Raw genomic sequence first — 57,671 nt, forward strand, 5'->3', positions numbered from 1 at the left:
AAGCATTTAGTCCGTTAAACGCAATTTTTAAAAAGTAATCAAGATTATAACGCTTGTAGCTCTACGGAGGTTTTTCCAAAGGTTGCAGGCGTTTTTGTAATGTTTCTGCCCATTGGAAATATTTGATATAATGATTTATCAAAAATAACTGGGAATGGGTTAACAATGGACACTTACATTAAACAATGGAATGACCTTATTTTATTTGATAATACATATAAAATGGCATGGTCAAAGGCGTTAGTTGAATTAGTGGTTAATACTAATGAACTTAAAGAAGGGGTAATAACCTTTGATTTTAATGATATTGCTAAACTTTGCTTGAAGTATTATTGGAACCAAACTATTTACTTTGATTTAATACAAAGTCCAAACATAAAGAAACCGTCGGGAATTATAACTTACACAAAAGAATTAATATCCCTATTCTTTAATATAAAGCAATCTGTACAACCAATAAGGTTTGAAAAGATTGACTTTAATACCATTGGGTTAGCCCGTGAATATGAATTTACGGTAAAAAACATAGTGAGAACATTAAAGCAGGATGTTTGTTGGCGTTTTAAAAACCTTAACCGTGAAACCTACGAAATATATGGTTTATACCTTTATGAAGGTAAGGTGTTTTTTAATAAACACGATGTATTAACACTTAAACAGTACAACGATTTTTTGTTTACCGTAATTAATTATCGGTGGACGCAAATGTTAGAGGGCTTCAATTATAGTCCTCGTATTTCAAGAAAAGTACGTGCAATAGACGAAAATAACATTAAACGATCATCTTTAAAAAAGTTTCATCAGTACCTGACGGTATAGCATTAGCTTATAACTTTGAAATGGATAAAGTATTAGAGATAAAGGCTCAGAAAAAGGAGAAACGTGGGGGATTTAAAGAAAGAATTATCTTAGAAAAGGTTATCGAATAATTGCATTGAAAATTTATGAGTAAAATGAAAAACCCACAGCGCAAACTGTGAGTTCTCAAGTTTTTAACCCTTTCCACATGGTTTTTTACGGTCAATTTTCGATATAAAGCTATTTCTTTATAAATTATTTCAATCTGTTATACGCATAGTTAATCAAATTCGAACTAACGGGTTCATACAACTTGTAACAAATAATAAAAAGGGGAATAAACTCCACCATCCATAATTAAATTAACCAAAGGCTGCGGAAGAAGGGTGAATGATTCATAAATTAAATTCCCAACAACCCAAAGGGATATATAAAATACCTTCACATACATTGTGAGCTGAACAAGCATTAATTACTTTTTTATGACTTTAAATAAATAATCTTCCATCAGTTCGCATACTTTATTGCGTATTCGGGGATTAAAATAATTGTGCTGCTCCTCGTAGCCTTTAAAGATGAATGAATACATGGTAAATGCTTCATCTCTTTGTACCTGGCTGACTTTAATGCTGTTTTTTTTCAGTTCATGGCGTACGACTGTCAGATCCTTTTGTGCAAGCTTGAGTGATTCTTCCACGATGTTAAGATAGGGCTGTTTAAGCTTGAATGGACTTTGTTCAATGATAGATAAGTCCCGGTTGAATATGGAAATGGTCATCGGGAGGTAAATGGACATTTCAATTGCATCTCGAAGGTCTGAGGGAATTCTCGTCATCAAAAAAACCTCGCTTCAACATTATAAAAAGAACGTACGTTCGATTTTATTTTACTTTATCAGCTTATGAAATGCAAGACTGTTTTATGCATGCTCCACACCGCAATATACCCCTCTATGTTTAAAGTCTTTACACAAACGTGTAAAATAATAGCATAGATAAAGATATAAGGAGCTTACCGCATGGAACTCGAGGCGTTTCTGGATTATTTTACAATGGAAAGAATGATGGAGTTTTTCAAAGATTACCGTTCGTTTGGCCCGCTGCTCGGCATAGGCCTGCCTTTGCTTGAAGCATTTCTGCCGTTTTTGCCGTTAGTGGTTTTTGTTGTAGCCAATGCCAATTCGTTTGGTCTGTGGTTTGGTTTTATTTATTCTTGGATTGGCAGCTGTCTTGGGGCAATCATCTTGTTTTTGATCATACGTAAATACGGACAGGAGAGGTTCTTCAGGATTTTCAGCCGGAACGCGACTGTGCAGAGAATGATGGGGTGGCTTGAGAGGCACGGGTTTGGTCCTTTGTTTTTACTGCTTTGCTTCCCGTTTACGCCCTCTGCAGCAGTTAATATCGTAGCAGGACTGTCCAAGGTGAGTATTTGGCAATTCAGTTTGGCTGTGCTCTCCGGAAAGTTTGTGATGATCTTTTTGATCAGTTTCATCGGCTACGATTTGCGGGCTATGATTACGCAGCCTGAGAGAACGGTCATTGCCGTTGTTGTGATTATTTTATTGTGGTTCATCGGCAAGCAACTCGAAAAGCGCCTGAATGTTAAAATGCTTGAGAAGAAAAGAGATCATTAAGTTTACGGGGGAGTTAAGATGAGAAAAAGATACTGGTTTTTTTCAACTGTCATCACTTTCTTGCTCATTATTACCATAAAAAATCTCGTTTTCGTTGATTACAAGGTAGAGGGTGTTTCCATGCAGCCCACTTTAACAGCCGGACATCTGCTGTCCATAAACAAGGTAAATCACCGCCTGTTTGATTTCAAGCGCTTTGATATCGTTGTGTTTAAAGCACCGGGCAAAGAAGATGCTTATATCAAAAGAGTGATCGGTTTGCCCGGGGATGAACTCGAATATAAAAACGATAAGCTGTTCGTGAATGGCAAAGCTATGGAAGAACCATATTTGAAGTCGCAGAAAAAAGAGACTCCTTTCGGCAAATTAACAGGGAACTTTACATTAAAAGAAATCACCGGAAGAAAAACAATTCCAGAAGGCTATCTTTTTGTTTTGGGGGATAATCGTCTAGTAAGCCGTGACAGCCGTCAATTCGGATTGATCAGCCAGGATGATGTGATCGGGAAAGTGAAAGAGTGAACCTATTTTCTGATTGTAAAAAGAACGGCTATGCTGTATTAGACTGAGAATAAAAACAGAATTTCATGAAAAGAGAAGATGCCCGCAATTAAAGGGCCTAAGCTTGCACCGGCTAAAAGCAGAAAAGAATAGAGGGATACGGCAGTTGCCCTGTCACGGCCTCCGTATTCGCCGATAAGTGAAATGACCGCGGGTATACAAACAGCGATGCCGTGTATAAGACAGAAAGTCCCGCTGACATGTAAAGATTCGTGCTTGAAAATGTAAACAGAAATGAAAGGATCATTCCAATCATTGCATACCTGACAGCAGTCAGTTTCCCGTATTTTAAAATCCACTTTACACTGATGAGCGAGAAGAATACCCCGGTTAATCCTGCTGCTTTGCTCCAGAACAAAGCCTCATTTGAAACAGTTCCGCCGTATTCTCTGTGAATCCCTTCATAGTAAGCGACAAAAGACATAAGCATTACGAATGTAAGGAGATAACATAACAGCAATTTTTTGTTTTGAAGAATAGAACCTAAAGAAGAGAAGAACTTTTTTTGCACAGTTCCCCTCTTTTTTTCCTCAATTAAAAATACCATCACAACTGTAACAACAGCATACATGCAAGCAAAAAAATAAAACACCGCAGCCCAATTGAAAGCTTCTGCAAGGGCCGAACTGATCAGCTGCCCGATGATGTCAGACATTAAAAACCCCATATTGATAAGGGAAATCAGCCGCGTTCGTGTTCTTTCATCAAATGTTTCAAAACAATAAGCATAAGCCACAGGTGCAAAGCAGCCTAAACAGAATCCTTGAAATGAGCGCAGAAGAAGAAAAGTGTCAGGAGATGCATATGCAAGCGAAACAGTGATTAGAATGGAGCAGCCAAATCCGCCAATCAGAATCTTTTTCCTGCCTGCCATCTCTGTAAGCGGCCCAAAAGCAAGGAGCCCTGCCGCATAGAAGCCGTGAGTAAAAAAAAGAATGAAAGCAGATTGATTCTATTCATTTTTCTGCCTCCTTTTCTAACATATCATAATTTATAAAGTATCCAGCATCTATGTCTAGCTCCATCGCCCAGAACAAATTCGACAAAAAAGTCAAAACCGGACTTTTCTGCCGAATTCTTATCTGTCTGCCTGCGCTAAACGGGCGTTTACGCTTTTCTTATAATCTATGCATCAGCCCAGCGAGGCGTTCGCCTGCTGTTTCTGCAAAACTTGGCAAGTGTGCGGGAATGGTATTCCCATGTCTTTTCAAGTAAAATAGAGGGAGAGAATACGAGTGAAATAGATGGAAAAATAAAAAGGCATACTGGTATGCCTTTTTATTCTTTAAAGATTAGAAAAGAGAAAAGGCTAAGACCTGAGTAAGGTCAAAGCGCTTGCGCTTGTCATAGGAAAGGATAAAATTTTGATCATTGATGGCAAGCGGATCGCCTAACTCCCCGGTCAGAAAGGCTCCGCCAAAAAAAGTCCAACCCGGACTTTTCCGTCGGATCCTTATCTGCAGGCCGGAGCTAACCAAGGCGCTTGCGCTTTTCTAAGAGAGGGGTCCTGAATGTGGGAGTAAGATTTGTTTTAGGGAGATCTGGAAGCGGGAAAACACACCGGCTGTTAAATGAAATCCGCATGGATCTTTTTGATCAGCCGGAGGGAGAACCAATCGTTTATTTGGTGCCGGATCAAATGACGTTTGGCATTGAATATGAGCTGATCAAGACGCCAGATTTAGGCGGGATGATGCGGGCTCAAATATTCAGCTTCAGCCGCCTGGCCTGGAGAATTCTGCAGGAAACGGGAGGAATCAGCCGTTATCATATTTCTGGAACAGGGATTCAAATGATGCTCCGGAAGCTTGTAGAACAGCATAAGCAGGAGTTTAAAATTTTTGCAAAAGCAAGCAGCAAAAGCGGATTTATCGAACATATTGAGTCGATGATTACAGAACTGAAGCGCTATTGCCTCACACCGCAGGATATGGAAGAGAAGCTCGAGAGGATGTCAGTAAATGCTACCCGGCAGGAAAAGGCGCTTGCTGATAAGCTTCATGATGTTATCCTCCTTTATAAACAGCTTGAGATTGAACTCAGCGGAACGTATGTTGATTCAGAGGATTATCTCAAGCTTTTGGCAGAGAAAATTGCCGAATCATCTTATATTCAAAGTGCTGATATTTATATAGATGGATTTCACAGCTTTACACCGCAGGAGTATGAAGTGATTACGGCATTTATGAATCATGCGAAAAGCGTAACCATTGCACTTACAGCGGACAAGCCGTTTCATGAGCATCTGCCGCATGAGCTTCATTTATTCAGAATGACGGGAATGACCTATCATAAGCTCTCAATGCTTGCTGAAGAATCAAAGATGGATGTGGATGAGGTGCTCGTATTAAACGAGATGCCGAGATTTATAGAACGTCCGTCTCTTGCCCATCTTGAACGATATCTTGAGTCAAGACCAGTAAAGCCGTACGAAGGTGAAACAACCGCGGTGATTGCCCAGGCCGCGTCCCGCCGCTCAGAGATAGAAGGGATAGCCAGAAAAATCCGCGGTTTTGTTATGAATGAAAGTTACCGCTATAAAGATCTTGCCGTTTTAATTCGGAATATCGGCGACTATCAGGACTTAATTGAACAAGTGTTCAGAGATTATGAGATTCCTTTTTTTATCGATCAAAAGCGTTCAATGCTGAATCACCCTGTCATTGAACTGATCAGATCCGCCCTGGAAGTCTTAAATGGCAACTGGCGCTATGAAGCTGTGTTCCGCTGCATTAAAACAGAACTCCTTCTTCCTCTTGATGCCGACAAGCGGGATATGCGGGAAAAAATGGATCAGTTTGAAAACTACGTGCTTTCATATGGGATTCAGGGCAGCAAATGGACGAAGGAAGAACGCTTTGTTTACCGCAGATACTATTCTCTGGACGATGAGTATGTCAGAACAGATGAAGAAAATGAAATGGAAGAAATGATCAATCAGCTAAGGGATCTGGTTGTCCGGCCGCTGCACGGACTCGCTCAAAGAATGAAAGGTGCTAAAAACGGCATCGGCATGGCAGAGGCTCTGTACCTGTTTCTTGAAGAGCTGGATATCCCGCTTAAGCTTGAGCAGCTGAGAGTGGAGGCTGAGGAAGCGGGAAGACTGATCGAGGCAAGAGAACATGCTCAAGTATGGAGTGCTGTAACAGGAATGCTTGATGAGTTTGCTGAGATGATGAATGAACATTCCCTCTCCCGCAAGCTATTTTCTGAAATGATTGAAACGGGACTTGAAGCAATGAAGTTTGCGCTGGTTCCGCCAGCAATTGATCAGGTTGTCATCGCAAGCTTAGAACGATCAAGGCTGCTTAACGTAAAGATTTCATTTGTTGTTGGGGCGAACGATGGTGTCCTTCCTGCTAGACCGATGGAAAAAGGCGTGCTGACAGAGGAAGACCGGATGTCCCTCCACCATCAGGGGATTGAGCTTGCGCCAACTGCGCGCGAGCAGCTTTTAGATGAGAGTTTTATCATTTATTTAGCATTGGCCGGCGCATCCCATGAGCTGTATATCTCCTATCCACTTGCAGATGAAGAGGGAAAAGCTTTGCTGCCTTCCATGATCATAAAAAGGTTAAGAGATTTATTTCCGGACATTCAAACGGAAATCTTTATAAATGAGCCTGAGGAACTGCCTGAAGAGGAGCAGCTGTCCTTCATTGTGAATGAAGATGTTACTCTATCTTATTTGACATCCCAGCTTCAAGCCTGGAAACGAAGCTATCCAATCAGCTCCATCTGGTGGGATACGTATACGTATTTTACGCAGCAGGAACAAAAAGAAACATTATCAAAAGTTGTGGGAAGCCTGTTTTACCGAAATGAGGCAGAAACGCTGCAATCAGATATCAGCAGAGAGCTGTACGGCGAGCACATTCAAGGCAGTGTTTCGCGGATGGAAATGTTTAAGGCCTGCGCGTTTTCCCATTATGCAACGCACGGATTAAAGCTAAAGGAACGGCAGTATTTCCGCTTGGAGGCACCAGATATCGGTCAGATGTTTCACTCTGCTTTAAAACTGATTTCAGATCGCATGCAGCAATTAAAGCTTGATTGGAAGGATTTATCGAAAGACCAGTGTGCCCGTCTTTCCCATGATGCAGTTGAAACGCTGGCTCCAAGGCTTCAAAGGGAAATTCTATTAAGCTCAAACCGTCATCACTATTTAAAAAGAAAGCTAGTCAGCATTATAACGAGAGCATCGTCTATTTTAAGCGAGCATGCGAAGGCAAGCGGATTTGCTCCGGCTGGTCTTGAGCTCGGTTTTGGCAAAGGCGGTCCGCTGCCTCCTATCCGTTTTCAGCTTGATAATGGATGCACGATGGAATTGATCGGAAGGATTGACCGCGTGGATAAGGCGGAAAGCTCAAAAGGGATTCTTCTCCGAATCGTTGATTTTAAATCAAGCGATAAAGCTCTGAATCTAGCAGAGGTGTATTACGGACTGGCCCTGCAAATGCTGACGTATTTAGATGTGATTATTACACATTCTAAAAGCTGGCTTGGAGTGGAAGCGACTCCTGCAGGCGTGCTTTATTTTCACGTGCATGATCCGATGATTCAGACTGCATCTCAGCTGCCTCAGGATAAAATTGAAGAGGAGATTTTCAAGAAGTTCAAAATGAAGGGGCTGCTCCTTGGAGATGAGGAAGCTGTTCGGTTAATGGATCAGACATTAGACAGCGGTCTTTCGAAAATTGTATCTGCCGGCCTTAAAAAGGATGGCGGCTTCAGGTCTGACTCTGCGATTGCAAGCGAAGGCGAATTTGATTTGCTCCGCGGTCATGTGCGCTCCATTTTCCAAAGCATAGGAACCGATATTACAAACGGAGTTGTGGACATCGCTCCATACAAAATGAAGGAGAAAGTGCCATGCACGTTTTGCTCCTTTAAGTCAGTCTGTCAATTTGATCAATCATTGGCGGAAAATCAATACCGCATGCTGAAGGATGACAAAAATGATGTTATTCTCGCTAGATTGCGGAACGAAGCAGGGGGGGAAGAGAATGATACCGAAACCAAGTGACAGCCAGTGGACAGATGATCAATGGAAAGCGATCGTCTCAGGCGGGCAGGATATTCTTGTGGCAGCAGCTGCAGGATCAGGAAAAACAGCTGTGCTCGTAGAGAGAATCATCCGCAAAATCATTTCAAAAGAAAATCCGGTCGATGTGGACCGACTATTAGTCGCAACTTTCACGAATGCGTCTGCGGCAGAAATGAGAAACCGGATCGGCGAAGCGCTTGAAAAAGCATTGAAGGAAAACCCCTCTTCCCTTCATTTGAGAAGACAGCTGTCCCTTTTAAATCGGGCAGCAATTTCTACGCTTCATTCCTTCTGTTTGAATGTGGTGAGGAAATACTATTACTTAATCGATTTGGATCCGGGCTTCCGGATTGCAGATGAAACAGAGGGACAGCTCCTGATTGATGAGGTGCTCGATGATATTTTTGAAGAACAATACAGCCTTGCAGATAATGAAGCTTTTTTTGATCTAGTAGACCGCTATACAACAGATAGAAGTGATTCAGACCTGCAGACACTTATACGTGCACTCTATCAATTTTCGCGTTCACATCCGAATCCGTCTATGTGGCTTGATGAGCTTGCAAAGATATACGGCGAAGAAGAACGGCTTGAAAACTTGCCATTTTTCCCATATCTTACTGCAGATATATCCATGCAGCTTACAAGCAGTCTCGAAAAACTGCAGCGGGCGCTTGCACTGACTGAAAAACCGGGCGGTCCCGCTCCGCGTGCGGAAAATCTGACTGATGATATCAGACAGGTTCAGGAACTGATTGAAGCAAAGAATTCGTGGCAGGAATTGGCGGGGAAAATGGCGCTGACGTCATTTTCACGGGCAAAGGCATGCAGGGGTGCTGAATACAGCAAGGAATTGCTGGAACAGACTACCGCACTGCGAAATTCAGCAAAAAAGCAGATTGAACAGCTGCAGGAAGAGCTGTTTGGACGTTCTTATGAAAGCCATTTGCAGGATTTACGGGAATTAAAACCTGTCATCGAAACACTTACAGGGCTTGTAAAGCTGTTTGGTGCACGTTTTGATGAAATGAAAAAGCAAAAAGGAATTGTTGATTTCTCAGATCTCGAGCACTACTGCCTTCAAATTCTTGGAACACCTGATGAGCTTGGTCATCTGCAGGCAAGTGAAGCAGCTCTTGATTATCAAAATCAGTTTGAAGAGGTTCTTGTCGATGAGTATCAGGATACAAATCTTGTTCAGGAAACCATACTCAGGCTAGTAACGAAAAGGGGCCCGGGAAACCTGTTTATGGTAGGGGATGTAAAACAATCAATCTACAGATTCCGTCTTGCTGAGCCGTTCTTATTTTTAAGCAAATATAAAACCTTCTCAAAAGAAGGACAGCACAGCGGCCTCCGCATCGATTTATCTAAAAACTTCAGAAGCCGTTCAGAAGTGATCGACGGCACAAACTTTCTTTTCAAACAGCTGATGGGAGAGAAGGTTGGGGAGGTCGCCTACGACCTTGATGCTGAGCTGAAGCTTGGGGCGTCTTATCCGGATTCTGAGAAAATGCGGGCTGAACTTCTGCTTATAAACCGCGGCAAAGATGAGGAAGAGGACGATTCAGAGGATAATGCACAATTTCATCTTGAAGAACTTCAGACTGTTCAGCTTGAAGCAAGAGTCATGGCAAAGAAAATCCGCGTCATGATTCAGGATAAATTTCAGATTTATGACCGCAAAATCGGAGGAACCCGGAACATCACATACAGAGATGTTGTGATCCTGCTCCGCTCTATGCCATGGGCGCCCCAAATTATTGAGGAGTTTAAGCAGGAAGGCATTCCTGTGTATGCCAACCTCTCAGGCGGCTATTTTGAAGCAACTGAAGTCGCTATTATGATGTCACTGCTCAAAGTGATTGATAATCCATACCAGGATGTTCCGCTTGCATCTGTTTTAAGATCGCCTGTTGTTGGACTGAATACAAATGAACTGGCAATCATCCGGACGTATTCAAAAAAAGGAGCGTATTTTGAAGCTTTAAAAATTTTCTTATCGGAAGCGTCCATGGAAGACGCTGCACTCAGCAGAAGACTGCAGTCATTTTATAATCAGCTGCAAACATGGAGGGAACTCGCTCGCATGGGCTCAGTTTCCGAATTAATCTGGCAGCTGTACCGGGATACGAAATTTTTTAATTATGTCGGAGGAATGCCGGGCGGTAAGCAGCGGCAGGCAAATTTGCGGGCGCTTTATGATAGAGCCCGCCAGTATGAAGCAACAACCTTCAGAGGACTTTTTCGTTTCCTTCGCTTTATAGAGCGGATGCAAGAACGCGGTGATGACCTTGGTGCTGCAAGAGCTCTTGGAGAGCAGGAAGATGTGGTCAGGCTGATGACCATTCACAGCAGCAAAGGACTGGAGTTTCCGGTTGTATTCGCTGCAGGGCTTGCAAGACAGTTTAATATGATGGATATGAATAAAAAATATTTGCTCGATAAGGAACTTGGATTTGCTACGAAGCTGATTCAGCCGTCCCTTCGAATCAGCTATCCAACCTTGCCGCTCACAGCCATGAAGAAAAAGATGAAAATTGAACTGCTGTCAGAAGAGCTCCGTGTTTTGTATGTAGCTTTAACACGTGCAAAAGAGAAACTTTTCTTAGTTGGCACTTTGAAAGACGCCGGAAAAACGCTGTCTGATTGGCAAAATTCAATGACTCAAGAGGAGTGGCTGCTCCCGGATTTTGAACGGGCACAGGCTAAATCGTATCTTGACTGGATCGGTCCTGCATTAGTCCGGCACGAGGATGCAGAAAGGCTCAGGGAGAATAGCGAAGAGACTAGTCCTTTCATTCTGGACCACCCATCCAGGTGGGAAATTACCGTCATGGATGATGAGGAACTGTATGACAGTCAAAAAGAGGAGAAAAAGTACGATCAGGAAATGCTAAGTGCTTTGAAGAACCTTGAACCTGTTGCACAGCAGTCAGATTATCAAGATCAAATAAAAGCCCGGTTATCATGGACGTATCAGCATCAGTTTGCCACCGTATTCCGTTCAAAGCAATCTGTATCGGAAGTGAAAAGGCAGCAGGAATTCAGAGATGAATACAGTGATGAAACCATTCTGCGGACTCAGAAAGACACCTTTATGTATGACCGTCCAAAATTCATGCAGAAAAAATCGCTCACGGCTGCAGAAAAAGGGACAGCTATGCATGCTGTCATGCAGCAGCTCAGCCTGAGAGAACCGGTAACGTCCAAAAATACCGAACAAAAGATACAGGAGCTTATCACAAAAGAAATTCTGACGAAAGAACAGGCTGGCAGCATTGAGATTGACTCTATTGTTCATTTTTTCCAGACGGATATCGGAAAAAGACTTCAAAAAGCAGACCGAATTGAGAGGGAGGTTCCCTTCAGTTATGCATTGCCTGCGGAAGAACTATATGAAGAAGCAATGGGTGAACATGTCTTGATTCAAGGGGTAATTGACTGTTTATTTGAAGACAAAGATGGTGTTGTTTTGATAGATTACAAAACAGATGCCATTCAAGGAAAGTATCCGGGAGGATTTCAGCAGGCACGTCCTATTTTAGCGAAACGCTACAGGGTTCAGCTTGATCTTTACGGAAAAGCCATTGAAAAAATAACGAAGAAACCTCTTTCATCAAAAGTTCTTTACTTTTTTGATGGAGGACATGTACTTGAAATATAGCAAATGAGGAGGAAAGGCTCTTCTTTTTTATAATGAAAAATTGATAGATTGGCTAGCGCAAGCGCCTGGCTCTCCGGTCAGAACGGCTCCTTCACAAATGGCTGAGCTGACCAGGGGCGCTTGCGCTTTTCTTAATAGATAAGAAAGTATAAATTTTTGCTGCATCGCCCAACTCCCCGGCCAGAACAAATCCGGCATCTGTATGTCGGAGCTAAACGGGCGTTTGCATTTTATAGAAAGGAAGGGAAATCTCTATGCGGATTCTACACACAGCAGACTGGCATTTAGGCCGAACGCTTGAAGGGAGAAGCCGTCTGGGCGAGCAGGCCCAATTTTTAGACGAGTTATCGCAGATTGTCATTGATGAAAAAGCGGATGCGGTCATTATGGCAGGAGATGCCTTTGATACCGTGAATCCCCCGGCAGCGGCGGAACAGCTCTTTTATGAAAGCATCTCGAGGCTTTCAGATAAAGGCCGCCGTCCTGTCGTTGTGATAGCGGGCAACCATGACAACCCTGAACGGCTGCAGGCAGCTTCACCGCTTGCAGACACACAGGGCATCCATCTGATTGGATACCCGGCCTCAGGCGTTATAACCGTTGATGTTCCAGCTGCCGATCAATCAATGATGATGGCGGCGCTTGCTTACCCTTCAGAAGCAAGATTAAAAGAGGTGCTATCAGACAGTCATGATGAAATTCTTTTGCGAAATTCCTATGATGAACGAATACGGGATTTATTCGCATATATGGCAGGGCAATTCAGAAGTGATACAGTTAATCTGGCAATGAGTCATATCTATGTAGCAGGGGGAAGCTCCACTGACTCTGAACGTCCGATCGAAGTGGGAGGCGCATATACGGTAGCAGCTTCAAGTCTTCCTGAAAAAGCGCAGTATGTGGCGCTTGGGCATCTGCACCGTCCGCAGACTCTAAAGCGCGCGGGCACAATGGCAAGATACTCGGGTTCGCCTCTTGCCTACAGTTTTTCAGAATCAGGCTATACTAAATCGGTCTCCATTGTAGACATAGAGCCAGGAGGACAGGCTCAAGTTTCTGAAGTCTTGCTGTCAAGCGGAAAACCATTAGTAAGATGGAGAGCTCAAGAAGGCTTGCAGCAGGTGCATCAGTGGCTTGAGGACGGAAAAGATCAAAACGCCTGGATTGATTTGGAGGTCCATTTAAAAGATACGCTGTCACTTGAAGAGATTCATAGATTGCGAAATTCTCACCCCGGTTTTGTGCATATCCGTCCTGTCTTTGAAAAAAGCATAAATGAACAAAGCCGGGAAAGCAGAGCTAATCTTCCTATAGATGAGCTTTTCGCCAAGTTTTATGAGCAGCAGACAGGTGGGGCAGAGCCCGATCAGGAAACGATGAAGCTCTTTCTGGATATGATTCAAGATGAGCCCGAAGAAGAGGAGGACAAGGAATGAAGCCAATATCTCTTACCATTTCAGGATTGCACAGTTTTAGAGAAAAGCAGGTTATTGACTTCAGTTCTCTTTGCGAAGGCGGCGTGTTTGGCATATTCGGCCCGACAGGAAGCGGAAAATCCTCTATTCTTGATGCGATGACACTTGCTTTGTACGGGAAAGTAGAGCGGGCAGCCAATAACACTCAGGGAATTTTAAATCATGCGGAGAATGCCCTTCACGTATCTTTTACATTTGAACTTGAGAATGCAAGCAGCTCCAGACGATATTCCGTTGAACGAATGTTTAAGCGCACAGATGAGCAGCGCGTTAAAACTTCGCTTTGCCGCATCATGGAGCATACCGAAGAAAGCGTAGTTCTTGCTGATAAAGCGGCAGAAGTAAATGAAAAAGTGTATGATCTCCTTGGTCTGACAATTGATGATTTCACAAGAGCGGTCGTCCTGCCTCAAGGGAAATTTGCTGAATTCCTGTCCTTAAAGGGAGCGGAAAGAAGGCAGATGCTGCAGCGTTTGTTTCATTTAGAGCAGTATGGGGATGAGCTCGTTAAAAAGCTCAGAAAAAGATTGCTGCATGCCAAAGGGAAGCAAAACGAACTGACAGCTGAACAGGCGGGGCTTGGAGATGCTTCAAGTGAAGCAGTTAAGCTTGCTGAACAAGAGCTGCAAGGGGCAAATATGCTTTTTGAAAAAAGACAAAAAGAATACGATCAAACAGTCAAACAATATGAAGAGTACGAAGAAGTGTGGCAGCTTCAGCTTGAAAAGAGAGAGTATGAAAGCATACAGTCAGGCCTTGAGCAGCAAAAAAATGACATTGCCGCACTTTCGGCACGTCTGGAAGCTGCGGAGAAAGCAGACTGCGTCAAGCCATATGCAGAGGCGCTTCGATCAGCTGAACTAGAAACAAACAACAGCAGCACACAAATGAAAGAGCTGCAGCAAGTCCTTCTGCAGCACGAGCACCGTTATGCTCAAATAGTGAACTCCTATGAGCAGGTACGTGAAAAGAAAGCTGCAGAAGAACCTATTTTAGTGGCGAGAAAAGAACAGCTATTGCAGCTTAGGGAATTGGAGAAAGGCCTTAAAAATGAGTTAATTGTCATTAAGGAATTGACGGAAAAGGCTGATAAGGCATCGAAAGATCTAAAGGAGCGGGAAGAAGCAGCAGAGCGGGCAAATGAATTATTTAAAAAAGCGCTTGAAAAGCAAAAGACGCTAAAAGATCAAATGGATCAGAACACTGTTACTGTTCAAGAGAGAGAACAAATACGGATGGCATCCGAGCAAAGGTTTCACCTCGCCAATATGGAGGCATACTTAGCTGAGTGGATGAAGAGAGCGGATAAAAAAGAGACTCTTGTAAAGCATGCAGAAGAACAGCTGAGGGACGCAAGACAGAAGCAAGGGGGATATGGCACCAAAATCAAGGAATGTTACGGCTGCGTTCAGCAATTTTATCATAGAAGCTGCGAGCTTCTTAACGTGCATCAGCATCAGGCAGAAACATGCAAACAGCGCCTTTTGGATGAAAAAAACAAAGCCGAAAAACAGCGTGATCAGAAAATGGCGGCCAAGCTTGCAAAACATCTTTCACATGGTGATCCCTGTCCGGTATGCGGCTCGGCTCATCATCCAGAGCCTGCCAAAGAGACAGATGTATTAGAGACATCAGGTTCACTAGTTGAGGAGCTTGAAAAGAAAACAGCTGAAGATGTAACAATCAGCGCCAACCTTCAGCACTTAAAAGAAAAATGGGAAGAACTCTCAAGAGAAATGATATCTGCCTATCCCTTTTTATCGGATCTGGTCGTTTCATTAAATGATGAAGAGAACCAGGATATTGATCCCCGTACGGAGTATAAAGCGCTGAACCAGGATTTTCTGCAAACGAAAGAACGGTTTCATAAGCTTCAAAGCATCGAAAGAGAATGGCAGGAGAAAATCAATCAGTACCTTTATACTCAAAAGAACAGTGAAGAAGATTTAAAGGAAATGAATGAAAAGCATGGTCAAATTGAGTCCGAATATCTTGCTGGACTTGAAAAATGGAACAGGCAGTTCAGCGGGATCTCCTTTGAACAGGCAGAAGAAAAGCAGAGGCAGATCAGTGAAAAGGATGCCGTTCTTGAAGACCTGAAAGCAAGAGTGAAAATAAGCGTTCAATTTATTGAAGAAAAAGAAAAGCAAATCAAACAGCTGGAGCAAGAAGCCCAGCAAATCAAAAACACTCAGATTGAGCTTTCAGCTTCGATTCAAAATAGGCAGCAGGCAGCAGACGAGAAGCAGAAAAGGCTGAGTCAAGAGACAGTAAACAGTGACATTGCCTCCTTGCTGAAAGAAACGGAGCGTACATTAGAAGAGCTTGTTCAAAAGGAAAAAAATCTCTACAACGAGTGGCAGACTGCTTTGCAGGATGTTCAAAAGGCTGAAAGCAGCAGCCACGCTGCAGAGAAGGCATTTGAACATGCAGAGCTGCGTTCAACCCAGGCTAAAGCGAAATGGGAGCAGGTCAAGCAAGCGACTCCATTCGCAGATATTGAAGCTGCTGTGAAAGCACTGGTTTCATCTGCAGAGAAGCAGAATATGAAAGAAGAAATTGATTCCTATCAGGATAAAATGAAACAAGTGCTGGCAGACTTAAAACGTGTAGAAGCAAAATTGAATAATCGTTCTGTCAGCCTTGAAAAATGGACAGACATTAAGCAGCTCAAGTTGGAAAGCAAGGCACAGATTGACCTTGCAGCGGAAGAAAAAGGAGCTGCGGCAAAAGCATTGCAGCTGCTGAATGAAAAGCATAAGCGCTTTATGGAAATTGAAGAAAAGCGCCTGGAACTTGACAGTCTGGCTGCCCGGCTTGAAAAGCTTCAGACTGTCTTTAAGGGCAATGGTTTTGTGGAATTTTTAGCAGAAGAGCAGCTTCATCTAGTCGCAGAGGACGCATCAGAACGTTTAGGCCAATTGACGAGGCAGCGTTATGCCATTGAAGTAGATTCAGGCGGAGGGTTTATTATGAGAGATGATGCAAATGGAGGAGTGAGACGTCCTGTCACAAGCTTATCCGGCGGAGAAACGTTCCTGACTTCTCTTGCATTAGCTTTATCATTATCCTCGCAAATTCAGCTGAGAGGGGAATATCCTCTGCAATTTTTCTTCCTTGATGAAGGGTTTGGGACGCTTGATGGAGAACTGCTTGAAACGGTTATTTCTGCCCTTGAAAAACTTCAGTCTGACAATCTTGCTGTAGGTGTGATCAGCCATGTTCAGGAGCTTCGTGCCAGATTGCCGAGGAAGCTCATTGTAATGCCTGCTGAGCCGACTGGAAATGGAACAAGCGTATTGCTTGAAGTGATGTAGGTATAAAAAGGATGGATGGATATGGCGAAAAAAGGGCTGGGAACATGCGAGCTATGCCGACAGCAGGAAGTAGAAACGACAGAACATCATTTCACTCCAAAAGAAAAAGGCGGGACCTTTTTGCCGACAGCACAGCTCTGCATACCGTGCCACAAGCAAATCCATGCTTTGTATACTAATGATGAGCTTGCCATTCGCCTGAATACAATAACAGAACTAAAGAATGACCCTAAACTTGCAAGCTATGTAAAATGGATCCGCAAGCAGCCTTCTTCAAGACTTCTCCGGACTAAAAAATCAAATGAGCGGAAGAAAAGAAAATAAAATGAAAATGACGTGCTGTCCAACAGGCACGTCATTTTAGTTATTTCCAACAATATTTTGATCATTTAAATCAGGATCGATTGAATTCGTAGCACTTACAATATTGTTTACAATAATAAAGTCACCTGTATTTCCCCCGCCAGAACCTGATGCAGTCTTTGATGAACTCTTAGGAGAAAGATAAAACGAGTCACCGAAGTTTACAACACCGCCTCCGACAGAGTTAATGCAGATTGGACCAATAATAGCTGGCATGAACGAACATCCTTTGGCTTTCTGTCATATTCACAGTCTATGCATTAAGGCTGTTTACGTTCATTCCGGCTTAGCAATTGTCTGATGTGCTTCGCACGTGATTCTGCCGAAATCGTGTTTGTGGAACCGAATTGAACAACAGCAGATGAAGAAACAGATGTTACTCTAACTGCCCCAACTTTAATGGTTGGATTTTCATGATGAAAAGCTGTCTGAATATTTTCTGTGATCAGAGGTTTTGGCAAAAGTTCTGTGTAAAAGCTGTATTGCCTTAAGTCACCCTCGTTTCCCAGCAGGATTTCTGCCTCCCTTTGCACGGCGTAGACGTTAGTTCGCGCAACGATATCTACACTGTCCCCGATCTGAAAAAGCGAACTGATCCCGATTGAGTTAACATACGCCTTGTTAACAATAGATAATCGATTGATCATTGCAGCTTATTCCGGTGCAAGAGGAACAAATGGACCTACAATCAATGATTCAGGCGGCGTATCAAAAACCGATGACAATGTAATGCAGTTCACATCGCCAATAAGGAAGACGCTGGAACTTGCAACAGCAGTCACTTGGATGGCTCCAACTGAAAGCTCTTTATTTACTACGTTAAAATTCATGAGTTGCTGTCGGCTCCTTCTTTTGGCAGGGCTTGGATAAAGTACGTAATGGAACGTTCCACATCCTGCTTTACTTTAGATGTAATATCTTCAATTAACGCGCTGACAGGCACGGATTCATCATATGTTCCCTGTTTTAAGTAGAACCTGATCCGGCTGTCAATTTGCTTGCGGATATCCTCAATGATAAATTCCTTATGCGCATCATCAAGCTCATATCTATATTGTGCAGCGAGCTGTTCTATATATTTGACGCAGTCTTCGTTCAGAAATGCAAGCAGCCTCGCCTGAACAGCTTCAAATATTTCTTCCCCGCGCTTCGTGTTATTTACTTGGTTAACTTGAAGTCCTTTTTGATCCACTTCAAAGTTTTCAATTTGATCAGGCACGGTTGGATTAAGTCCTATATTTAATGTGCCTTCCAGCGTTTCTACTTTTAATTGATCAAATTTATATTCTATTTTTTCGATTGTTGTACTGGGGCGCTTTTTCAATTCTTCTATTTCGTCCATCATGGCGGAAACAGCGGATTCAAGTTTTTTGATTTTCTGATCCTGAGCCTGAACAATTCCGTATAAATGCTGCACACACTGCATCATTGATTGATCATAGTACAATTTCATTCACCCCGCTTATAAAATCACGTACATAGTATCTAGATTTATTTATATGCACGGTACTAAAAATGGGTGAATGCCTATACCAGATTAAATTGGGGCCAGCGGAACGAAAGGGCCTTGTGTCTGAGTCGGCCCTCCCGGACCTACTGCAGCTGGGGCAGGTGCGGTAAATGCCCCGGTATTATAAAGGTTTGACAGCGGTTTAATAATACCTGCGCTTCCAATTTGAAGGACAGAAGAGTTGCTCACCGCCTCCACCTTCAAGTGATTAATTTGGATCGTCTGGTTAATGTAAAAATTCATGTTTTCACCTCTTTTTATGCATTTCCCGCTATTGGCTGGTCAATGGCATCGTTGTCGTAAACATTCGTGACACTATTTTGATTGTAAATATTCAAACCATCTCCCGTATTGAAAGATCCAGCCCCTGCAAAGGTCTTGACTTCGCTGTATGGCGAGATAGTAATGACATCCCCGATATGAACAATGCTGCTCGTACCAACGGCATTTACTTTAAATGCTCCTACTATGGCTGGCATATCCAACATCCTTTGCTTTTTGAGGTTAAGTACTGCACCTGTAAAATATCGTATGAAAGATAGGCAAACTTGTGATAAATGCGGATTTATTTAGAGGATTTTGGTTTAGCAGGAAAACTGCTGATATAGAAAATGGACCAGCACACAATAAAGATTCTTTTCATTCCCGTCTTTTGTTTGTCCAATGTCAAAATTAAATTTTGCCTGCTGCACAATCCATAAACTTAGTGAGAAATCTATATTTAGGATCTGGCCGGTGCCGTGTTATGTATTTCTTTTTCACAGAAGATGTTTCATACTGTAGATAGAATGAGAGGACAGAGGGGTCATAACTTCTCTCAATTAAATGTTTGAAAAGAGGTTCAAGAAAGTATGTCTAGAGTTTTAATACTGGCAGAAAAACCTGATCAGGGGCGTAAACTCGCTGCTCCGTTTCCTTTTGTTAAAAGAGAAGGATACTTGGAGATTGGGTCATGCTCTGTTTTTCCAAATGGTGCGAAGGTCACGTGGGCAATCGGCCATTTAGTTGAGCTTAAAAATCCGGATGAATATAAGGATGAATGGAAAAAGTGGAGGCTTGAAACACTGCCGATTATTCCAGATCAGTTTTTGTATAAAGTAAGTAAAGGAAAAGCGAAGCAATTTAAAATTGTTAAAGACCTATTAAAAGAAGCCGACGAAATTATTATCGGAACAGATCCGGCACGTGAAGGTGAAAACATCGCACGCCTGCTGATCATGATGGCTGGAGCAAACCAAAAGCCGATAAAACGGCTCTGGACCTCTTCTTTGACGGAAAATGCGATATTAAAGGGCTTTAATGAACTGTATGACGGCAGCAAAACCATTCATTTGTTCCACGAAGCACAGGCCCGGCAAATATCGGACTGGCTTGTCGGGTTAAATGCAAGCAGGCTCTATACCCTGCATCTTCAAAAAAAGGGGGTCCGCGATGTGTTCAGTGTCGGACGCGTGCAAACCCCTGTATTAAAATTAATTTATGACAGGCAAAAAGAAATCGAGAATTTTAAGCCAGAACCTTTCTTCGAGCTTCAGGCAGCCTTCAAGGTGGAGAACGGGGAGTACACAGGTAAGCTGAAAGGCCGTTTTAAAACATCTGAAGAGCTGTTTGCAGCAGCAGCACCCGATATTACGGAAAATCAGAAAACGTATGATGCAAAGGTTAAAAGCACCGAAGTTGCTGAAAAGCGTGTGCCTTCACCAAAGCTCCACAGTTTGTCCAGCCTGCAGGCAAAACTGAATAAACAAAGGAAAATGAGTCCGAGCCAGGTGCTGAAAACGGCTCAATCTTTGTATGAAAAAGGATATATTTCTTATCCCCGGACGGATTCACAATATATTACAGATGAAGAGTTTAGCTACATCAAAGCAAACATCAGCCAGTATCAGCAGGCACTTTCCCTGTCTTTTAACCCTGTGCGCCTTCATCCATCCAAAAGATACGTAGATTCTAAGCGTGTCAGCGATCACTATGCCATCGTGCCGACTGAAAAGAAAGTCAGTTCTGCCGTTTTTAGCTCTTTTAGCTATGAACAAAAATCCGTCTACGAAGAGGTAATGAAAACTGCACTTGGAATGTTCATGGATGACTATGTATTTGATGAAACAACCATTGTCACTTCTATTGGAAAAAATGATTTCATCAGTAAAGGAAAAACAATGAAAAATCCAGGATGGAAGTCGCTGTATCAAAAGGAACCCGTGGAAGCGGATGAGAAAAAAGAAGATCAAATGCTTCCGAAAGTAACCAATGGTGAAGCAGCGATTGCCTCTGTAAAAGTAAAGGATGGCATGACACAGCCGCCTAAACCATACACCCAGGGCCAGCTGATTACCCTTATGAAAACTGCAGGCAAACATGTTGAAGACAAGGAAATGAGAGAAGCGCTGAACAGCACCGAAGGCCTTGGAACAGAAGCAACACGCTCTGGAATTATTGATACCTTGCTGATGAGAAAATTTATTGAAGTCAAAAAGAACGAGGTATTTGTTACAGGCAAAGGGGAAATTCTCTGTGAAGCTGTTGAGGGTACACTGCTTTCCAAACCAGAAATGACGGCTAAATGGGAGGTTTATCTGAAAGGAATCGGCAGCGGTGAAAAGTCAAAGGATGTCTTCATTGATACAGCAAAAAAATTCTGTTTCACATTGCTGGATCAGGCAAGTGCCAGCATGGAGAAATTAGAAGTGACTGCACAGCCGGCTGCAGCAGACACAAGAGAAGCGATCTGTCTTTGTCCTGCATGTAAAACGGGCGGCATCATGGACCGCAAAACGTTTTATGGGTGCACGGATTACAAAACTGGCTGCAAACAGACGTTTCCAAAAAAGCTTTTGGGCAAAACGATTTCGGCGGCGCAAATTAAACAGCTTTGTCTTAAAGGAAAAACGAACAAGCTGAAAGGCTTTAAAGGGAAAAAACCATTTGATGCAAGCCTTGTCCTTAAAGAAGGGAAAATCGAATTTTCGTTCTCATAAATCACTCATTAAAATCCTTGGTCTTTCATTAATGAGTTTTGCTCAAAAGAAAAACGCTTAGGAATTCCTAAGCGTTTTTTCATTCAGGTTCAAATCCTTATTCGTCTGATTCTTCACCAGAACGACTTTTTTGAGTCGGAAGTGTATCCCAAAAGCTCACATCCGCATTCTCGATAGATCCGTCTGCGATGGCTCTGACTGTAGAGTCAAGCGTTGTGATCGTTTGTTTAATCAGGTAGCCATTGCTTTTTTGTCCGAGCGCATAGGATTCAATATAGTGATCAGACATTCCGCGCATTTCAAACAGAAGAGTAGAAATGCCATAACGGACAGCTGCCCCGTTGCGTCCGATATTTTGACCGCTGCCGCCATCGTATTTGCCAATATGGCCCCAGCCCGTGTTTTCAATTGAATGATAGACAACTGACCCCAGTTTTTTAGAACGCTCAAGAACATCAGCATCGACATCAGAATTAGTCGGATGCAGGATTGAACCTGACACAAGCTCTCCCTCTGTTTCACTTAGAGTTCCCTGATGATGAAGGTCTATCATGTAATCAATCTTGTACTTTTCAAATACATTTTCATATAAAGCTTTAACTTCTGCCTGCATGCTGGCAATCGGTTTATCATGCTCCCGGTTTAAATCAATCTCATTTGCATTATACCGAGTTAAATGGCGGCTGCCATCAGCCAGATAGTTATCCAGTGAAAAATTCACATCACCCATGGCGCCATCGGCATTTAACATTGGAATGACCAGGATATTCACGTTCTCTAGAACACCTTTTGATTTATTGGTGCCTAAGTGTTTGATGAATTCAAGTGCTCCTTCTGTTGTCAGCTGCTCGTTGCCGTGCTGCTGCGTTAAAAATAGAATAGTGGGGTTGTCCGGGTTTGTTATGTATTTTGTTAAGTAAATATCCCGGCCCTTTACCGTTTGACCGATGATTTCAAGCTGCATGCCCTCCTGCTTTGCATCTTGTGTTTTTAAATAGTCCACCATGCTGTCATAAGTATGAAGAATGGATGTTTGGATTGATCCATTACCGGCGCCTGGTCCATTGCCGACGGCACTAACTGGTAAAGAAACTGCGGAAAAAGCGCTTATTGCCACAAGACTGGATAGAGAAACAGATAATACTTTCTTTTTAAGGTTCATTGACATCCTCCAAATGGTAGATTGATAAATAATTCGTGATGCGAAATATTTATACTTATATGCTATCTTCTTAAGTTTTCTTTGTTAATAAAAGGATAGACCTGTTGTTTTGACAGTTTAATCTGGGTATTAAGACGATAAAATCAGATTTATTGGCATTTATTATGAAAATAGTAATTGAAATCGAGTTTTTTACGTGAGAGGAAATACCTATAAATATTCTTTCATCCAATCCCGCAAAAAAAATGTCGAAAGGAAATAGTCATGAAGACATTTAAAAAGAAAAAAGGGTGTTAATAGAGTTGTAAAGCAATGTGATATGATATTTTGTACTAGAAGAAATTGGAGGCTATGATGGATTCATTATACGCAATACATAAAAAAGACCGGCTTCACGTACTTGACATCTTGAGAGGGTTTTCGCTGCTGGGGATATTATTGGTGAATATGAAATCGTTCCATGAGCCTGCTTTGTACATCAGCAGCCTTGTAAGCAGCACGACTGCACTGGATAGGCTTATTGAACAATTTATTAATTTGTTTGCACAAGCGAGTTTTTATCCGCTTTTCTCGTTTCTTTTCGGTGCAGGCACTGTCATTTTTTATGAGAGGGCAAAAGAAAAAGGACATTCGTTTGGCCGATATTATTCAAAGAGGCTGATCGGACTTTTCATTATCGGAATGCTTCATGCAGCTTTGATTTGGCATGGGGACATCCTGATCAATTATGCAATCATCGGGTTTATCTTTATGATTTTTCTTAAATGGAGTGCTGAGCGCCTCATGAAGTGGGCACTGTGGATTCTAATCCTGCCGAATGTCCTGATGTCGCTTGCTCTGCTGACTGCCTATATAGGGGAACCAGGAAGTCTTGATCCCGGAAAATATGGATCACAGGAAGCGATTCAGCAATCATTGGAGGTTTATCAAACAGGAAATTTTATTGAAATCACGCAGCAGCGGCTGACGGATTGGGCGTATGTAAACAATGCGGAGAATGCTATTTTTCTTATCTTATCGATTCTTCCGCTGTTTATGCTTGGTGCGGCTGCTTATAAGAGGGGGTGGTTTCATCAGTCCATGATAAAAGAATGGAAACGGACGGCGATCATTACAGGTGCAGCAGCTGCCGTTTTTAAAGGCATGCCATATTATTGGGATGAAAATATCCTTACTCAGCATCTGCAATTATCACTTGGAGGGCCTGCTTTAACCCTCTGTTATGTATCGCTTGCCTTGCTGTTTTTAAATAAATTCAAATTCAGGCTTGAGCCAATAAGAGCTGCAGGCAGAGGATCACTCAGCAATTATCTGCTGCAATCGATCATATGCACGTTTATCTTTTATTCTTACGGTTTTGGGTTCTATGGTGAAATTTCTGAATGGACTGGCTTCATCCTTGTTATCTTCATTTACGGGATACAGGTGTTTTTAAGTCACCTTTGGTTTAAGCGCTTTGCATTTGGACCTGTTGAATGGCTGCTGAGAAAATGGATTTACTTTTCACATCGGGCTTAATTGACAGCAGACTGAAGGGGCATCCGATTTTTAAGCTGCTGTTTAATTTGTTCGATAATCAATAAATCCAGTTCCTGGCTGCATCGCACGGTTTCTGAGGAGTTCATGCCATAGTCTTTTGCAGCTTCTAATAGCTTTTGTCTGTAGTTTTCAATTTCGTTCAGTGCCATGATCTTTTCTCCAACTTTCATGGTTTAATGTGTCTTGTTTTTCAGGCGGGAAGTGTACCTGAAATGGTAAAATTGATTCCTGAAAAAACATATCTGTACAGGTAATAAACTTATTATACACAGGGTTGTACAAAATGGTTTACATTCGATAAAATAACAAAAAACATTACAGGTTTCTACAAAAACCCGCTGTATTACGGATTGGGAAGAGTGATTGATTCACATTTTTCAGAAGGGAAGCTTACGCTTTTGCAGCTCTAGATTTTCAGAGTGAAAAGTTGACCGGGGTTTGAAACTTCATCCGTTTTTTTAGAGGAAATATGACATTGTTTAGCGAATATTTTACTTTAGAGAAGGCAAGGTAAAAGCAAATGTTCCATCAAAGGCAAAATGGGGGAAAACTATGAGACTAGCTACTGCACAGCTTCACGGTCGAACATTCATCGGACTGATTATGGAAGAAAATAAAATTCTCGATATTCAAAGGGCAGAGAAAAAATTGTTTGATTTGTCTTCAGCACCGCAGACGGTTATTGAATGCATTGAAATGGGAGAAAAATTCATCAATCATTTAAAACAGCTTGAACTTTGGGTGGAAAAATCAAATGAAACCGAATCTTATTTATATTCATTTTCAGATGTCAAATGGCTCGCACCTATCCTGAATCCCCGCAAGAATATTTTTTGCGTCGGAAAGAATTACCGGGAACATGCGATTGAACTTGGAAGCGAAGCAGATATTCCGGAACATGTTATGCTTTTTTCAAAAGCGCCCACGACAGTGATTGGGCATGAAGAACCGATTGATCCGCATTTGCATCTTACAAAGGAACTTGATTATGAAGGGGAACTTGCGGTAATTATCGGAAAAAAAGGAAAACTGATTTCTGAAGAGAAAGCCATGGATTATGTGTATGGCTATACTATTATTAACGATATTACGGCGAGAGACCTGCAATCTAGGCATAAACAATTTTTGCTAGGTAAAAGCCTCGATACATCATGTCCGATGGGTCCTTACATTGTACATAAATCTGCTGTGCCGGATCCATATGCACTGAATCTGATGACAAAGGTGAACGGGGAAGTAAGGCAGAATGGACATACGAAAGACATGATCTTTCCAATTGAAAAGGTGATCTCCACGATCTCACAGGGAACAACACTTGAGCCGGGAGATATCATTGCTACGGGAACACCAGCAGGCGTCGGCAAAGGGTTTAAGCCCCCTAAATATTTAATGCCGGGTGATGTTGTAGAAATTACGATTGATGATATAGGAACACTCAGCAATACGATTGGAGAATAAATGAAACACGCCAGTGGAACTGCTGGTGTGTTTTTAATAAGGGGGATTAGCAGTATGTGCGGGATTTGAATGGAATCAAAAAGTAAGAGACGAAGGTATTCCCGTGAAGCGGTAAGTTATTGGCTGCTATTAGAAAAGGACTGTCACCAGCAGGGTGAGACTTCCTATCTTAGCGAGTTTTTTCCTTAATTGACAGTGAAAGCAAACAGGGCGTTATTAGACTGTCTTTGGCTTATTCATTAAAATAGGCAGAGCGAATGTAGCTCCTAGTCTTCAGACTGCTTCTTTTGTTCCTTATTTGGGAAATTGTTTTAAAAGACTAATCGAGCATTTTATTTTAAACAAAAACAGTGTTAATCCAAGTAGGATTAACACTGTTTAAAGAACTATTATGCGAGAACCTTTTTCACTTTTTCAATCGCCCAGTCAAGATCTTCTTTTGAGATGACAAGCGGCGGTGCGAAGCGGATCACTGTTTCATGCGTTTCTTTGCAGAGAAGTCCTTCTTCTTTAAGCTTTTCGCAGTATGGGCGTGCTGATTCAGTCAGTTCTAAGCCGATGAATAAGCCTTTGCCCCGTACTTCTTTAATAATCGGATTTTCGATTTCGCGCAGGCGGTCCTGCATGTAGCTTCCAAGCTCCAAAGAACGCTCAGAAAGTTTTTCATCAACAAGCACATCCAAGGCTGCAATGGAAACAGCACATGCCAGCGGGTTCCCGCCGAATGTTGAACCATGTGATCCTGGCTCAAAAACGCCTAGTACATCTTTATTAGCGGCTACACATGAAATCGGGAAAACACCTCCGCCGAGTGCCTTTCCAAGAATGTACATATCCGGTTTAACACCTTCCCAGTCACAGGCAAATAATTTTCCCGAACGGCCAAGTCCTGCCTGGATTTCGTCTGCCACATATAGGACGTTGTTTTCTTTACAGATGTCATATGCAGCCTTCAGGAAACCTTCTTCAGGAATGTGAATGCCTGCTTCGCCCTGAATCGGTTCAAAGATGAAAGCGGCTGTATTTGGCGTAATTGCCTCTCTGAGCGCTTCTAAATTACCGAATGGAATCACCTTAATGCCAGGCAGCATAGGGCCGAAGCCGCGTTTGTATTCTTCGCTTGAGCTCATTGATACCGCTGTCATTGTACGGCCGTGGAAATTCTCCTCGCATACAATAATCTCTGCTTGATCTGACGGAACACCCTTTACATCGTAAGCCCAGCGGCGAACGGTTTTAACGGCTGTTTCGACTGCCTCTGCGCCTGTGTTCATTGGAAGAACCATTTCTTTTCCTGTAAGATTAGAAACCTTTTCATACCATGGACCAAGCTGATCATTGTGGAAGGCTCTTGATGTTAAAGTGATTTTATCTGCCTGCTCCTTTAGAGCAGCAATAATTTTTGGATGGCGGTGCCCTTGGTTTACAGCAGAATAGGCGCTGAGCATATCCATATATTTGTTGCCTTCAGGATCTTCTACCCAAACTCCTTCTGCCTTTGAAATAACGATTGGCAGCGGATGATAATTGTTTGCTCCATATTTTTCAGTCAGGTCGATGATTTGTACTGATTTTGACACAATATCTCCTCCGAATACGATTAAGTCTGGAAATACATAAATCTAACATTCCCTCATGTACTACAATATCCTACCTTTTTTAAGAAAACAATAGACAAGTCAATGCGCTTACATTTCATTTTTTATAGGCATTCATGATACTATATGTGTGGGAAGTTATGAAAAAGAGGAGGATTTACCAATGACCACACACTTACATATTACGACATGGGTTGTCGCACTTATTCTATTTTTTGTCGCGAACTCCCTCTTTAAGTCGGGAAAAGAAAAACCATTCAAAATTGTACACATGACTTTAAGGCTTTTCTATTTATTGATCATCGCTTCAGGCCTGCAGCTTTTACTCAGTTTGGCAGTTATCAGCGGCGAATATATCGGAAAAGCAATCCTTGGCATCTACGTTATTGGGATGATGGAAATGATCCTTGTCCGAGCTAAAAAGAGAAAGCCGACACGCGTTTTCTGGATTCAGTTTGTGATCGTTCTGATTGTCGTGATTCTGCTCGGATTGCGTTTGCCAATCGGTTTAAGATTTTTTTAATAGAAAGAACCTCTGCCGGGTGCAGAGGTTCTTTTTATTGCCTAAATTTGTTTTCGGATAAGCAAAGATGAAAAAAGCAAACCGTATTCCGCGGCTATTGCTGCATCTGTGTTAAAAGCGCTCTTTTTCCCGTGCAAGTTGTAAATTCGAAACGATCTTCATTCTTGCTGCCCCTTGAAAAGTGATGCTGTACTCCGCAAATGGCCTCTTCGTTGTCAAATTGAAAGAAAGAAACTCCTTTTTTATCCGTTTTCCCGTCCTGAAAAACCATATGATTATAGCTGTATATGCAATCATGGATAGAGAATGACAAAGCATTCAGCTTAGCTGTAAATGCAAGAAAAGATTCATCACTGGATTCCTTCAGCATATATTCTAATGCGAATGGCACCTTTTTTTGAATGCGCAGCGTATCATTTGTTTTCAATTGATGTATGCCCATCGGAATAGAAAGCTGTCCATCTTTTAAATAGTTGCCCGTATACCAGCTGTCATTCAGCAATATCTCCAATGATTCATCCGGTTTAAATTGCAGAATGGAAACTTCTTCATGCACATCATCATAAAATAATAATTCCTGATCTTCGCCAATTTCAATTGAACCTGTGACATGAGCACGTTCCTGCCGCTCGAGCAGGCGATGTTTTTGTTTAGAAAGCATCGAATGAACCTCCCTTAAAATAGATTCTTTATCGTTCGTTTTTTCCATTTAGAGGGAAAATTATTCAAAACACCTTTTTAAGGCAAGACAATTTTGATCGATTATTCACAGACATTCGGGCTAATCTTGCCAAAAACACCCCTATACAAATAAAAACGTGATACGGACAAATCAACTCTTCATAAGTTAAGCATAGGATAACTGTCTGAGTAAAACTCAGGCTATTCAAATGGGGGAGATGATAGGCAGATGTGTGGAATAACAGGCTGGGTTCATTACCAGAAAGATCTGCAGCAGCATGTAAATGTCATAACAAATATGTCGGAATGCTTATCAAAGAGGGGACCAGATGATACGAATGTGTGGGGAGAGCAGCGCATTCTTTTTGGTCATAAACGTCTTGTAGTTGTTGATCCTGCAGGAGGAAGACAGCCGATGACCCGCAAAAAAGGAGAAAATACATTTACAATTTGCTACAATGGCGAGCTTTATAATACAGAAGATATCCGCCTGGAATTACTAAAGCGCGGGTATACATTTGCAGGCCATTCCGACACCGAAGTTCTGCTTTCAGCGTATATGGAGTGGAAAGAAGAATGTGTGCATCATTTAAATGGTATTTTTGCCTTTGCGGTCTGGGACTCAGGTAATGAAAAACTCTTCATTGCAAGAGATCGATTAGGGGTAAAGCCGCTTTTTTATTCTGAGAAGAAGGCATCTCTTATATTTGGCTCAGAACTGAAGGCGATCCTTTCACATCCTGATCAAAAGGCCGTTCTTGACAGGGAAGGATTAAGTGAGATATTTGGACTTGGACCTTCCAGAACGCCAGGAATAGGCGTTTTTAAAGGAGTAAAGGAGCTCCGTCCTGCTCATGCAATGACGTTTTCAAAAGAAGGACTGAAGGTTTGGAGATATTGGAACGTGCAAAGCAGAAGTCATCTTGATTCTTTTGATGAAACAGTCAGCCGCGTTGGATTTTTAGTCAATGATGCAGTGACACGCCAGCTAGTTTCAGATGTTCCAGTGTGCACTTTTCTTTCTGGAGGACTTGATTCTAGTACGATCACCGCAATTGCTGCAAAAGCGTTTGAAAGAGAAGGCAAGGGTCCTCTTCATACGTTTTCCATTGATTACGAAGATAATGATAAGTTTTTTAAAGCGAATGAATTTCAGCCAAACTCAGACGCTCCGTGGATTGATAAAATGACGGATGCTTTTCAAACGGTTCACCACCGGTCAATCATCACACAGCAGCAGCTTGCTGATTACTTAACGGAAGCCGTTGAAGTCAGAGATCTTCCTGGTATGGCGGATATTGATTCTTCTCTTCTATGGTTCTGCAAAGAAATAAAAAAAGATTTTGTCGTAGGACTATCAGGGGAATGTGCAGATGAAATATTCGGCGGATATCCGTGGTTTCACCGGCCGCAGGATTTATCCGAAGATGCATTTCCGTGGATGAGATCAACGGATGCAAGGATGAATCTGCTTCGTACAGATTGGCAAAGCAAGCTGAATTTAAAAGAGTACGTGAAAACAAGATACCAGGAAACATTGGAAGAGACACCTCTTCTTGATGGTGAGTCTGAAACAGAATCTAAACGCAGGCAGCTGTTTTATCTAAATATTCTTTGGTTCATGACGACCTTGCTCGACCGGAAAGACCGCATGAGCATGGGAGCGAGTCTCGAAGTCCGTGTTCCGTTTGCGGACCATCGCCTCGTAGAATATGTTTGGAACATACCATGGGATATGAAAATGCATGGAAACCGGGAAAAAGGCATTCTCCGCAAAGCATTAGAAGGCGTGCTTCCGGATGAAGTCCTTTACCGTAAAAAAAGCCCGTATCCAAAAACACATAATCCTCACTATACAAAAGCCGTCAAAACTTGGCTTCAGTCATTGACGAAAAACCAGGATTCTGCCCTTCACGTCTTTTTTGATAAAAAAGCGCTGAACGATATTATTGAGTCAGAAGGCAATTCTTTTCAGGCGCCTTGGTACGGACAGCTGATGACAGGTCCGCAGCTGCTCGCCCACCTTGCACAGATTCATGTCTGGTTTGAAAAGTACAGAATCAATATTGAGGAATCTTAAAGAGTCAGCTGAATAAGCTGGCTTTTTGATTTGACTGGGCAGCATAGGGAGGTTTCCTGCGGCATGAATTAAGGAGGATATTGGCAGAACGAGCAGAAAAAGAGAAAGCACTAAATACTGAGTTTTTCAGCAGAATCAAATAAGCGCACGGCTAAACCAGCTCCTTTATTAATAAATTCTTCTCTGCCTGCATCTCACTTTTTTGATTATTCTAAATTAATGATTGACAGAATGAAGCTGTGAGTATAATATTCAGGTATTCGAATTTAATAGCTTGCTTATCAAGAGAGACTGAGGGAACAGGCCCTGCGAAGTCCGGCAACCTCCTTAAATGGAACGGTGCTAAATCCTGCAGAATGATTATTCATTCTGGAAGATAAGTCGTCATACATACGATTCCTCTTTCTGAATGAAAGGGGAATTTTTTTGTGTAAAAAAAGGAGGAGAACAAATGAAAAAAACAGTTTTAGCACTTATTGTACTTGTAATGGGAGTATTATCTGCATGCGGAGCAGAAGGATCAAATGGAGAAAAGAAAAGCATTAAAATTGGAGCATCGGCAGGTCCTTACACGGATATGGCTGAACTGGCAATCAAACCGGGACTTGAGGAAAAAGGATACGAGGTTGAAGTTGTCCAATTTAATGATTACATTCAGCCAAATCAGGCGCTCGGCAATGATGAGCTTGATGCCAATCTGTTTCAGCATAAAATCTATATGGAAACCTTCGCAAAACAAAGTAAATTGGATTTATCTGAAGTGATTACTGTCCCTACTGCTCCAATGGGGATCTATTCTGAAAAAGTCAAATCACTCAGTGAAGTGAAAGAGGGGGCGACTGTCGCCATTCCAAATGATCCAACGAACGCAGCGCGTGCGCTTCAAATTTTGAAAGATGGAGGATTAGTTGAGCTGAATGAAGATGTGAGTCCTATCCAAGTATCTGAAAAAGATGTGACCGAAAATCCTAAAAAATTAACCTTCGTTCCTGTAGAAGCTGCCCAATTGCCAAGAGCGGTGGAAGACACAGACTTGTCTGCAGTACCGGGCAATTTCGCTTTAGCCGCGAAAATGAATCTTGCAGATGCAGTCCAGCTTGAGGATATGAATGATGTGCATCGCAATCGTGTAGTGATGAATACGAAAGATGCAGATTCAGAGCTCGCGAAGGATATTAAAGAAGTAGTCGAATCTGCAGGATTTGAAAAAGCAATTGATAAAAACTTTCAAGGATTCGGAAAACCTGATTGGATGGAACAGAAGAAATAAAGAGAAAAACCACTTCAAAGGAAGTGGTTTTCTTAAGTAAGAGCTGTTCAATATCTGTTTGCTAAAGCCTCTCAATATTTAGCCGCATAATGTAACCATTGGCCGCGAAACCTTTCGTCCTTTTGCAGGAGCGGATAAAATAAATGCCCCCCGATGATCCCCGCAGCAATTAAAAATATAAGGATCCTTATCTGTCTGTCGGAGCTAATCAGGCGGTTCCGCTTTTCGTGGTGTCCAGCTCCACCGCCTAACTCCTCGGCCAGAACAGATCCGCCAGTAAAGGCAAAAAGCGCCTTTTCTGGCGGATCCTTATCTGTCTGTCGGAGCTAATCAGGCGGTTCCGCTTTTCGTGGTGTCCAGCTCCACCGCCTAACTCCTCGGCCAGAACAGATCCGCCAGTAAAGGCAAAAAGCGCCTTTTCTGGCGGATCCTTATCTGTCTGTCGGAGCTAATCAGGCGGTTCCGCTTTTCGTGGTGTCCAGCTCCACCGCCTAACTCCTCGGCCAGAACAGATCCGCCAGTAAAGGCAAAAAGCGCCTTTTCTGGCGGATCCTTATCTGTCTGTCGGAGCTAATCAGGCGGTTCCGCTTTTCGTGGTGTCCAGCTCCACCGCCTAACTCCTCGGCCAGAACAGATCCGCCAGTAAAGGCAAAAAGCGCCTTTTCTGTCGGATCCTTATCTGTCTGTCGGAGCTAACCAGGCGGTTCCGCTTTTCGTGGTGTCCAGCTCCACCGCCTAACTCCTCGGCCAGAACAGATCCGCCAGTAAAGGCAAAAAGCGCCTTTTCTGTCGGATCCTTATCTGTCTGTCGGAGCTAACCAGGCGGTTCCGCTTTTCGTGGTGTCCAGCTCCACCGCCTAACTCCTCGGCCAGAACAGATCCGCCAGTAAAGGCAAAAAGCGCCTTTTCTGTCGGATCCTTATCTGTCTGTCGGAGCTAACCAGGCGGTTCCGCTTTTCGTCTTAAGCTGTAGTTTTTTTACCTGAATTGCTTTCTTCAACAGCTGTAAAGGATTCAGGATAGCCGTAGCTGCCATGTTCACTCATATCGAGTCCGATCATTTCTTCTTCTTCCGTTACGCGGATTGTGCCCATAACTTGTTTCATCACTTTTAAAATGACGTAGGAGATGACAAACGCGTAAGACGCGCATGATACGATTCCAATCGCTTGAACACCAAGCTGAGCGAAGCCTCCTCCGTAGAATAAACCTGCTAAACCGCCGTTTCGTTCTGAAAGTTCAGGAGTTGCAAAGAAGCCGGTAGATAAAGTTCCCCAGATTCCGGCAGCACCATGAACAGACAGGGCGAAAATCGGATCATCAATTTTAGCTTTATCAAATAGCTTCATGCTGAAATAGACAATGCTCCCGCCGATTAATCCAATTACAACAGCTGCCCAAGGAGCAACAAATGCACAGGACGCTGTAATAGCTACAAGACCTGCAAGTGCGCCATTCAAGGTTGTTGGAATATCCGCTTTTCCTGTCATCATTCGAACAACAATCATTGCAGCAACTGCACCTGCAGCAGCGGCAAGCTGAGTGTTTAATGCTACATAGCCAAAGAATCCGTCTGACACGCCGAATGTGCTTCCTGCGTTAAAACCAAACCATCCAACCCAAAGTATCAGAACTCCTAATGCTGTATACACTTGATTGTGACCGGATAATTGATTCATTGTTCCGTCTTTCCCGTATTTTCCAAGCCTTGGTTTAAGGACAATCGTAGATGCAAGAGCTGCCATTGCGCCAGTTAAATGAACAACAGTAGAGCCTGCAAAGTCCTGTTTGCCTAAATCCTTCAGCCAGCCTGCTCCCCAAATCCAGTGTGCGACAACAGGATAAACTAGAGCTGAAAATAGAACTGCGAAGATTACGTAAGCTGATAATTTAGCACGCTCTGCAAAGCCACCGAAGGCAATTGTCAATGCAATTGCTGCGAATGCCAGCTGGAAAAAGAAATCAACCGAAGTCGTTAATCCGTCCTGCGCAGGTGCTGCATCTCCATAAAAGAAACTAGATAGACCGATGAATTTATTGCCATCCCCATAAATAAATCCATAGCCGGCTGCCCAGAAGACAAGAGATGCAATTCCGATTGTAAAAATTGTTTTACCGGCAATGTGGCCTGCATTTTTCATTCGGGTAGAACCCGCTTCAAGTAAAATGAAGCCACCTTGCATAAGCAGAACCAATATTCCTGCAATAATTACCCACAAATTGTCCATTAACACTAAAGCATCCATAAAAACACGCTCCTTCTTTCAGAATGGTGAACAAGAAATAAATAAGACCAAAGACAGAGAGATATTGATGTTAGGAAATATAACATTTGTTGTTATGTTTATTATCATATGGCATGAATATGCGGAAATCAAGTATTTTTCTGAAAATTTAAATAAAAAAATAGGGAGAATAGACAATTAATTAATGAAGCGATTTCATTTTCTGTTAATTTTTCTTCATAAAAAACCTGACTGATTAAGTCAGGTTCATGATACTGCTTTTGATTGTAAAATAAAGCCTTTATTCACCCATACTTTTGATCTCCATCGAATTAACATCAGGATGCCTCGAAGCCATTCATCAGCTATAAAAGCCACCCATATTCCTGCAAGGCCTAATTCAAAATGTATTCCCAAAAGGTATGCGAGCGGAACGCTTATTCCCCACATCGACAGAATTCCCATATAGACAGGAAATTTGACATCTCCTGTTGCCCTTAAAGCGCTGATAATCACAAGATTAAATGCTCTGCCTGGCTCAAGAATAATCGTCAGCAGCAGAATGGTCGCGCCAATTTGCAGAATTTCCTGATTGCTTGTAAAGATTCCGAATAAGAAATCAGTGGAAATACTGAATACAACAGCAATGGCAGTGGACATTCCAACCGCCCAATAAAGCGTACTGATACATCGTTTATATGCTCTGTCATACTCCCGTGCACCTGCCATTTGACCGATAAGGATCTGATTTCCCTGACTGATGGCTAAACTGAAAAGAAAAATGAACATCATTAAATTTTGGGCGTAAACCTTTGTTGTTAACGCCTCAGCTCCAAGCATTGTAATAAAAATGGTTATGACAATCTGCGATCCATTGTATGACAAATGTTCACCTGCTGAAGGAACGCCGATTTTAAGCAGGTTTTTAAGATGTGATACAGGCAGATTAAAAACTTGGCGAAATTTTTGTTCAAATGAAATTCGTTTTACAAGAAGATAAGAAATAATGATCAGTCCGATGAATCTGGAAGCAACAGTCGAAAATGCAACCCCTTCCACACCAAGAACCGGCAGGCCAAAAGGTCCGTAGATAAAAATATAATTTCCGAAGATATGCAGGATATTCATGCCGATTGTAATGTACATCGTATCTTTTGTGAAGCCGTAGCTTTTTAAAACGGCCCCGATCGTCATAATCAAGGCCTGAATGAAGCATAACCCGCCTACTAAGCGAAGATAATAATTTGCTTCTGGCAGCAATTCGGCAGGAAGGTTCATTATTTTCAGCATGGATTCGCTGAAAACAATCACAATCAGTCCTATCGCAATGCCGAGAATCAGATTGGCTGCAATTGAAACTTGAGAAATCTCAAGCGCACTTTTATTGTTATTTGCACCTATATTTTGAGTGATTAGAACAATGGTGCCAGTTGCTATAAAACCAAACATGACAATCAGTACATTCAAGATCTGATTAGCAACTCCGACAGCTGCAACGGAACTATCTGAGTATTGACTTAGCATGATGGTATCGGCGCTTCCCATCAGCATATGTAAAAATAATTCAATGAATATAGGCCAAGTAAGAGCGAATAATGTCAATTTTCGATCTTTTAATTTTTGAGGCAGGCTAGACACTCCCTTCTGAAAAACACTTATAAAATCATTACTAGTTTACATAGGATCTTATATAATAAAAAGAGATGATTTCGATCATTTTAGGAAAAATACGACCTGAAAAAAGGGAGGACAGCATGACTTACATTGGTTTTGATATTCCTCCGTTTCCAACTTTTATTACAGGAGGAGATGCCATATTTAAAAAAGGAACTAAACATTTTAAACGAGTATTTACCGTCTTTGATATGCTTTATGTTCAGTCAGGAGAGCTTTATATAACTGAAAATGAACAGCCATTTATAATAAAAGAGGGACAATACCTTATATTGATACCCGGGTTTGAGCATTATGGCCATAAAGCCTGCAGGGAGGACACTAGAGTTTTCTGGACTCATTTCAAAATGGAGTTTCCATTTTCTCTTTATGATAAAGGAAATGAAAACTGGGCAGAGGTTCAAACTGTCGACGGGGATTTCGTGGAACCATCTAAATTTCATTTTAAGATTCCTGCTTTTGGGGAATGCATACATAATGACTTTGTAGAAAAGCTGTTTGATAATTTGGTCAGCATGAATCATCAGACCCCTGATTATCCTTTAAGACAGCAGATCTACTTTGAAGAATTGATTCTTCATTTGCAAAAGGAGTCTCTGCAAATACCGAGCGCTGCCGAAAAAGTAGTGGAGGAAACTCTCAGGTTTCTAAGAAAGAATTATCAGGAAGAGATCAAAATGGAGGATTTTGCGAGAGAGCTGCATTTTCATCCGGATTACATCACCCGGTGCATGCAGAAAACGATGGGGGTGACGCCAGTTCAATACTTGAACCACTACAGGATGGAGCAGGCTAAGCGGCTGCTGTCGACTGCGGATTACAAAATTTCATCGATTGCAAAAGAAGTGGGAATCCCTGACGCTGCTTATTTCACTAAAATATTCAAACGTCTGGAGGGTGTATCCCCGCTTGAGTACCGCAAAATCGTTTCAAGAAAGAAATGAAAATTTGATTAAATTGAGCGATAATAGGTGAGGATGGTACTACTTTAAAATGGAGGAGATACAATGCCGACAATACATGTTCCTGGGAAAGGCTCGTTTGAGACAGAAATGGGAAGAAAGCTCGTTTTAGCACTTGAGGATAACGGAATTGACATTCTTCACCGCTGTGGCGGGAAAGCAAAATGCACGTCCTGCCGAGTCGAAATTCTTGAAGGTGATTTTGAGGATTTAACGAATGTAGAAAAAAACGCCTTTGCAGAAAAAGGCGTTGAGGACCATTTGCGTTTATCATGTCAAATCCGTGTGAATGGCGATGTAACCTGCAGGCCGATTATGACCGTTGAAAGCAGAGGCATTGATGCCGGGCCGCGTCCCGAAGAATAATTGATTTGCTAAAAAGAAGGCAGGCTGATTAACAGCCTGCCTTCTTTTTGAACAGTTAACTAATTTTATGATTGGCATGCGTTTTATCGTTTTTCTTATGATATCCTTTGCCGTAATAAAACCCTACAAGAAGCAGGATCCATGCAGGTCCTACAATTAAGGCGATTCTCGTATCCGGGAAAAATGCCATAAGCCCAACCACCAATACAAGAAATGCAAGTGAAAGATATGAGGTGAAAGGATATAGCGGCAGTTTGTATTTTAAATTCTTCGCTTCACCTGGTTTCAGTGATTTACGGAACTTCAGCTGAGAAAGCAGAATCATTGACCATGTCCATATTGCACCGAATGTTGAGATGCTTGTTACATACATAAAGACTTTTTCAGGAACAAGATAGTTTAATACAACACCAATCAGTAATGCTCCTCCAGATGCCAAAATAGCAAAACCAGGAACGCCGCCTTTTGTGAGTTTTTCAAAAGATTTTGGAGCCTCGCCCTGTTCAGCTAGATTAAACAGCATCCGTCCTGTACTGAAGATTCCTCCATTACATGATGATAATGCAGCAGTTAAAACAACGAAGTTAATAATGCCTGCTGCTGCAGGTATACCGATTTTTTCAAAGGTTAAAACGAATGGACTTCCCTGTGTTCCAATTTGATCCCAAGGATAAATGGACATAATAACAAACAGTGCGCCTACGTAGAAAATGAGAATTCTCCAAAAAACAGTATCGATTGCTTTTGTTAACGTTTTTTCTGGATTCTTTACTTCTCCTGCTGTAACTCCAATGAGTTCAATGCCAAGATAAGCAAACATAACCATTTGGAGTGACATCAGGACACCTTTAAAGCCGTTAGGGAAGAATCCTCCATTTTCCCATAAGTTGCTGATGCCTGTCGCGATACCGTCATTTCCGAATCCGAACAAAATCATTCCAAATCCAACAATGATCATAAAAATGATTGCGACTATTTTAATCATTGCAAACCAAAATTCCAATTCACCGAAAAACTTTACAGCGAGAAAATTGACCGTTGTCATAATGACAAGAGCAGCCAGTGCCCAGATCCATCTTGGCACATCAGGATACCAGAACTCCATATAGATGCCGACAGCAGTGATTTCAGCCATACATGTAATCACCCATAAGAACCAGTAGTTCCACCCGGTAATGTATCCTGCGAGCGGTCCCAGATAGTTTCTTGCATATCTGCTGAATGAACCAGCTACAGGATTATGCACGGCCATCTCGCCTAGTGCTCTCATTATAAAGAACATGATCATTCCGCTAAATGCATACGCAAGCAGAATTCCTGGGCCTGCCAATTGAATCGCCTTTGCAGAACCGTAAAACAGACCTACTCCGATAGCAGCTCCCAAAGACATTAGTGAGATATGTCTTGGTTCAAGACCACGCTGAAGTTCTTGATTGTGTTTACTCATTTTTTAATCCTCCTATTGTTAAAGCTGAAGATGAGTGTGAACGCTTTCAAAAGTTATTGGAAAAATAAAACATAATGGATATTGAAAAGCATTACTTCATAAAAGCTGATGATGGATAAAATCATAGCAAAAGAATCGGTGAAAATCAAATATATTAATATAGTAAAATCTGCTTAATAAAGTCGAGTAATTCTATAGGGAAAGAAAAACTGGAAAAAATCATCATGATTTTTTCCAGTTATCCATTAATCTTCAATTAAGAAAAATGCGATTTCGTAAGGCTGAACGTCAACAGTCAGTCTTTTTGCGTTTGCGGCATATTCTTTGCCTGTCATTAAGTCGATTAATTTTTTATCCTTTAAGTCAAAAGGAAGAGCTGCCGTTAACTCTGTTTCTGAATTATTAAGGACTGAAATCATTTTTTGTGCTTCGTTTTGTTTGGTGAAAATGACATGATTGGTTTCATCGTTTGCTTCAACAAACGTAATATCTCCGCCGTTTCCGAATACAGGATATTTCTTGCGGATGCCAATCAGCTTTTTCACATAATTGAAAATGTCCCTGTCCTGCTTTTCCTCATCCCAGATCATGCATTTGCGGCAGCCCGGATCCTGTTCCCCTTCCATGCCGATTTCATCACCGTAATAAATACAAGGAGAGCCGATAAAGCTTAACTGATAGGCAAAAAGCAGCTTAAGCTTCGCTTTGGAATGGTTTGCTGTATTTAAGATGCGCGGAGTATCATGGCTGCCAAGTAAATTGAAGGCCACTTCATTGACGTTTTTCGGATAAGAGTGGAGCACGCTTTCCATAATATTTACGAATTCCTGAGCCCGTACTTTATCATTGGCAATAAAGTTCATTGTGCCCGTAGTAAACGGATAATTCATTACAGCATCAAACTGATCGCCTAAAAGCCATGGCATCGAATCGTGCCAGATTTCTCCTAAGATATAAACATCTTCTTTCTCAGCGCGTACAGCCTGTCTGAATTCACGCCAGAACTGATGGTCCACTTCATTTGCAACATCAAGTCTCCAGCCGTCAATGTCAAATTCGCGAACCCAGTAACGGCCAACCTCAAGCAAGTATTCCTTCACTTCAGGATGTTCAGTATTCAGTTTGGGCATGCTCTCTACAAAAGCAAAAGCATCATAGTTTAATGTATTATCTTCATTTTTCAGCGGGAATTGATGAATATGGAACCAATTTTTATACTTGGAATCCTTTCCATGTTCGAGCACGTCCTGAAATTGAGGGAAGTAATAGCCGCTGTGATTGAAAACCGCATCAAGCATAATTTTAATTCCGTTTTCATGACATGTTTGAACGAGTCGTTTAAACGTCTCTTTATCTCCAAATTGGGGATCGAGCTCCATGTAGTCGATTGTGTCATATTTGTGATTGGAGTACGCTTTAAAAACAGGTGTGAAATAAAGGCCGCTTACGCCTAATTCTTTCAGATAACCGATATTTTTGATAACCCCTTCAAAATCTCCGCCAAAGAAATTGCCGCTCGTCGGCTCCGTAATGCCCCAGTCTAATGTCCCCTCTGGATTAATAGAAGGATCTCCATTTGCAAATCTTTCAGGGAATATTTGATACCAGACTGTATCTTTTACCCATTCTGGTGCTTTAAAGACATCAGCCTTGTTCAAAAAAGGAAACGCAAAATAGGGAGCAGTGTCATCTGTCGTTATTTCATTCATAAACCCTTTTTCTGTATAAATAAGCTTTTCTTCTCCGGAAGACAGCTGAAATCCGTACCGCATCCGGCGGTATTTGGGCCGAACTGCGGCAAACCAGTAATCAAACAGCTCGTCCGAACCGCTTTTATGCATCGTATCCAGTTTGAATTGCCAGCCTTTTTCGCTCCATTCATATGGATCGCCATGAATCAGACTGACAGCGTCAGCATCATTCTTTTTTGTGCGGAGTCTGAGATGCATTGTGTTTTCATCATAAGCATAAGCAAACTGATTTTTAGGGCGGTGGTAGATGGCTTCTTTTAACAAGATGTTCACTCTCTTTTCTTTAGAAAAATGATGGATTAAGGCGAAATCAGCAGAGGTACGTAAAAAATAAAAACCTGACTTTCGTCCTATTCTATTGATCACCTGCAATCGCCAAATTTAGAATATGTATCCATTATAAAACATTGGGAAAACGTTTGCATTTATTTGTAAAAATATATTGACTTTTAATTCTGGCAATCTTAAAATAAAAATTAGTTAGTAGGGAAAACGTTTGCACAACTGTTTGCAGGATGTGCTCACAAATCAATTTCAGTTTTTTTTGAGAATAATAGGAAGCGTTTTCAATAGTGGGCTATGAGACTTTGGTTTCAGTTGTGCGGACTGCCCCTGGGCACTAAGTACAATGAAATAGATTCCAACAAAATAAAAGGTGGGGAAATTATGAGAAAGATTTTATCTTTATCTCTCATTGCTTTGCTGATGTTTGTTATGGTTGCATGCAGCAAGCCTAGCAGCCAAGAGCCGGCAAAAACAGAAGGCGGCGACAAAGAGGGCGGCAAAAAGACAGAAGAAAAAGTAGATTTAACACCTGAAGAAGGCGCAGAATTAGTCCTTTGGGATAACGCGGATTCAGAAGCTGAATGGGCATCTTATGTAGCAGAACAATTCACAAAGAAATACGATATCCCTGTTGAAGTACAAGAAGTAAACCACGTTGACGCTGCTGGAAAGCTTGAAGTTGACGGACCTGCTGGCCTTGGTGCTGACGTGTTCCACGCTCCTCATGACCACGTAGGAAACATGGTAAAAGCTGGTCTTATTTATGAAAACGTTTTAGCAGATGAGTACAAAGAAAGCTTCCTGCCTGCTGCAATCAGCGGTACTTCTTACACTGAAGATGGCGGCGAATCTACTCTTTACGGATTCCCGATGGCAATTGAAACTTATGCACTTTACTACAACAAAGATTTAGTAGACAAGCCTGCAGAAACTTTTGACGAAATTTTCGAGCAATCTAAAGGCTTTGCTGGAGACGGCAAATACGGCTTCATGATGGAGCCTGCAAACTTCTACTTTGCACATGCATTCTTCGCTGGATACGGCGGATACATCTTCGGAAACGACAACACAGATGCAGCTGATCTGGGTATTAACAATGAAGGCGCTGTTGCTTCAGGTGAATTTATGCAGCGCATGAATAAAGAACTTCTTCCATTGAAAAAAGAAGATATTACTGGTGACTTAATCAGTTCTTTCTTTAACGATAATAAATTAATGTACCGCATCTCAGGTCCATGGGATATTAAAAACCATGAAGAAGCAGGCATCAACTTCGGTATTGCCCCGCTTCCTAAATTAGACAACGGCGAAACTCCAAAAAGTTTCTCTGGAATCAAAGCTTACTATGTAAACTCTTACTCTAAATATCCAAAAGCTGCTACTTTGTTAGCACAATTTGCAACAAGCAAAGAAATGCTTGAAAAACGCTTTGAAATGACAGGACAGCTTCCTCCTCAAACTGAGTTGATTGAAAGCGATGCGATCCAAAACAACGAAATTGCTTCAGCATTCTTAGAGCAGGCTGAATCAGCATTGCCAATGCCTAACATTCCTGAAATGCAATCTGTATGGGGTCCAATGGAGACAGCTTACACAACAATGTGGAATGATGGCACAGAACCTAAAAAGGCACTTGACGCAGCACTTCAGCAAATTGAAGATGCTATCTCTTCACAAACGAAGTAATAGTCAGTTTGAGCCGATACCTATGGTATTGGCTCAAATTTTATACAGAAATAAGAAAATATAAAGTTTTTTGCTTTGATGTCTAGCTCCATCGCCCAACTCCTCGGCCAGAACGGCTCCGCCAGTAAAGGCAAAAAGCGCCTTTTCTGTCGGATCCTTATCTGTCTGCCGGAGCTAAACGGGCGCTTGCACTTTTCTTAATTATCCTTTATTGGCAGGCAGCAGCCTGTACCTCTATGCGGATGGGATGCATGGAAAAGAGGTGCAGGCTAACTGCCCGTAAATGGGGACAGCAAAGGGACAATGGGGTAATAAACAAGATGAATTTTCTCAAGTGACACTACTTTCAAACAACGTGAGGAGGCCTGACATAATGCGCGGACCAGCTAGAATAGGTGCATTACTATCATTTTTATTAATGGGGCTTGGACAAATCTACCACCGTCAATATCTTAAAGGAATTTTATTTATTTTTTTAGAAGTTTACCTTCTGGTATTCTGGTCTTTGCCTTTCAGATATGCAATGTGGGGCTTAACAACACTTGGCGACACCCCGCAATCAAGAAATGGATTTACAGTCGTACAAGGTGATCACTCCATTTTCTTAATGATCGAAGGAATTATTTTCTTAATATCCTTTTTGCTTTTCTTATGGGTGTACTACTTAAACGTTCGTGATGCATACAAAGTAGGAAAAATGCGCGAGCGCGGCATTAAGCCAAACACAGCAAAAGAAACCCTTACTAATGTATGGGAAAATGGATTTCCTTACCTCCTTTTAACACCATCGATTCTATTCACAATGTTTTTAACGATTCTTCCTCTGTTATTTGGAGTCATGATTGCATTCACAAACTATTCCGGTCCGAATCATTTGCCGCCAAAGGCTTTGGTGGACTGGGTAGGATTTGAAACTTTCATAAACCTTTTCCAATTAAAAACATGGAGCACAACGTTCTACGGAGTTTTTGGGTGGACGGTTGTATGGGCGATTTTATCAACAGCGACTACATTCTTCCTGGGATTGATCTTTGCAGTACTGATCAATCATAAAGGTATTAAGCTTAAGCGCTTATGGCGCAGCATCTATATTCTGCCATGGGCTATTCCTCAATTTGTCAGTATCTTAATCATGAGAAATATCTACAACGGTGAATTTGGACCGCTGAATCAATATTTAAAAGCACTTGGAATTGAAGCTATTCCGTGGCTGTCTGATCCGATGTGGGCAAAAGTAACACTTGTAACAGTTAACATGTGGTTTGGATTCCCATTCTGGATGGTTCTTATGAGCGGTGTTATGACTACGATTGATAAAGAAATGTTTGAAGCGGCAGATGTTGACGGGGCAACGCCTTGGAGCAAGTTCTGGAAGATTACAATGCCGATCGTTATGTTCTCAACAGCTCCGCTCTTAATCATGAGCTTTGCCGGGAACTTCAATAACTTCAACATTATTTACCTATTAACTCAAGGTAATCCTGTTAACGTGAATTACAGCTATGCCGGATCAACGGATATTCTTATCAGCTGGATCTACAAAATGACGCTTGAACAAAGTCAATTTGCTACAGCTTCTGTTGTATCGATCTTGATCTTTATCGTAGTAGCAACTCTTTCTATCTGGAATTTCAGAAAAACAAAAGCATTTAAGGAAGAGGATATGATGTCATGATGAATAAAAAATTAACGGATAAACTCGTCGTTGGCTTTATATACGCCATTTTAATCATAACAGCGATTCTTGTTCTGTATCCGGTCTATTTCATCCTGATCGGATCATTAAATCCAGGAGATTCATTGTTTGCAACTAAACTGATTCCTGAAGCATTAACTCTTGATCACTATCGGTATTTGTTTGAAGAAACAAAATATCTGACATGGTATAAAAATACGTTCAAAATTGCCTTTTTTAACATGCTGATTTCAACATTTCTTGTAGTAACTGCTGCATATGCGTTTTCGCGCTTCCGTTTTCCGGGCCGCAAACAGGGATTGATGGCGATGCTTGTTCTGCAAATGTTCCCGAGCTTCATGGGGATGATTGCGATTTACATTTTACTTCTGCAAATCGGATTATTAGACAATCACTGGGGTCTTATCTTAGTGTATGCAGGCGGATCGATTCCGTTTGGAGCATGGCTTGTAAAAGGATACTTTGACGGCCTTCCAAGAAGCTTGGAAGAAGCAGCTAAAATGGACGGTGCCAGTCATACTACGATTTTCTTTAAAATCATGATGCCATTGTCAAAACCTATCTTAGTATTTATTGCTGTTAATAATTTTATCGGACCTTGGATGGACTTCATTTTTGCCCGTCTGATCCTCCGTTCAAACGAGAACAAAACACTTGCAGTTGGTCTGTTTGAATTCGTTACAGGCAGAACGAGCACTCAATTTACAACGTTCGCAGCAGGAGCGGTTTTAGTAGCTGTTCCAATTACGATCCTATTCTTGATCTTCCAAAAGTATATTGTTGAAGGATTGACAGCCGGAGCGAATAAAGGGTAAAATTCGGAAATCGATTTCATATTGAAATAAAAGACATAGTTTAATAGTCTTATACGTAAAGCTGTCTGGATTCCGCCCTTATGGATACGGGGCAGCTATTACGCAGTAAGGGGGGCAGAGGGATGTATAAGCGTATATTTCAAGTACTGATCATCCCTTTTTTCCTTCTCTCAGTTTTTTCAGTAAACACTGTTCGGGCACAAGAGAAGGAAGAACGATCGTGGCAAGATGAAAGTATGTATTTTATTATGATTGACCGTTTCAACAATGGAGATACAAGCAACGATTTTGAAGCAAATCCTAAAAATCCGAAGGCATATCATGGCGGTGATCTTCAGGGAATTATCGATAAACTGGATTACATTCAGGATATGGGGTTCACATCTATTTGGCTGACTCCGGTCTTTGATAATGAAGAAGGCGGTTATCACGGATATTGGGTTCGTGATTTTAAAAACGTTGATGAAAACTTCGGAACACTTGACGATTTTAAGACGCTTGTAAAAGAAGCGCATAAACGAGATATGAAGGTTATACTTGATTTTGTCGTCAATCATACTGGCTATAAGCATCCATGGCTGGATGATCCGGAAAAGAAAGACTGGTTCCATGAAAAAAAGGATATTGCCAACTGGCAAAATCAAGAGGAAGTAGAAAATGGCTGGCTGTTTGGATTGCCTGATTTAAACACAGAAAATCCTGAAACGAAAGCCTATATAATGGATGTTGCCAAATGGTGGATTACGGAGACAGACATCGACGGATATCGCCTGGATACTGTTCGTCATGTACCTAAAGTCTTTTGGGAGGAATTTTCAAAAGAAGTAAAATCAGTGAAGAAAGATTTCTTTCTGATGGGCGAGGTATGGGATAAAGATCCGCGTTACGTATCGGATTATACGGAATCCGGACTTGATTCTGTGGTTGATTATCCTTTTTATGAAGATGCTTCCAATGTGTTTTCAAAAGCAGGAGGCTCACCAGGTATGCTTGCCAACGTGTTTAAACGCAATCAAGTTCTTTATGAGGATCCTTATCTTTTAGGGAATTTTATTGATAATCATGATAATGAACGATTTACAAGGAAAGCTATTACTAATAATCAAAACCCGGTTACCCGGCTGAAAATGGCATTGACGTACATGTATGCTGCACCTGGAATACCGATTGTGTATTATGGGACAGAGATTGCGATGGATGGCGGCAATGACCCGGACAATCGCCGGATGATGAACTTCCATGCCAATGATGATCTCATCAAGTATGTGTCAAAGCTTGGGAAAATCCGTTCTGAATTTCCTTCTTTAAGACGCGGTGACCTGGATGTTTTATATGATGAAAAAGGAATGACCATTCTTAAAAGATCCTATAAGAACGAGGTAACCGTTATTGCCCTAAATAACTCCGCTGAAACAAGAAATGCCATTGTTCCTGCGAAAGCTCTTGTAGAAAAGAAAGAATTGCGCGGATTGCTCACAGGCGATATAACGGAAGAAAAGAACGGAGAATATGAATTTATTCTCGACCGTGAAACCGCTGAGATCTTTGAGGTTCGGGAAAAAACGGGCCCAAACTTTCCGTTGATCAGTGTATTTGTGGCAGTTCCAGCAGTATTTGCGGTATTTTTATATATGAACAGAAGAAAGAAGCAAGCATAATGCAAGTGTTCCAAAGGGAATGATCAGATTTCGCTTTGGCTATAAAGTCTTTAAAGTGAATGCGTTTACAGAATTGGTTATTTTAATAAAATATGTTAAATTAGACTTTTCAATTTGGAGAAAAAAACGGCTCCAAACATGTTGAAAGTAAGAGAGGGATGGGATTGTGGCAACAATAAAAGATGTCGCAAGGTTAGCAAATGTAGCTCCATCAACCGTATCGAGAGTGATTGCTAATAACCCGCGTATAAGTGAGAAAACAAAAGAAAAAGTAAGAGAAGCGATGACTGAGCTTGGATATCATCCTAATTTCATTGCCAGAAGTCTTGCAAATCAATCGACTCAGGCAATTGGAATTGTGATTCCGGGTTCTGCTGACAAAGCGTTTTTAAATCCCTTTTTCCCTGAAGTCATTCGCGGCATCAGTAAAGGAGCCCACCAAAAACATTATGCCATGCATATGTCCACTGGTGAAACCGATGCGGAAATTATGGAAGGTGTCGTGCAGATGGTGGAAGGGAAACGGGTCGACGGCATTGTTCTCTTATATTCACAAGTAGATGATAAGCTGACAAAATATCTTCTTATGAAAAAATTCCCGTTTGTGATCGTTGGAAAACCGTTTAAGGACGTTGAGTTAATCACACATGTAGACAACGATAATTACCGGGCTGCAAAAGAAGTAACAGAACATCTGATAGAACTTGGACACGAACGAGTTGCATTTATTGGAGGCAATCTAAAGCTAGTGGTGACCGTTGAACGTCTTTTAGGCTATGAAAAGGCCATACGCAATGCAGGTTTGGAATACCGCGATGACTATATTGTGCATGCTCAATTTCTTAAAGAAGGCGGACAGGCTGCGGTTCAGGAATTGTTTAAATTGAATGAGCCGCCAACTGCACTTGTCGTAGCCGATGATCTGATGGCACTCGGTGTGCTGAATATGCTTGATGACATGGGCATCAATGTTCCTAATGATGTCTCTGTTGTATCGTTTAATAACGTGATGCTGTCAGAAGTTTCAAGACCGCCGCTTACTACTGTGGATATTAATATTTTTCAATTAGGCTATGAAGCGGCCAAGCATGTGATCCAGCTGGTTGAAGATCCAATGGACCCGATAAAACGGATTATCATTCCTCATAAATTGATGAAGCGTCAATCCTGTAAAGAATATCACTCAAAGAAAAATCTGCACAGGAATAATGGTTAGAGGCTGCCCTGAAAATTTAAGGCGGCTTTTTTCTTTTTGCGGATGACGGGAACTAATTTCAATAATTTAGCCGAAAGTGAATTTTTAGCCGAAATGTTGAATTATTTAGCCAAAACCGCAATTTTTTATCCAAGCCACATTTTCATTTTACCGAAAAAGAAGATATTTCTGCTTTTTAAACATTTTGTATCTTAAAATGGAACATTTAGCAGGAAATGAAGTTTTATTCGCCAACAGCTTATTCCGTGTAACAAACTATTATTCAGATGTTTATGCTAAACTGAGACCTGGAGGGAGCGGGGCCTCTATACATGATGTGTTTACGCTTTACTATATGCTGAATAAAGACAAGATTTATTCTGGCACTAAAGATTTAGAGGTATCTGTCTTAGAAACGGCAAGAGGACTCAGCTATGCTGATTTTCGCAATAATCAGATGCAGCCAGGTGCAAGGCAAACCATTGCCCTTAATTTTCAGTATCAGGACTTCCTGGCTGATTTTATTAAAGTTATGTCTTCACCGCTTAGGTAAGCAAATTGGATGATCTGAAAACCTGCATGTTGAAATGGGTGTGCAGGTTTTCTAAGAAAAAAATGGCTTACAGACAATATAAAACAAAGTATATTTAAAGAGAAGAAGTTTATATTCTGAATAATCTGGCGAGGGGTAAAGATGAATATTTCATACATAGAAGAAATGCTGAAAAAACATGACTACTCTGCTGCATTCCGTCACTTTCTAGCAGAGTACAGGGAAATCACGGAGGAGAAAAAGCTTTCACGTTTTCGCGGTTTTATCCGGTCATGCACGGATGAAAGCAAGCTAAAATATTTACTTCAAGTTTTAGATGCATCTTTAATGGACCAGCTTAGCGGAATCATCATAAGAGACAGCTACCGCAGATCAAAATCTCCCCAAACAGCACTCTGGTATTGTGAACAGCTGATCGATGAGAACAAGCTGATTGAGGCAGAAGAACATTTAAAGGAAATAGAAGAGCAGGATCTCTCTGATGAATGGAAGGAAAAGCTTTATTTCACCATGGCAAGTGCACTTATTGAGATGCGGCGATTAAAGGCTGCTAAAGCTTATATGAAGAAATGCGAAGCAGCTGCCAGTGATCCGATGGATACACGCTGGGCTTACTTCTATTTGCAGGCCGGAGAATGGGACAAGGCTATCACATACTTAGAAGCAGGTAAAAAAGATAAAAAAGATGGTGTGATCGCTTATTTGCTGCTTGTTAAACATTATGCCATTCAAGGGGAAGCCGAAAAGTCACAGACTCTATTGGAAGAAGGATTATTACTTTATCCAAACTATCCAAAACTGATCCTTGAAAAAATTAGACTTTGCTTTAAACAGAAGCGCTGGACGGAGATGGAGAAAGCAATCTCAGACTTAAATCAGCTGGCTCCTTTTCATGAATATAAAAGAATGGCAGAGTATTACAAGGCTGATTCCTTATATGAGCAGAAAGAATTTGAGAAGCTTGAAGCATTTTTAGCAGACCACATTGAATTCAAAAAGGAATCCCAATTTAAGAATTTTACCGGCCGCGCAGACCAAGCTTCTAAAATGATGAACTTTAAGCCGGTCGTACAAAAATATAATTACTGCGTCCCGGCATGTGCGGAAATGATCTTCAGTATGTACGGCGAGACATATAATCAAGATGAAATTGCAGAATCTGTCTATGCTGTTACAGGTTCAAAGCTATCCAAAATGATTGAGTATTTCAAAGAAAAAGAGTTTACATGCAGGTACTTTTTTGGCAATCCCGACGTTTTTAAAACATTGATTGACCGGGATGCGGCCATTTTGATCAATATCGATTATCCAACGACATCACATGTTCAATTGCTTGCGGGCTACGATGACAATTTGAATGTTTTCCACGTTCAGGATCCAAATCTCAGAACCACCCATGAAGTGATGTATGAGGACCTTGAGCAGGAGTTTGGGAACAACGGAGTCTTATCTTTAGCGATTCTTCCTGAAAAAGAAGCTGTAAAATTGGATGTTTTGTCTGAAAATGAACACGAATTAGCAGTAAAACTATTTTCAATGACCGAGATCTCGAACAAACAGCTGAGTGATGCTGATCAAGCCTTTCTAAAAGAAAATCTTTACCATATGGCTGTCTCTGCCTACATCATTAAATATCTTCCTGATTTAGTAGCAGAAGAGATTTTGGATGCAGCTGCAAAGCATGTTTTTGAGCATTCGAAGGAGTCAGAATACCGCAGTCTCTCTGCAGCCATGGCGTATTTCAGCGTAAAAAACAATGACCGCGCAGTGGAATACTTGGAACAAATTCCTTTTAGGCATAACCTCGCAGTTTATTGGTATGCAAAAGGCAGATTAAGCTATAACAAGGATGATTATGACGGTGCTTTTACGGCATTTACTGAAGCTTTGAAATCGGAACCGGATGACCATATTCTCTGGGGCTATCTTGCTCTGACTGAACTAAATAGAGATTGTGTAAAGGAAGCTTTGAGATATTCGCTGATTGCGATGGATATTAATGAAGAAGATGGTTTTTCACAAATCAACCATGGAATTATTCTAATGGATATGAACGAGCATGAAAAAGCGAGAAATCTCTTCCATACTTTCTTGAAAAGAGAAAAGCAGGACGGGTATGTATGGTATCAGCGGGCGTTGTGCGATAAAGAATTAGGCAAATACCATCTTGCATGGAGAGGATTTCAGACTGCTATAGCACTGGAACCGGAAACACCGCTTGGATATAAAGAGCTTGCAGGGCTTTATGAGTTTGTTTTTGAGGAAGTTCAAAAAGCGAAAGAGATTCTTGAACTGGGGATTAAAGCTGCTTTAGATAAACAGATGCTCCTCCATGAAGCGGGAGCTTTATCTGAACGCAGCGGAGAATATGGAATAGCAAGGCAATTCTATAAAGAGGCTGCTGACCTGGACCCAAAAGATGTGTATGCACGTATTTCCCTTGCAGCACTTTATAAAGAGGAAGGTAAAACAGATCAATTTTTCAAGACAATTCACCATGATTTTGAACAATTTCAAAAGGACAGTGAATTTCTAATCAATGCTGGAAAGCTGATGTTTGCTGCAAGTGATGAAATGGAAGAAAAGGATTCACATAGGGACCTCGCACTTTCTTATGTAGAAAAAGGAATTCTATATGCAGATTCAAATATTGAGGAAGCCATTGAGATCTATGTGGATCTCGTATCTGAAACTCCATATTCACGACGCGGACTGGAATTTTTAGGGAGATTGAGAGAAGGAAAAACAGACAAATTTCTTCTGATCAGCTATATCGGCTGTTTATATGAGTCTCAGGGACTTTTGGAAAAGGCAAAGCAGTATTTAAGACAGGCTATTGACTTAAAAAATGATGATGTTCTTCCTTTTTACCGTCTTGGAGAGATCGCCATCAAACAGGAAAATTTTGATGAGGCAGAAAAACAGTACAAACGAGTGCTCGCGCTTGATCCTGCACATGAGCAGGCGATGCTTGACCTGGCAGGCGTTGCAAATGCAAAAGAGGACAGGGAAGCGGAAAAAGAATACCTGCTTTCGGCATTTAAACTCGATCCTTATTGCGTTTCTGTGGAAGCTCTGCTTGAAGTGCTGGAATCTGAGTCGGAAATTGAGGAGTTTACAAATCTTCTTATGAATGTAAAAGCCGAGAAGGCTTTCCTCTATAATGCCCTTGCCCATGTAAACGGTAAGCTTGGAAATCTCAAAGAAGAAGAAGAAAATTTGAATAAGGCATTTGAACTTGCGCCAACACAGTTCCAAATCCTTCATCATCAAGTCAAGCTCTGGATGAGGCAGGGAAAAACGAAACAAGCCAAATCCCAGCTTCACACGCTCATCATGGAAAATCAAGAGAACAAAATGCTTTACGATACTTGGATTGAACTGATGCTGAGCACGAAGTCCATGAATAAAATGGAAAGTGAAATAAAAAAAATGAAGCTTTCCAATGAAGAAAAGAGCATTGTCTTTATGAATGCAGCTGCTGCATATGAACGTCAAATGCAATCCATGCGTGATGCATACGAAGAAATGGAAGAACAAAAAGGATGGCTGAAGCGGTTCACGAATTTTTCAAAGATGAGTCTGAAATTCGGAACGTTAATTGGACTATATGAAGAGGCGATCAAGCATGACCGAAAGAATGTAACAGCCGTTATGTGGTACGTCGAGTTTCATTTAGATGCAGGATTAGTTGATGATGCCATTAAAATTCTTGAACAGTCGCTCCGCCATCAGTGGGAGCCAGACATTGCATACAGACTTGCTGTTCTTTATGTAAATGAATTCGGAAGTGTTCCTGAGAAAAAAGCTGTGAAGTACTTATCGGAAGCATGCAGCCTTATCGAAACGCTGCTTGAAGAAAAAGAGGATCCCGAGTATCTCATTGTCCAGGGATTGGCTTTAATTGAACTTGGCGAATATGAAGAATCAGAACAAGTTCTTTTGCGTGCTTTAGAGATTGAGCCAGCTGTTGAAAAAGGATATTTTCACCTTGCGAGAGTCTATGAAGCTGCAGGAAAATACAAAAAGGCAGAAGAGGCAATCAGACATGCAATCGCTGCTGATCCCGATGATCATGACAATTTTAATCAGCTTGGTCGGATCTATAGACAACAAAATAAAGTAGAACCGGCACTTGAAGCAGTTGAGAAAGCCATTTCAATGGAGCCTGAGGATTTTATCAGTTTATATAACAGGGCCTGTTATCTGTCTATTTTGGGAAGATACAAAGAATCTGCCGTACAGCTGGAAGCTCTTTATAACCTCGATGAAGAGTTTGTCTTTACTGAGATGGCAGAAGATGACGAAGATTTAGAGCCTTTGAAGGAAGCGGGATATTTTCCGACTAATCCGCTGATTAAGCGATGATCGTGACAGATCTTGGATTAGAACAACCCTCGGGTAATAATCGTTGAAGGATCAACAGCGATACTAGACCATTTAGCAGACCCTTCCTTCAGACAAACAGCTTTGCCACGGAGACCTTCATCCTGATAATGTTCTGATTTGTACCGGTACTCCTATAATAATTGATTGGGCGGATGCGGCTTCTGGGCATCCAATGGCTGACCTCGCGCGAACCATCCTTATTTTGAGGTTTGCAGGATTGAAGAAAGATCAAGCTTTTTTGAGATTAATTCGTAAATGGATGTGCTGGTTTTACATTAGAGAGTATAAAAAACATCGTTCATTCTCTAATGAAGAGTGCAGAAAGTGGGAGCTGCCATTAGCTGCCGCCAGACTTTCGGAATCAATTCCGCTCCATGAAAAGGAAAAGCTGCTTGTAATCATAAGGTCACACTTGAAAAAGTAAGCAAAACGGTTAATAATAAGGTGTATCTTCAAATAAACTTTAAAAATTAGACAGTGAACTGCACAATTTTCTGTTAAAATAAGAAAATATACGCCCCTTGATACGGCAAAAAATCTATAGTATTTACAGCAAAGGAGTTTTTTAGATGGAAAAAGTTTTAATCTTTGGTCATAAAAATCCCGATACAGATACAATTTGCTCTGCCATTGCGTATGCTGATCTTAAAACAAAGCTAGGATTAAATGCTGAACCGGTGCGCTTAGGTGAAATCAACGGTGAAACTCAATTCGCATTAAATGCATTTGGGATCGAAACTCCCCGCCTTGTAGAAACGGTGGCAAATGAAGTAAGCGGGGTTATTTTAGTTGATCATAACGAGCGTCAGCAAAGTGTAAGTGACATTGACGATGTTCGAGTACTTGAAGTTATTGACCATCATCGCATTGCCAATTTTGAAACAAGCGATCCATTGTACTATCGTGCAGAGCCAGTTGGCTGCACTGCTACCATTTTAAACAAAATGTACAAAGAAAATGGCGTAAGCATTCCTAAAGAAATTGCTGGATTAATGCTTTCTGCCATTATTTCAGATTCTTTATTATTTAAATCTCCTACATGTACAGAGCAAGATATTGCAGCAGCCCGCGAATTAGCTGATATTGCAGGAGTTGATCCTGAGATCTACGGGCTTGATATGCTTAAAGCAGGTGCAGACTTAAGCGACAAAACAGTAGCTGAGCTGATTTCACTTGATGCAAAGGAATTTTCTATGGGTAACTATAAAGTAGAAATTGCGCAAGTAAACGCTGTAGATCCAAACGATGTACTAATTCATAAAGAAGAAATTGAAGCATTGATTTCCGCTGTTATCGCTGAAAAAGAATTGGATTTATTCATCTTCGTTGTAACAGACATTTTAATTAATGATTCCGTAGCATTGGCCCTTGGACGCGAAACACGTGCTGTAGAACAGGCATATGATGTAAAGCTTGTGGATAACACAGCTGTTTTAAAAGGTGTCGTTTCCCGCAAAAAACAAATCGTGCCAGTCATTACAGACATTTTAACAAGTACACAAGTTTAATATGAAACGCATGGATTCTAATCAATTCATGCGTTTTTTTATATAAAAAATCAGAAACGGCTTACCTATAAGGCAAGCCGTTCATTTGTCATTAGCAGTAGCCGTGGCCGTCATATCCGTGGCCGCCATATCCGTGGCCGCCATATCCGTGGCAGCAGTAGTCAGCTCCGCCGACAAAAGAAGCACCGATGATGATTAATAAAATAAACAATACGATAATTAACGCGAAACTATTATTGAAGCCGCCGCCGTAATTTCCATCTTTACTCATTAAAAATTCCTCCTAATTTTAAATCGAGATGATGAGCATTTTCATGACTCAAAGTTAAGGTATGCCAGATAAAGAATTATGTTAGCCTATTTATGGTTTTGTCAAAAGCATCAGTCAATATGTACTTTCAAAAAAAAAAGACCGGCAATATAATTGCCGGCCAAAAAACATCACTACTTATTAAAAAAGCTTTTAACGCCGTGAAAGATTAGAACAAAAGAAAAAACTAAAATTGCTAAAACGCCCACGACAGTTGTGAATGGCTCAATGCTTGCCAAGAATGTACCTTCTAACGGCATTTCAACTAAAGCAAAGCCGGCAAGAATAGCAGCTAAGAATAAGAAGATTAATCGATCCATGATTTTCCCCCCTTCCTAGTACATTATATGTAAACGCTCCCAAAAAAGTATTAGTCATTCACACATTTTATAAAGGGGAAAAATAAAATTTCAAACAAAAAACGCCTGAATCTTCAAACTCAGGCGTCCCTGAAACTCTGTTTATCCGTTAATGATTTTTCCGCCATTTACATGAATCATCTGACCCGTTATATAAGTAGAATCATTGCTGGCAAGGAAAACGTAGCTTGGAGCAAGTTCATCAGGCTGGCCGGGACGCCCCATAGGAGTGTCAGCCCCAAATTCCGATACTTTATTTGCATCAAAGGTAGATGGAATGAGAGGTGTCCAAATTGGGCCAGGAGCAACACCGTTTACCCTTATTCCTTTTTTTACAAGGGACATGGAAAGGGATCTTGTAAATGTTGTAATTGCTCCTTTCGTTGATGAATAATCGATCAGCTGCTCATTGCCTGCATATGCAGTAATAGAGGACGTATTGATTATGCTGCTTCCTTGTTTCAAATGAGGAAGTGCTGCTTTTACCATATAAAAAAAGGAGAAGATATTCGTTTTAAACGTTCGTTCGAGCTGTTCTTTTGATATCTCTTCAATTCCTGCCTGAGGATGCTGCTCAGCGGCATTATTTACAAGGATATCGATTTTTCCAAGCTGATTGATGGTTTCGGAAATAATTTGTCCGCAAAAAGATTCTTCGCCTATATCTCCCGGCATTAAAATACATCTGCTGCCTTCTTGTTCAACAAGCCGTTTCGTTTCATTAGCATCCTCATGCTCGTCTAAGTAAGAAATGACGACATCTGCGCCTTCCTTTGCGTAATGGACTGCAACTGCCCGTCCAATTCCTGAATCTCCTCCTGTAATAATAGCCACTTTATCAAGCAGCTTCTCACTGCCTTTATATTGAAGTGCATCAAACTCAGGCAGTGGGTTCATTAAGTTCTCATGTCCAGGCTGTACATCCTGATGCTGTGCAGGCATCGTTTTTTTGCTTTGACTATCTTGACTCATCCAAATCCCTCCATGGTTTAATCATGTTTAGTATGGTAAAAAGTATGATGAATATGTAGCTGTCTTTAGAATATATTCCCTGAATGAATGAGATGAAACGTAAAAATTCCCCCCAAAAAAAGAACTAAAACTTAAGTTTTAGTTCAATACATTGAAATATCTAGCTTCAGGATGGGCGACAACGATTGCCGTTACTGAAGCTTCCGGCTCCATCATAAAGCCTTCCGTCAAGTTCACGCCAATATCTTCCGGAGCTATGAGGTCAAATAATTTTGCCTGGTCATCCAGATTCGGACAGGCTGGGTATCCGAAAGAAAAACGCTGACCCTGATATTTGGCAGAAAAGCGCTGATCCATTGTGAAATCCGGAGGATCAGGGAAGCCCCATTGGTCACGGATCAGCTGGTGAGTCCGTTCTGCAAGGCCTTCGGCAAGCTCGAGTGCCAGCGCCTGTACAGCATGGCTTTTTAAATAATCTCCCTGCTCTTTAAAACGGTTGGCAATTTCCCTTACTTTTTTTCCGGCGGTTACCGCAAAGAAGGAGACATAATCTCTTTGTTTGTTCTCATCTTTTGGGCGGATATAATCGGATATACAGCGGTGCGGCAGCTTTGATTGCCTTGGGAATTCAAATGTCTGCAATGTTTTTTCCGTTTCAGGATCCAGAATATGCAGCATATTGCCATCCGATTCTGCAGGGAAAAATTGATAGACGGCTGCAGGCTGAAACCATTTTTCCTCGTAGCCCTGTTTAAGAAGCTCATCGATTGTTTCTTTTAAGGCAACAGCTTTTGGATCTTTATTTTTAAGCATTTCCTTTACTTTTCCTTTTAGGCCAAGATGATGGCCAATCAGCATCTGCATGTTAATGTAAGGAATCAGATGCGGCAGTTCGATATCTTTAATAATATGCCGCCTGCAATCCTCCGGTTCAAAATAAGGTGAGGGAGTGAGCGCAGCCCTTTTTTCCAGCAATTCTGTGACGGCCGGAGTTGCTTTCTTTTCAGCAGATCTTTCAGGAACGGCTTCTTTTTTCTTAAATTGTGTTGGATCTATTCTGATTCTGTTTGCAAGGGACAGTCCATCCATTGCGTCCTTTGCGTAAATTACAGGTCCGCTGTACTCCGGTGCAATTTTTCCGTCAGCAAATTTTCTGGATAAAGCAGCACCGCCAACCATGATTGGCACTGAGATTTCAGCTTCTTTTAAATCCTGTGCAGTCAAAACCATTTGCTGTGCGGATTTTACGAGAAGACCCGAGAGTCCGACGATATCGGGATTTTCTTTTTTGACAGCCAAAATCAAGTCCTGAGGTGTCACTTTTATGCCTAAGTCTACTACCTTGTAGCCATTGTTGCTCAAGATAATATCGACTAGATTTTTACCGATATCATGAACATCTCCTTTTACCGTAGCAAGCAGAATTTTGCCTTTTCCGCTGTCATCCTTTTTTTCCATGTGAGGCTCTAAAAAGGAGACGGATGCTTTCATGACCTCTGCGCTTTGCAGCACTTCAGCAACAATCAGCTGGTTTGCATTAAACAGCTCTCCTACCTCAGCCATGCCTTTCATAAGAGGACCGTTTATTATATCCAGCGGTGTTGTGTACTCTTTTAAGGCAATCTCAAGATCTGCAAGGAGTCCTTCTTTCGTACCTTCGACGACATATTGAGCAAGGCGTTCTTCTAAAGGAAGAGATTGAACCGGTTTTTTTGCGGTTTTCTTTTTGCCTCTGTAGTGATTTGTAAAGGCAGCTAATGTATCGTCATTCGTATTGAAAAGAAGAGTTTCTGACATTTCAATTTCGTCTTTTGGAATCGATGCAAATCGTTCAAGCTTTTCCGTATTGACAATTGCATAATCAAGTCCTGCCTGAGTGCAATGATACAAATAGACGGCGTTCAGTACTTCGCGTCCAACAGGAGGAAGGCCGAAGGATACATTGCTGACTCCAAGGATTGTCAGGCATTGCGGCAATCGTTCTTTAATTAAGCGGATGCCCTTTATCGTTTCTTCAGCAGAGCCGATATATTGCGCGTCTCCTGTTCCGACAGGGAATACGAGCGGATCAAAGATGATATCTGATGGATTTAACCCGTGTTTTTGAGTCAGCAGTTCAAATGAACGGACAGCGATATCAAGCTTTTGCTCAGCAGT

Annotated in this window: 44 protein-coding genes, 2 pseudogenes and 1 riboswitch (1 of these 47 running past the window's edge); of the genes and pseudogenes, 26 read left to right on the forward strand and 20 right to left on the reverse strand. The window is 41.5% G+C overall.

Features of this window, described 5'->3' with window-relative positions:
* The first annotated feature begins 165 nt into the window (after positions 1–165).
* Positions 166–819: a hypothetical protein gene (locus LIT25_05055; protein ID USK34726.1), complete on the forward strand. Its 654-nt coding sequence runs from the start codon at positions 166–168 to the stop codon at positions 817–819.
* Positions 820–1,270: 451 nt separating this feature from the next.
* Here LIT25_05055 and LIT25_05060 read toward each other — a convergent pair whose 3' ends face one another.
* Positions 1,271–1,633: a hypothetical protein gene (locus tag LIT25_05060; GenBank protein USK34727.1), complete on the reverse strand. Its 363-nt coding sequence runs from the start codon at positions 1,631–1,633 to the stop codon at positions 1,271–1,273.
* A gap of 183 nt (positions 1,634–1,816) precedes the next feature.
* On the opposite strand from LIT25_05060, the gene LIT25_05065 reads away from it, so the two are divergent.
* A complete protein-coding gene (locus LIT25_05065; GenBank protein ID USK34728.1) occupies positions 1,817–2,434 on the forward strand; it encodes a TVP38/TMEM64 family protein in 618 nt (205 codons plus the stop codon).
* Positions 2,435–2,452: 18 nt separating this feature from the next.
* On the forward strand, positions 2,453–2,956 hold the full coding sequence (gene lepB, locus LIT25_05070) for a signal peptidase I (protein USK34729.1): 504 nt from the start codon (positions 2,453–2,455) through the stop codon (positions 2,954–2,956).
* A gap of 112 nt (positions 2,957–3,068) precedes the next feature.
* Here lepB and LIT25_05075 read toward each other — a convergent pair whose 3' ends face one another.
* The gene (locus LIT25_05075; GenBank protein USK36168.1) at positions 3,069–3,932 is read right to left on the reverse strand and encodes an MFS transporter; all 864 of its coding nucleotides are present in this window, start codon (positions 3,930–3,932) and stop codon (positions 3,069–3,071) included.
* A 576-nt stretch (positions 3,933–4,508) separates the two neighbouring features.
* Here LIT25_05075 and addB point away from each other — a divergent pair.
* From addB to LIT25_05100, 5 genes are all read left to right on the forward strand, one after another.
* Positions 4,509–8,021: a helicase-exonuclease AddAB subunit AddB gene (gene addB / locus LIT25_05080; GenBank protein USK34730.1), complete on the forward strand. Its 3,513-nt coding sequence runs from the start codon at positions 4,509–4,511 to the stop codon at positions 8,019–8,021.
* Positions 8,002–11,709: a helicase-exonuclease AddAB subunit AddA gene (gene addA, locus LIT25_05085; protein USK34731.1), complete on the forward strand. Its 3,708-nt coding sequence runs from the start codon at positions 8,002–8,004 to the stop codon at positions 11,707–11,709. Before addB ends, addA begins: the two co-directional genes overlap by 20 nt.
* A gap of 254 nt (positions 11,710–11,963) precedes the next feature.
* Positions 11,964–13,145, forward strand: coding sequence for an exonuclease SbcCD subunit D (locus tag LIT25_05090; protein ID USK34732.1), 1,182 nt, complete (start codon positions 11,964–11,966; stop codon positions 13,143–13,145).
* On the forward strand, positions 13,142–16,501 hold the full coding sequence (locus tag LIT25_05095) for an AAA family ATPase (protein ID USK34733.1): 3,360 nt from the start codon (positions 13,142–13,144) through the stop codon (positions 16,499–16,501). The genes LIT25_05090 and LIT25_05095 overlap by 4 nt, the downstream gene beginning before the upstream one ends.
* A gap of 21 nt (positions 16,502–16,522) precedes the next feature.
* Positions 16,523–16,825, forward strand: coding sequence for an HNH endonuclease (locus tag LIT25_05100; protein ID USK34734.1), 303 nt, complete (start codon positions 16,523–16,525; stop codon positions 16,823–16,825).
* A 36-nt stretch (positions 16,826–16,861) separates the two neighbouring features.
* On the opposite strand, the gene LIT25_05105 is transcribed toward LIT25_05100, so the two are convergent.
* From LIT25_05105 to LIT25_05130, 6 genes are all read right to left on the reverse strand, one after another.
* Entirely contained in the window at positions 16,862–17,080 is a 219-nt protein-coding gene (locus tag LIT25_05105) for a spore germination protein (protein ID USK34735.1), read from the reverse strand.
* 44 nt (positions 17,081–17,124) lie between these two features.
* The gene (locus LIT25_05110) at positions 17,125–17,511 is read right to left on the reverse strand and encodes a spore germination protein GerPE (GenBank protein USK34736.1); all 387 of its coding nucleotides are present in this window, start codon (positions 17,509–17,511) and stop codon (positions 17,125–17,127) included.
* Positions 17,512–17,517: 6 nt separating this feature from the next.
* Positions 17,518–17,694 carry a spore gernimation protein GerPD gene (locus LIT25_05115; GenBank protein ID USK34737.1) on the reverse strand — a complete coding sequence of 59 codons (177 nt, stop codon included), beginning with the start codon at positions 17,692–17,694 and terminating at the stop codon, positions 17,518–17,520.
* Positions 17,691–18,317, reverse strand: coding sequence for a spore germination protein GerPC (locus tag LIT25_05120; protein USK34738.1), 627 nt, complete (start codon positions 18,315–18,317; stop codon positions 17,691–17,693). The genes LIT25_05115 and LIT25_05120 overlap by 4 nt, the downstream gene beginning before the upstream one ends.
* An 84-nt stretch (positions 18,318–18,401) precedes the next feature.
* Entirely contained in the window at positions 18,402–18,617 is a 216-nt protein-coding gene (locus LIT25_05125) for a spore germination protein GerPB (protein ID USK34739.1), read from the reverse strand.
* A 14-nt stretch (positions 18,618–18,631) separates the two neighbouring features.
* Positions 18,632–18,853, reverse strand: coding sequence for a spore germination protein (locus LIT25_05130; GenBank protein ID USK34740.1), 222 nt, complete (start codon positions 18,851–18,853; stop codon positions 18,632–18,634).
* A 372-nt stretch (positions 18,854–19,225) separates the two neighbouring features.
* On the opposite strand from LIT25_05130, the gene LIT25_05135 reads away from it, so the two are divergent.
* On the forward strand, positions 19,226–21,352 hold the full coding sequence (locus tag LIT25_05135) for a DNA topoisomerase 3 (protein ID USK34741.1): 2,127 nt from the start codon (positions 19,226–19,228) through the stop codon (positions 21,350–21,352).
* A 97-nt stretch (positions 21,353–21,449) separates the two neighbouring features.
* Here LIT25_05135 and LIT25_05140 read toward each other — a convergent pair whose 3' ends face one another.
* Positions 21,450–22,514, reverse strand: a complete 1,065-nt coding sequence (locus tag LIT25_05140) for a carboxypeptidase (GenBank protein ID USK34742.1) — start codon at positions 22,512–22,514, stop codon at positions 21,450–21,452.
* Positions 22,515–22,868: 354 nt separating this feature from the next.
* On the opposite strand from LIT25_05140, the gene LIT25_05145 reads away from it, so the two are divergent.
* Positions 22,869–24,032, forward strand: coding sequence for a DUF418 domain-containing protein (locus tag LIT25_05145; protein USK34743.1), 1,164 nt, complete (start codon positions 22,869–22,871; stop codon positions 24,030–24,032).
* On the opposite strand, the gene LIT25_05150 is transcribed toward LIT25_05145, so the two are convergent.
* Positions 24,029–24,202, reverse strand: a complete 174-nt coding sequence (locus LIT25_05150) for an aspartyl-phosphate phosphatase Spo0E family protein (GenBank protein USK34744.1) — start codon at positions 24,200–24,202, stop codon at positions 24,029–24,031. The two genes, LIT25_05145 and LIT25_05150, sit on opposite strands and share 4 nt — an antisense overlap.
* 403 nt (positions 24,203–24,605) lie before the next feature.
* Here LIT25_05150 and LIT25_05155 point away from each other — a divergent pair, with 403 nt between their 5' ends.
* Entirely contained in the window at positions 24,606–25,511 is a 906-nt protein-coding gene (locus tag LIT25_05155) for a fumarylacetoacetate hydrolase family protein (GenBank protein ID USK34745.1), read from the forward strand.
* Positions 25,512–25,900: 389 nt separating this feature from the next.
* Here the strand turns inward: LIT25_05155 and LIT25_05160 are convergent, their stop codons facing one another.
* A complete protein-coding gene (locus LIT25_05160; protein ID USK34746.1) occupies positions 25,901–27,091 on the reverse strand; it encodes an ornithine--oxo-acid transaminase in 1,191 nt (396 codons plus the stop codon).
* Between the two features lie 181 nt (positions 27,092–27,272).
* On the opposite strand from LIT25_05160, the gene LIT25_05165 reads away from it, so the two are divergent.
* Entirely contained in the window at positions 27,273–27,632 is a 360-nt protein-coding gene (locus LIT25_05165; protein USK34747.1) for a YisL family protein, read from the forward strand.
* Positions 27,633–27,726: 94 nt separating this feature from the next.
* On the opposite strand, the gene LIT25_05170 is transcribed toward LIT25_05165, so the two are convergent.
* Positions 27,727–28,293, reverse strand: a complete 567-nt coding sequence (locus tag LIT25_05170) for a DUF2777 domain-containing protein (protein ID USK34748.1) — start codon at positions 28,291–28,293, stop codon at positions 27,727–27,729.
* 249 nt (positions 28,294–28,542) lie between these two features.
* Here LIT25_05170 and asnB point away from each other — a divergent pair, with 249 nt between their 5' ends.
* The gene (gene asnB / locus LIT25_05175) at positions 28,543–30,393 is read left to right on the forward strand and encodes an asparagine synthase (glutamine-hydrolyzing) (GenBank protein ID USK34749.1); all 1,851 of its coding nucleotides are present in this window, start codon (positions 28,543–28,545) and stop codon (positions 30,391–30,393) included.
* Positions 30,394–30,668: 275 nt separating this feature from the next.
* Positions 30,669–30,776, forward strand: a riboswitch (SAM riboswitch).
* Positions 30,777–30,844: 68 nt separating this feature from the next.
* Entirely contained in the window at positions 30,845–31,663 is an 819-nt protein-coding gene (locus tag LIT25_05180) for a MetQ/NlpA family ABC transporter substrate-binding protein (protein ID USK34750.1), read from the forward strand.
* A gap of 962 nt (positions 31,664–32,625) precedes the next feature.
* On the opposite strand, the gene LIT25_05185 is transcribed toward LIT25_05180, so the two are convergent.
* The gene (locus LIT25_05185) at positions 32,626–33,909 is read right to left on the reverse strand and encodes an ammonium transporter (GenBank protein USK34751.1); all 1,284 of its coding nucleotides are present in this window, start codon (positions 33,907–33,909) and stop codon (positions 32,626–32,628) included.
* A gap of 246 nt (positions 33,910–34,155) precedes the next feature.
* Positions 34,156–35,526, reverse strand: a complete 1,371-nt coding sequence (locus LIT25_05190; GenBank protein ID USK34752.1) for an MATE family efflux transporter — start codon at positions 35,524–35,526, stop codon at positions 34,156–34,158.
* Between the two features lie 116 nt (positions 35,527–35,642).
* Here LIT25_05190 and LIT25_05195 point away from each other — a divergent pair, with 116 nt between their 5' ends.
* Together LIT25_05195 and LIT25_05200 are read left to right on the forward strand one after the other, a co-directional pair.
* On the forward strand, positions 35,643–36,506 hold the full coding sequence (locus LIT25_05195) for an AraC family transcriptional regulator (GenBank protein USK34753.1): 864 nt from the start codon (positions 35,643–35,645) through the stop codon (positions 36,504–36,506).
* A gap of 63 nt (positions 36,507–36,569) precedes the next feature.
* Positions 36,570–36,890: a (2Fe-2S)-binding protein gene (locus LIT25_05200; protein ID USK34754.1), complete on the forward strand. Its 321-nt coding sequence runs from the start codon at positions 36,570–36,572 to the stop codon at positions 36,888–36,890.
* Positions 36,891–36,945: 55 nt separating this feature from the next.
* On the opposite strand, the gene LIT25_05205 is transcribed toward LIT25_05200, so the two are convergent.
* Both LIT25_05205 and LIT25_05210 read right to left on the reverse strand, forming a co-directional pair.
* Complete coding sequence (locus LIT25_05205; protein ID USK34755.1) at positions 36,946–38,337, reverse strand: amino acid permease; 1,392 nt, start codon at positions 38,335–38,337, stop codon at positions 36,946–36,948.
* A gap of 245 nt (positions 38,338–38,582) precedes the next feature.
* A complete protein-coding gene (locus LIT25_05210) occupies positions 38,583–40,352 on the reverse strand; it encodes a glycoside hydrolase family 13 protein (GenBank protein USK34756.1) in 1,770 nt (589 codons plus the stop codon).
* Between the two features lie 402 nt (positions 40,353–40,754).
* Here LIT25_05210 and LIT25_05215 point away from each other — a divergent pair, with 402 nt between their 5' ends.
* From LIT25_05215 to LIT25_05260, 10 genes and pseudogenes are all read left to right on the forward strand, one after another.
* Positions 40,755–42,059, forward strand: coding sequence for a maltose ABC transporter substrate-binding protein (locus tag LIT25_05215; protein ID USK34757.1), 1,305 nt, complete (start codon positions 40,755–40,757; stop codon positions 42,057–42,059).
* A 373-nt stretch (positions 42,060–42,432) separates the two neighbouring features.
* Complete coding sequence (locus tag LIT25_05220) at positions 42,433–43,734, forward strand: sugar ABC transporter permease (GenBank protein USK34758.1); 1,302 nt, start codon at positions 42,433–42,435, stop codon at positions 43,732–43,734.
* Positions 43,734–44,570: a sugar ABC transporter permease gene (locus LIT25_05225; GenBank protein USK36169.1), complete on the forward strand. Its 837-nt coding sequence runs from the start codon at positions 43,734–43,736 to the stop codon at positions 44,568–44,570. The genes LIT25_05220 and LIT25_05225 overlap by 1 nt, the downstream gene beginning before the upstream one ends.
* A gap of 122 nt (positions 44,571–44,692) precedes the next feature.
* Positions 44,693–46,228, forward strand: a complete 1,536-nt coding sequence (locus LIT25_05230; protein ID USK34759.1) for an alpha-amylase — start codon at positions 44,693–44,695, stop codon at positions 46,226–46,228.
* Between the two features lie 163 nt (positions 46,229–46,391).
* Positions 46,392–47,444 (forward strand): LacI family DNA-binding transcriptional regulator, encoded by a 1,053-nt coding sequence (locus LIT25_05235; GenBank protein USK36170.1) that lies wholly within the window; start codon positions 46,392–46,394, stop codon positions 47,442–47,444.
* A 196-nt stretch (positions 47,445–47,640) separates the two neighbouring features.
* Positions 47,641–47,976, forward strand: coding sequence for a hypothetical protein (locus tag LIT25_05240; protein ID USK34760.1), 336 nt, complete (start codon positions 47,641–47,643; stop codon positions 47,974–47,976).
* A gap of 141 nt (positions 47,977–48,117) precedes the next feature.
* A complete protein-coding gene (locus tag LIT25_05245; protein ID USK34761.1) occupies positions 48,118–52,344 on the forward strand; it encodes a tetratricopeptide repeat protein in 4,227 nt (1,408 codons plus the stop codon).
* Between the two features lie 82 nt (positions 52,345–52,426).
* Positions 52,427–52,561, forward strand: a pseudogene (locus LIT25_05250) (aminoglycoside phosphotransferase family protein).
* Between the two features lie 21 nt (positions 52,562–52,582).
* The gene (locus LIT25_05255; protein ID USK34762.1) at positions 52,583–52,789 is read left to right on the forward strand and encodes a hypothetical protein; all 207 of its coding nucleotides are present in this window, start codon (positions 52,583–52,585) and stop codon (positions 52,787–52,789) included.
* 145 nt (positions 52,790–52,934) lie between these two features.
* Complete coding sequence (locus LIT25_05260; GenBank protein ID USK34763.1) at positions 52,935–53,873, forward strand: manganese-dependent inorganic pyrophosphatase; 939 nt, start codon at positions 52,935–52,937, stop codon at positions 53,871–53,873.
* A 175-nt stretch (positions 53,874–54,048) separates the two neighbouring features.
* Here LIT25_05260 and LIT25_05265 read toward each other — a convergent pair.
* The 4 genes and pseudogenes from LIT25_05265 to metH all read right to left on the reverse strand — a co-directional run.
* Positions 54,049–54,144: pseudogene (locus tag LIT25_05265) on the reverse strand (YjcZ family sporulation protein).
* A 173-nt stretch (positions 54,145–54,317) separates the two neighbouring features.
* The gene (locus LIT25_05270; GenBank protein ID USK34764.1) at positions 54,318–54,503 is read right to left on the reverse strand and encodes a hypothetical protein; all 186 of its coding nucleotides are present in this window, start codon (positions 54,501–54,503) and stop codon (positions 54,318–54,320) included.
* A 141-nt stretch (positions 54,504–54,644) separates the two neighbouring features.
* Positions 54,645–55,514, reverse strand: coding sequence for an SDR family oxidoreductase (locus LIT25_05275; protein USK34765.1), 870 nt, complete (start codon positions 55,512–55,514; stop codon positions 54,645–54,647).
* A gap of 138 nt (positions 55,515–55,652) precedes the next feature.
* On the reverse strand, positions 55,653–57,671 hold the 3' portion of the coding sequence (metH, locus tag LIT25_05280; protein USK34766.1) for a methionine synthase. It continues 1,401 nt past the right edge of the window; 2,019 of the gene's 3,420 nt are visible here — the last part of the coding sequence; the start codon falls outside the window, past its right edge — the gene reads right to left on this strand; it ends in the stop codon at positions 55,653–55,655.

The sequence above is a fragment of the Bacillus sp. F19 genome (assembly GCA_023823795.1).
Classification (GTDB): domain Bacteria; phylum Bacillota; class Bacilli; order Bacillales; family Bacillaceae; genus Bacillus_P.

Coding starts and splice junctions, on each gene's coding strand:
- addA (USK34731.1), top strand. CDS start 8,002: ATGATACCGAAACCAAGTGACAGCCAGTGGACAGATGATCAATGGAAA.
- LIT25_05270 (USK34764.1), bottom strand. CDS start 54,503: ATGGATCGATTAATCTTCTTATTCTTAGCTGCTATTCTTGCCGGCTTT.
- LIT25_05095 (USK34733.1), top strand. CDS start 13,142: ATGAAGCCAATATCTCTTACCATTTCAGGATTGCACAGTTTTAGAGAA.
- LIT25_05185 (USK34751.1), bottom strand. CDS start 33,909: ATGGATGCTTTAGTGTTAATGGACAATTTGTGGGTAATTATTGCAGGA.
- LIT25_05110 (USK34736.1), bottom strand. CDS start 17,511: ATGATCAATCGATTATCTATTGTTAACAAGGCGTATGTTAACTCAATC.
- lepB (USK34729.1), top strand. CDS start 2,453: ATGAGAAAAAGATACTGGTTTTTTTCAACTGTCATCACTTTCTTGCTC.
- LIT25_05155 (USK34745.1), top strand. CDS start 24,606: ATGAGACTAGCTACTGCACAGCTTCACGGTCGAACATTCATCGGACTG.
- LIT25_05245 (USK34761.1), top strand. CDS start 48,118: ATGAATATTTCATACATAGAAGAAATGCTGAAAAAACATGACTACTCT.
- LIT25_05170 (USK34748.1), bottom strand. CDS start 28,293: ATGCTTTCTAAACAAAAACATCGCCTGCTCGAGCGGCAGGAACGTGCT.
- LIT25_05115 (USK34737.1), bottom strand. CDS start 17,694: ATGAATTTTAACGTAGTAAATAAAGAGCTTTCAGTTGGAGCCATCCAA.
- LIT25_05165 (USK34747.1), top strand. CDS start 27,273: ATGACCACACACTTACATATTACGACATGGGTTGTCGCACTTATTCTA.
- LIT25_05065 (USK34728.1), top strand. CDS start 1,817: ATGGAACTCGAGGCGTTTCTGGATTATTTTACAATGGAAAGAATGATG.
- LIT25_05100 (USK34734.1), top strand. CDS start 16,523: ATGGCGAAAAAAGGGCTGGGAACATGCGAGCTATGCCGACAGCAGGAA.
- LIT25_05150 (USK34744.1), bottom strand. CDS start 24,202: ATGGCACTGAACGAAATTGAAAACTACAGACAAAAGCTATTAGAAGCT.
- LIT25_05225 (USK36169.1), top strand. CDS start 43,734: ATGAATAAAAAATTAACGGATAAACTCGTCGTTGGCTTTATATACGCC.
- LIT25_05125 (USK34739.1), bottom strand. CDS start 18,617: ATGAATTTTTACATTAACCAGACGATCCAAATTAATCACTTGAAGGTG.
- LIT25_05275 (USK34765.1), bottom strand. CDS start 55,514: ATGAGTCAAGATAGTCAAAGCAAAAAAACGATGCCTGCACAGCATCAG.
- LIT25_05055 (USK34726.1), top strand. CDS start 166: ATGGACACTTACATTAAACAATGGAATGACCTTATTTTATTTGATAAT.
- LIT25_05205 (USK34755.1), bottom strand. CDS start 38,337: ATGAGTAAACACAATCAAGAACTTCAGCGTGGTCTTGAACCAAGACAT.
- LIT25_05140 (USK34742.1), bottom strand. CDS start 22,514: ATGAACCTTAAAAAGAAAGTATTATCTGTTTCTCTATCCAGTCTTGTG.
- LIT25_05145 (USK34743.1), top strand. CDS start 22,869: ATGGATTCATTATACGCAATACATAAAAAAGACCGGCTTCACGTACTT.
- LIT25_05180 (USK34750.1), top strand. CDS start 30,845: ATGAAAAAAACAGTTTTAGCACTTATTGTACTTGTAATGGGAGTATTA.
- LIT25_05120 (USK34738.1), bottom strand. CDS start 18,317: ATGAAATTGTACTATGATCAATCAATGATGCAGTGTGTGCAGCATTTA.
- LIT25_05220 (USK34758.1), top strand. CDS start 42,433: ATGCGCGGACCAGCTAGAATAGGTGCATTACTATCATTTTTATTAATG.
- LIT25_05105 (USK34735.1), bottom strand. CDS start 17,080: ATGCCAGCTATTATTGGTCCAATCTGCATTAACTCTGTCGGAGGCGGT.
- LIT25_05130 (USK34740.1), bottom strand. CDS start 18,853: ATGCCAGCCATAGTAGGAGCATTTAAAGTAAATGCCGTTGGTACGAGC.
- LIT25_05090 (USK34732.1), top strand. CDS start 11,964: ATGCGGATTCTACACACAGCAGACTGGCATTTAGGCCGAACGCTTGAA.
- LIT25_05060 (USK34727.1), bottom strand. CDS start 1,633: ATGACGAGAATTCCCTCAGACCTTCGAGATGCAATTGAAATGTCCATT.
- LIT25_05230 (USK34759.1), top strand. CDS start 44,693: ATGTATAAGCGTATATTTCAAGTACTGATCATCCCTTTTTTCCTTCTC.
- LIT25_05215 (USK34757.1), top strand. CDS start 40,755: ATGAGAAAGATTTTATCTTTATCTCTCATTGCTTTGCTGATGTTTGTT.
- LIT25_05240 (USK34760.1), top strand. CDS start 47,641: ATGGAACATTTAGCAGGAAATGAAGTTTTATTCGCCAACAGCTTATTC.
- LIT25_05260 (USK34763.1), top strand. CDS start 52,935: ATGGAAAAAGTTTTAATCTTTGGTCATAAAAATCCCGATACAGATACA.
- LIT25_05195 (USK34753.1), top strand. CDS start 35,643: ATGACTTACATTGGTTTTGATATTCCTCCGTTTCCAACTTTTATTACA.
- LIT25_05135 (USK34741.1), top strand. CDS start 19,226: ATGTCTAGAGTTTTAATACTGGCAGAAAAACCTGATCAGGGGCGTAAA.
- LIT25_05200 (USK34754.1), top strand. CDS start 36,570: ATGCCGACAATACATGTTCCTGGGAAAGGCTCGTTTGAGACAGAAATG.
- asnB (USK34749.1), top strand. CDS start 28,543: ATGTGTGGAATAACAGGCTGGGTTCATTACCAGAAAGATCTGCAGCAG.